64 protein-coding genes and 1 riboswitch (1 of these 65 only partly in view) are annotated in these 56,804 nt (G+C 36.0%); of the genes, 38 read left to right on the forward strand and 26 right to left on the reverse strand.

Features of this window, described 5'->3' with window-relative positions:
* Together pdxR and PVA17_RS01910 are read left to right on the forward strand one after the other, a co-directional pair.
* On the forward strand, positions 1 to 762 hold the 3' portion of the coding sequence (gene pdxR / locus PVA17_RS01905; protein ID WP_274066719.1) for a MocR-like pyridoxine biosynthesis transcription factor PdxR. It extends 687 nt beyond the left edge of the window; 762 of the gene's 1,449 nt are visible here — the last part of the coding sequence; its start codon lies beyond the left edge, outside the window; it ends in the stop codon at positions 760 to 762.
* 4 nt (positions 763 to 766) lie between these two features.
* A complete protein-coding gene (locus tag PVA17_RS01910) occupies positions 767 to 1,687 on the forward strand; it encodes a D-alanine--D-alanine ligase (RefSeq protein WP_274066720.1) in 921 nt (306 codons plus the stop codon).
* Between the two features lie 92 nt (positions 1,688 to 1,779).
* Here the strand turns inward: PVA17_RS01910 and PVA17_RS01915 are convergent, their stop codons facing one another.
* A complete protein-coding gene (locus tag PVA17_RS01915; RefSeq protein WP_248717433.1) occupies positions 1,780 to 2,619 on the reverse strand; it encodes a YitT family protein in 840 nt (279 codons plus the stop codon).
* Between the two features lie 214 nt (positions 2,620 to 2,833).
* On the opposite strand from PVA17_RS01915, the gene PVA17_RS01920 reads away from it, so the two are divergent.
* The 3 genes from PVA17_RS01920 to PVA17_RS01930 all read left to right on the forward strand — a co-directional run bounded on the left by PVA17_RS01920 (position 2,834) and on the right by PVA17_RS01930 (position 3,909).
* Positions 2,834 to 3,010: a hypothetical protein gene (locus tag PVA17_RS01920; protein WP_274066721.1), complete on the forward strand. Its 177-nt coding sequence runs from the start codon at positions 2,834 to 2,836 to the stop codon at positions 3,008 to 3,010.
* A 12-nt stretch (positions 3,011 to 3,022) separates the two neighbouring features.
* Entirely contained in the window at positions 3,023 to 3,244 is a 222-nt protein-coding gene (locus PVA17_RS01925) for a helix-turn-helix domain-containing protein (protein WP_274066722.1), read from the forward strand.
* Between the two features lie 101 nt (positions 3,245 to 3,345).
* Positions 3,346 to 3,909: a cupin domain-containing protein gene (locus PVA17_RS01930; protein ID WP_274066723.1), complete on the forward strand. Its 564-nt coding sequence runs from the start codon at positions 3,346 to 3,348 to the stop codon at positions 3,907 to 3,909.
* A 48-nt stretch (positions 3,910 to 3,957) separates the two neighbouring features.
* On the opposite strand, the gene PVA17_RS01935 is transcribed toward PVA17_RS01930, so the two are convergent.
* The 3 genes from PVA17_RS01935 to PVA17_RS01945 are packed head-to-tail and all read right to left on the reverse strand — an operon-like array spanning position 3,958 to position 6,276.
* Complete coding sequence (locus PVA17_RS01935) at positions 3,958 to 5,433, reverse strand: serine hydrolase domain-containing protein (protein WP_274066724.1); 1,476 nt, start codon at positions 5,431 to 5,433, stop codon at positions 3,958 to 3,960.
* Positions 5,434 to 5,440: 7 nt separating this feature from the next.
* Entirely contained in the window at positions 5,441 to 5,938 is a 498-nt protein-coding gene (locus PVA17_RS01940) for a hypothetical protein (protein WP_132361249.1), read from the reverse strand.
* On the reverse strand, positions 5,935 to 6,276 hold the full coding sequence (locus PVA17_RS01945) for a PadR family transcriptional regulator (protein WP_132361251.1): 342 nt from the start codon (positions 6,274 to 6,276) through the stop codon (positions 5,935 to 5,937). Before PVA17_RS01945 ends, PVA17_RS01940 begins: the two co-directional genes overlap by 4 nt.
* A 298-nt stretch (positions 6,277 to 6,574) precedes the next feature.
* Here PVA17_RS01945 and PVA17_RS01950 point away from each other — a divergent pair, with 298 nt between their 5' ends.
* The 5 genes from PVA17_RS01950 to PVA17_RS01970 all read left to right on the forward strand — a co-directional run bounded on the left by PVA17_RS01950 (position 6,575) and on the right by PVA17_RS01970 (position 10,510).
* The gene (locus PVA17_RS01950; RefSeq protein ID WP_132361253.1) at positions 6,575 to 7,099 is read left to right on the forward strand and encodes a GNAT family N-acetyltransferase; all 525 of its coding nucleotides are present in this window, start codon (positions 6,575 to 6,577) and stop codon (positions 7,097 to 7,099) included.
* A 28-nt stretch (positions 7,100 to 7,127) separates the two neighbouring features.
* Complete coding sequence (locus PVA17_RS01955; RefSeq protein WP_274066725.1) at positions 7,128 to 7,472, forward strand: YunG family protein; 345 nt, start codon at positions 7,128 to 7,130, stop codon at positions 7,470 to 7,472.
* A 569-nt stretch (positions 7,473 to 8,041) separates the two neighbouring features.
* Positions 8,042 to 8,635, forward strand: a complete 594-nt coding sequence (locus PVA17_RS01960; protein WP_132361257.1) for an NADPH-dependent FMN reductase — start codon at positions 8,042 to 8,044, stop codon at positions 8,633 to 8,635.
* Between the two features lie 313 nt (positions 8,636 to 8,948).
* Positions 8,949 to 9,887, forward strand: a complete 939-nt coding sequence (locus tag PVA17_RS01965; protein ID WP_274066726.1) for a ring-cleaving dioxygenase — start codon at positions 8,949 to 8,951, stop codon at positions 9,885 to 9,887.
* Positions 9,888 to 9,901: 14 nt separating this feature from the next.
* Positions 9,902 to 10,510 (forward strand): flavin reductase family protein, encoded by a 609-nt coding sequence (locus tag PVA17_RS01970; RefSeq protein ID WP_132361259.1) that lies wholly within the window; start codon positions 9,902 to 9,904, stop codon positions 10,508 to 10,510.
* A gap of 45 nt (positions 10,511 to 10,555) precedes the next feature.
* On the opposite strand, the gene PVA17_RS01975 is transcribed toward PVA17_RS01970, so the two are convergent.
* Positions 10,556 to 11,491 (reverse strand): aldo/keto reductase, encoded by a 936-nt coding sequence (locus PVA17_RS01975; protein WP_132361261.1) that lies wholly within the window; start codon positions 11,489 to 11,491, stop codon positions 10,556 to 10,558.
* Positions 11,492 to 11,791: 300 nt separating this feature from the next.
* Positions 11,792 to 12,544 carry an IclR family transcriptional regulator gene (locus tag PVA17_RS01980; protein ID WP_274066727.1) on the reverse strand — a complete coding sequence of 251 codons (753 nt, stop codon included), beginning with the start codon at positions 12,542 to 12,544 and terminating at the stop codon, positions 11,792 to 11,794.
* Between the two features lie 478 nt (positions 12,545 to 13,022).
* Here PVA17_RS01980 and PVA17_RS01985 point away from each other — a divergent pair, with 478 nt between their 5' ends.
* A complete protein-coding gene (locus tag PVA17_RS01985) occupies positions 13,023 to 14,423 on the forward strand; it encodes an amino acid permease (RefSeq protein ID WP_132361265.1) in 1,401 nt (466 codons plus the stop codon).
* A gap of 168 nt (positions 14,424 to 14,591) precedes the next feature.
* Here PVA17_RS01985 and PVA17_RS01990 read toward each other — a convergent pair whose 3' ends face one another.
* The gene (locus PVA17_RS01990; RefSeq protein WP_132361267.1) at positions 14,592 to 14,981 is read right to left on the reverse strand and encodes a RidA family protein; all 390 of its coding nucleotides are present in this window, start codon (positions 14,979 to 14,981) and stop codon (positions 14,592 to 14,594) included.
* Positions 14,982 to 15,418: 437 nt separating this feature from the next.
* Here PVA17_RS01990 and PVA17_RS01995 point away from each other — a divergent pair, with 437 nt between their 5' ends.
* Positions 15,419 to 16,462, forward strand: coding sequence for an AI-2E family transporter (locus PVA17_RS01995; RefSeq protein WP_132361269.1), 1,044 nt, complete (start codon positions 15,419 to 15,421; stop codon positions 16,460 to 16,462).
* A 157-nt stretch (positions 16,463 to 16,619) separates the two neighbouring features.
* Here PVA17_RS01995 and PVA17_RS02000 read toward each other — a convergent pair whose 3' ends face one another.
* Complete coding sequence (locus PVA17_RS02000) at positions 16,620 to 17,975, reverse strand: MATE family efflux transporter (protein ID WP_132361271.1); 1,356 nt, start codon at positions 17,973 to 17,975, stop codon at positions 16,620 to 16,622.
* Positions 17,962 to 18,429 (reverse strand): GNAT family N-acetyltransferase, encoded by a 468-nt coding sequence (locus PVA17_RS02005; protein ID WP_132361273.1) that lies wholly within the window; start codon positions 18,427 to 18,429, stop codon positions 17,962 to 17,964. Before PVA17_RS02005 ends, PVA17_RS02000 begins: the two co-directional genes overlap by 14 nt.
* 128 nt (positions 18,430 to 18,557) lie before the next feature.
* Here PVA17_RS02005 and PVA17_RS02010 point away from each other — a divergent pair, with 128 nt between their 5' ends.
* On the forward strand, positions 18,558 to 19,388 hold the full coding sequence (locus PVA17_RS02010; RefSeq protein ID WP_132361275.1) for a MerR family transcriptional regulator: 831 nt from the start codon (positions 18,558 to 18,560) through the stop codon (positions 19,386 to 19,388).
* Positions 19,389 to 19,912: 524 nt separating this feature from the next.
* Positions 19,913 to 21,088: a DUF4272 domain-containing protein gene (locus PVA17_RS02015; protein WP_132361277.1), complete on the forward strand. Its 1,176-nt coding sequence runs from the start codon at positions 19,913 to 19,915 to the stop codon at positions 21,086 to 21,088.
* A gap of 54 nt (positions 21,089 to 21,142) precedes the next feature.
* On the opposite strand, the gene PVA17_RS02020 is transcribed toward PVA17_RS02015, so the two are convergent.
* The 3 genes from PVA17_RS02020 to PVA17_RS02030 all read right to left on the reverse strand — a co-directional run bounded on the left by PVA17_RS02020 (position 21,143) and on the right by PVA17_RS02030 (position 23,823).
* Positions 21,143 to 22,567 (reverse strand): erythromycin esterase family protein, encoded by a 1,425-nt coding sequence (locus tag PVA17_RS02020; RefSeq protein WP_132361278.1) that lies wholly within the window; start codon positions 22,565 to 22,567, stop codon positions 21,143 to 21,145.
* Positions 22,568 to 22,749: 182 nt separating this feature from the next.
* The gene (locus PVA17_RS02025) at positions 22,750 to 23,103 is read right to left on the reverse strand and encodes a hypothetical protein (RefSeq protein WP_274066728.1); all 354 of its coding nucleotides are present in this window, start codon (positions 23,101 to 23,103) and stop codon (positions 22,750 to 22,752) included.
* A gap of 24 nt (positions 23,104 to 23,127) precedes the next feature.
* Positions 23,128 to 23,823: a DUF2225 domain-containing protein gene (locus tag PVA17_RS02030; protein WP_274066729.1), complete on the reverse strand. Its 696-nt coding sequence runs from the start codon at positions 23,821 to 23,823 to the stop codon at positions 23,128 to 23,130.
* Between the two features lie 564 nt (positions 23,824 to 24,387).
* Here PVA17_RS02030 and PVA17_RS02035 point away from each other — a divergent pair.
* On the forward strand, positions 24,388 to 25,161 hold the full coding sequence (locus PVA17_RS02035) for a Cof-type HAD-IIB family hydrolase (protein WP_274066730.1): 774 nt from the start codon (positions 24,388 to 24,390) through the stop codon (positions 25,159 to 25,161).
* A gap of 185 nt (positions 25,162 to 25,346) precedes the next feature.
* Positions 25,347 to 25,943 carry a DedA family protein gene (locus PVA17_RS02040; protein ID WP_132361286.1) on the forward strand — a complete coding sequence of 199 codons (597 nt, stop codon included), beginning with the start codon at positions 25,347 to 25,349 and terminating at the stop codon, positions 25,941 to 25,943.
* A gap of 97 nt (positions 25,944 to 26,040) precedes the next feature.
* On the opposite strand, the gene PVA17_RS02045 is transcribed toward PVA17_RS02040, so the two are convergent.
* The 3 genes from PVA17_RS02045 to PVA17_RS02055 form a co-directional block, all read right to left on the reverse strand.
* Positions 26,041 to 26,778, reverse strand: a complete 738-nt coding sequence (locus tag PVA17_RS02045; RefSeq protein ID WP_132361288.1) for a cyclase family protein — start codon at positions 26,776 to 26,778, stop codon at positions 26,041 to 26,043.
* Between the two features lie 94 nt (positions 26,779 to 26,872).
* Positions 26,873 to 26,981, reverse strand: a riboswitch (SAM riboswitch).
* 148 nt (positions 26,982 to 27,129) lie between these two features.
* Positions 27,130 to 27,540 (reverse strand): YuzC family spore coat inner layer protein, encoded by a 411-nt coding sequence (locus tag PVA17_RS02050; RefSeq protein ID WP_132361290.1) that lies wholly within the window; start codon positions 27,538 to 27,540, stop codon positions 27,130 to 27,132.
* A 207-nt stretch (positions 27,541 to 27,747) separates the two neighbouring features.
* Positions 27,748 to 28,932 (reverse strand): MFS transporter, encoded by a 1,185-nt coding sequence (locus tag PVA17_RS02055; RefSeq protein WP_132361291.1) that lies wholly within the window; start codon positions 28,930 to 28,932, stop codon positions 27,748 to 27,750.
* 110 nt (positions 28,933 to 29,042) lie between these two features.
* On the opposite strand from PVA17_RS02055, the gene PVA17_RS02060 reads away from it, so the two are divergent.
* On the forward strand, positions 29,043 to 29,426 hold the full coding sequence (locus tag PVA17_RS02060) for a winged helix-turn-helix transcriptional regulator (RefSeq protein WP_132361292.1): 384 nt from the start codon (positions 29,043 to 29,045) through the stop codon (positions 29,424 to 29,426).
* A gap of 80 nt (positions 29,427 to 29,506) precedes the next feature.
* Here PVA17_RS02060 and PVA17_RS02065 read toward each other — a convergent pair whose 3' ends face one another.
* Positions 29,507 to 30,352, reverse strand: a complete 846-nt coding sequence (locus tag PVA17_RS02065) for an aldo/keto reductase (RefSeq protein WP_132361293.1) — start codon at positions 30,350 to 30,352, stop codon at positions 29,507 to 29,509.
* A gap of 279 nt (positions 30,353 to 30,631) precedes the next feature.
* Here PVA17_RS02065 and PVA17_RS02070 point away from each other — a divergent pair, with 279 nt between their 5' ends.
* The 8 genes from PVA17_RS02070 (at position 30,632) to PVA17_RS02105 (ending at position 37,644) form a co-directional block, all read left to right on the forward strand.
* Positions 30,632 to 31,078 carry a VOC family protein gene (locus tag PVA17_RS02070; RefSeq protein ID WP_274066731.1) on the forward strand — a complete coding sequence of 149 codons (447 nt, stop codon included), beginning with the start codon at positions 30,632 to 30,634 and terminating at the stop codon, positions 31,076 to 31,078.
* Between the two features lie 243 nt (positions 31,079 to 31,321).
* Positions 31,322 to 31,990 carry a response regulator transcription factor gene (locus PVA17_RS02075; RefSeq protein WP_274066732.1) on the forward strand — a complete coding sequence of 223 codons (669 nt, stop codon included), beginning with the start codon at positions 31,322 to 31,324 and terminating at the stop codon, positions 31,988 to 31,990.
* On the forward strand, positions 31,987 to 33,339 hold the full coding sequence (locus PVA17_RS02080) for a sensor histidine kinase (protein WP_274066733.1): 1,353 nt from the start codon (positions 31,987 to 31,989) through the stop codon (positions 33,337 to 33,339). The genes PVA17_RS02075 and PVA17_RS02080 overlap by 4 nt, the downstream gene beginning before the upstream one ends.
* A gap of 296 nt (positions 33,340 to 33,635) precedes the next feature.
* Entirely contained in the window at positions 33,636 to 34,547 is a 912-nt protein-coding gene (locus PVA17_RS02085; protein WP_274066734.1) for an ABC transporter ATP-binding protein, read from the forward strand.
* Positions 34,544 to 35,254 (forward strand): ABC transporter permease, encoded by a 711-nt coding sequence (locus PVA17_RS02090; RefSeq protein WP_274066735.1) that lies wholly within the window; start codon positions 34,544 to 34,546, stop codon positions 35,252 to 35,254. Before PVA17_RS02085 ends, PVA17_RS02090 begins: the two co-directional genes overlap by 4 nt.
* The gene (locus tag PVA17_RS02095) at positions 35,254 to 35,988 is read left to right on the forward strand and encodes an ABC transporter permease (RefSeq protein ID WP_274066736.1); all 735 of its coding nucleotides are present in this window, start codon (positions 35,254 to 35,256) and stop codon (positions 35,986 to 35,988) included. The genes PVA17_RS02090 and PVA17_RS02095 overlap by 1 nt, the downstream gene beginning before the upstream one ends.
* Positions 35,989 to 36,068: 80 nt before the next feature.
* The gene (locus tag PVA17_RS02100; RefSeq protein WP_132361305.1) at positions 36,069 to 37,331 is read left to right on the forward strand and encodes an erythromycin esterase family protein; all 1,263 of its coding nucleotides are present in this window, start codon (positions 36,069 to 36,071) and stop codon (positions 37,329 to 37,331) included.
* 154 nt (positions 37,332 to 37,485) lie between these two features.
* The gene (locus PVA17_RS02105; protein WP_132361307.1) at positions 37,486 to 37,644 is read left to right on the forward strand and encodes a DUF1540 domain-containing protein; all 159 of its coding nucleotides are present in this window, start codon (positions 37,486 to 37,488) and stop codon (positions 37,642 to 37,644) included.
* Positions 37,645 to 37,688: 44 nt separating this feature from the next.
* Here PVA17_RS02105 and PVA17_RS02110 read toward each other — a convergent pair whose 3' ends face one another.
* Positions 37,689 to 37,934 (reverse strand): group-specific protein, encoded by a 246-nt coding sequence (locus PVA17_RS02110; protein WP_132361309.1) that lies wholly within the window; start codon positions 37,932 to 37,934, stop codon positions 37,689 to 37,691.
* A gap of 502 nt (positions 37,935 to 38,436) precedes the next feature.
* Here PVA17_RS02110 and PVA17_RS02115 point away from each other — a divergent pair.
* Positions 38,437 to 38,979 (forward strand): histidine phosphatase family protein, encoded by a 543-nt coding sequence (locus PVA17_RS02115; protein ID WP_274066737.1) that lies wholly within the window; start codon positions 38,437 to 38,439, stop codon positions 38,977 to 38,979.
* A 155-nt stretch (positions 38,980 to 39,134) separates the two neighbouring features.
* Complete coding sequence (locus PVA17_RS02120) at positions 39,135 to 39,782, forward strand: uridine kinase family protein (protein WP_132361313.1); 648 nt, start codon at positions 39,135 to 39,137, stop codon at positions 39,780 to 39,782.
* A gap of 155 nt (positions 39,783 to 39,937) precedes the next feature.
* On the opposite strand, the gene PVA17_RS02125 is transcribed toward PVA17_RS02120, so the two are convergent.
* The 3 genes from PVA17_RS02125 to PVA17_RS02135 form a co-directional block, all read right to left on the reverse strand.
* Positions 39,938 to 40,561 (reverse strand): DUF2238 domain-containing protein, encoded by a 624-nt coding sequence (locus PVA17_RS02125; protein ID WP_274066738.1) that lies wholly within the window; start codon positions 40,559 to 40,561, stop codon positions 39,938 to 39,940.
* A 117-nt stretch (positions 40,562 to 40,678) separates the two neighbouring features.
* A complete protein-coding gene (locus tag PVA17_RS02130) occupies positions 40,679 to 40,981 on the reverse strand; it encodes a YunC family protein (protein ID WP_132361317.1) in 303 nt (100 codons plus the stop codon).
* A gap of 302 nt (positions 40,982 to 41,283) precedes the next feature.
* Positions 41,284 to 41,406 carry a hypothetical protein gene (locus tag PVA17_RS02135; protein WP_256469487.1) on the reverse strand — a complete coding sequence of 41 codons (123 nt, stop codon included), beginning with the start codon at positions 41,404 to 41,406 and terminating at the stop codon, positions 41,284 to 41,286.
* 284 nt (positions 41,407 to 41,690) lie between these two features.
* Here PVA17_RS02135 and PVA17_RS02140 point away from each other — a divergent pair, with 284 nt between their 5' ends.
* Complete coding sequence (locus PVA17_RS02140; RefSeq protein WP_132361319.1) at positions 41,691 to 42,428, forward strand: polysaccharide deacetylase family protein; 738 nt, start codon at positions 41,691 to 41,693, stop codon at positions 42,426 to 42,428.
* A gap of 86 nt (positions 42,429 to 42,514) precedes the next feature.
* On the opposite strand, the gene PVA17_RS02145 is transcribed toward PVA17_RS02140, so the two are convergent.
* Positions 42,515 to 42,772, reverse strand: a complete 258-nt coding sequence (locus PVA17_RS02145; protein ID WP_132361321.1) for a hypothetical protein — start codon at positions 42,770 to 42,772, stop codon at positions 42,515 to 42,517.
* A 107-nt stretch (positions 42,773 to 42,879) separates the two neighbouring features.
* On the opposite strand from PVA17_RS02145, the gene PVA17_RS02150 reads away from it, so the two are divergent.
* Positions 42,880 to 43,671: a DUF2268 domain-containing putative Zn-dependent protease gene (locus PVA17_RS02150; RefSeq protein ID WP_132361323.1), complete on the forward strand. Its 792-nt coding sequence runs from the start codon at positions 42,880 to 42,882 to the stop codon at positions 43,669 to 43,671.
* A gap of 276 nt (positions 43,672 to 43,947) precedes the next feature.
* On the opposite strand, the gene PVA17_RS02155 is transcribed toward PVA17_RS02150, so the two are convergent.
* From PVA17_RS02155 to PVA17_RS02165, 3 genes are all read right to left on the reverse strand, one after another.
* A complete protein-coding gene (locus PVA17_RS02155; protein ID WP_274066739.1) occupies positions 43,948 to 45,270 on the reverse strand; it encodes a CitMHS family transporter in 1,323 nt (440 codons plus the stop codon).
* A 103-nt stretch (positions 45,271 to 45,373) separates the two neighbouring features.
* Entirely contained in the window at positions 45,374 to 46,087 is a 714-nt protein-coding gene (locus tag PVA17_RS02160; RefSeq protein ID WP_132361327.1) for a response regulator, read from the reverse strand.
* A complete protein-coding gene (locus PVA17_RS02165) occupies positions 46,056 to 47,594 on the reverse strand; it encodes an ATP-binding protein (RefSeq protein ID WP_274066740.1) in 1,539 nt (512 codons plus the stop codon). Before PVA17_RS02165 ends, PVA17_RS02160 begins: the two co-directional genes overlap by 32 nt.
* A gap of 326 nt (positions 47,595 to 47,920) precedes the next feature.
* Here PVA17_RS02165 and PVA17_RS02170 point away from each other — a divergent pair, with 326 nt between their 5' ends.
* The gene (locus PVA17_RS02170) at positions 47,921 to 48,433 is read left to right on the forward strand and encodes a DNA-deoxyinosine glycosylase (protein ID WP_274066741.1); all 513 of its coding nucleotides are present in this window, start codon (positions 47,921 to 47,923) and stop codon (positions 48,431 to 48,433) included.
* Positions 48,434 to 48,678: 245 nt separating this feature from the next.
* Positions 48,679 to 49,155, forward strand: coding sequence for a hypothetical protein (locus tag PVA17_RS02175; RefSeq protein WP_274066742.1), 477 nt, complete (start codon positions 48,679 to 48,681; stop codon positions 49,153 to 49,155).
* 194 nt (positions 49,156 to 49,349) lie between these two features.
* On the opposite strand, the gene PVA17_RS02180 is transcribed toward PVA17_RS02175, so the two are convergent.
* Positions 49,350 to 49,841: an SRPBCC family protein gene (locus tag PVA17_RS02180; protein WP_132361335.1), complete on the reverse strand. Its 492-nt coding sequence runs from the start codon at positions 49,839 to 49,841 to the stop codon at positions 49,350 to 49,352.
* 128 nt (positions 49,842 to 49,969) lie between these two features.
* Here PVA17_RS02180 and PVA17_RS02185 point away from each other — a divergent pair, with 128 nt between their 5' ends.
* Positions 49,970 to 50,326, forward strand: a complete 357-nt coding sequence (locus PVA17_RS02185; RefSeq protein ID WP_274066743.1) for a YybH family protein — start codon at positions 49,970 to 49,972, stop codon at positions 50,324 to 50,326.
* Here the strand turns inward: PVA17_RS02185 and PVA17_RS02190 are convergent.
* Positions 50,323 to 51,075, reverse strand: coding sequence for a sulfite exporter TauE/SafE family protein (locus PVA17_RS02190; protein WP_274066757.1), 753 nt, complete (start codon positions 51,073 to 51,075; stop codon positions 50,323 to 50,325). The genes PVA17_RS02185 and PVA17_RS02190 overlap by 4 nt on opposite strands.
* Positions 51,076 to 51,474: 399 nt before the next feature.
* On the opposite strand from PVA17_RS02190, the gene PVA17_RS02195 reads away from it, so the two are divergent.
* The 6 genes from PVA17_RS02195 (at position 51,475) to PVA17_RS02220 (ending at position 56,796) form a co-directional block, all read left to right on the forward strand.
* A complete protein-coding gene (locus PVA17_RS02195) occupies positions 51,475 to 52,002 on the forward strand; it encodes a nucleotidyltransferase family protein (protein WP_337993586.1) in 528 nt (175 codons plus the stop codon).
* Between the two features lie 6 nt (positions 52,003 to 52,008).
* The gene (locus PVA17_RS02200) at positions 52,009 to 52,473 is read left to right on the forward strand and encodes a DinB family protein (protein ID WP_274066744.1); all 465 of its coding nucleotides are present in this window, start codon (positions 52,009 to 52,011) and stop codon (positions 52,471 to 52,473) included.
* Between the two features lie 10 nt (positions 52,474 to 52,483).
* On the forward strand, positions 52,484 to 53,314 hold the full coding sequence (locus PVA17_RS02205; protein ID WP_274066745.1) for a helix-turn-helix domain-containing protein: 831 nt from the start codon (positions 52,484 to 52,486) through the stop codon (positions 53,312 to 53,314).
* 220 nt (positions 53,315 to 53,534) lie between these two features.
* On the forward strand, positions 53,535 to 54,512 hold the full coding sequence (locus PVA17_RS02210) for an ABC transporter substrate-binding protein (RefSeq protein WP_132361347.1): 978 nt from the start codon (positions 53,535 to 53,537) through the stop codon (positions 54,510 to 54,512).
* 252 nt (positions 54,513 to 54,764) lie between these two features.
* Positions 54,765 to 55,772, forward strand: coding sequence for a FecCD family ABC transporter permease (locus PVA17_RS02215; protein WP_132361349.1), 1,008 nt, complete (start codon positions 54,765 to 54,767; stop codon positions 55,770 to 55,772).
* Positions 55,765 to 56,796 carry a FecCD family ABC transporter permease gene (locus PVA17_RS02220; protein ID WP_483307997.1) on the forward strand — a complete coding sequence of 344 codons (1,032 nt, stop codon included), beginning with the start codon at positions 55,765 to 55,767 and terminating at the stop codon, positions 56,794 to 56,796. Before PVA17_RS02215 ends, PVA17_RS02220 begins: the two co-directional genes overlap by 8 nt.
* Positions 56,797 to 56,804: the final 8 nt, after the last annotated feature.

A 56,804-nucleotide genomic window follows, 5' to 3' on the forward strand; every position in this document is an offset into this window, starting at 1 on the left:
GGAATCGACATGAAGGATGACGGTATCGATATTGAACAAGTTAAGAAAAGCTTATCGGAAAAGGAATTTGATTTTGCTTATTTAATCCCGTCCTATCATAATCCGACAGGTATTGTGACATCCTCTGAAAAAAGAGCTGAAATTATTAGGCTTTTTTCACAATATCAAATTCCAATTGTGGAGGATGGTTTTAATGAGGAATTACGTTATTCAGGCTCGCATTTAGCACCGCTAATGACTTTTATCGGTGAGGGCAACAATGTTATTTATATTAGTAGCTTTTCTAAAATTCTTTTTCCAGGCTTACGTGTCGGGTGGGTATTAGCTGATAAGGAACTTATCTACTGTTTAGAAAGTATGAAAAGAGCACGTACTATTCATACATCGACACTAGATCAGGCTGTGCTTTATCAATATTTACAGGATGGTTATTTTGAAAAATATTTAAAAAAGGCTAAGTTTGTATATAAGAAAAAGTATGAATTAGCCCTTCAAGCTTGCCACCAATACATTCCTTTTAAAAGAATGACGGGTGATGGTGGACTTCATCTTTTTATTGAGTTAGAAGAAGGAATAGATGCTCGTACACTATTGAAGAAATGCTATCAAAGGAGAGTTGTTTTTTATCCTGGTGACGTTTTTTACTGCAATGGTGGGGGCAGTAACACATTTCGATTAGGGTTTTCACGGCTAAAAGAAGAGGATATTGTGTGTGGTATTAAGATTATTGGTGATACCTTGAAAAATGAAATAGGGAGTTGAACATATGAAAATTGGCGTTATTATGGGGGGCGTTTCCTCGGAGAAGCAGGTCTCTATTATGACAGGGGAAGAAATGCTCGCTCATATAGATACGAGTAAATACGAAGTGGTTGCTATTAAACTAAATGAACATAACACGTCAGAGCTTATTGAAAAGGTGAGAGATATTGATATTGCTTTATTAGCACTACATGGCAAATTTGGAGAGGATGGCACGATTCAAGGTGTACTAGAGGCTATGGGCGTTAAGTATACGGGGAGTGGAATACTTTCAAGCAGTATGTGTATGGATAAAAACATTTCGAAAAAAATTTTACGTTATGAAGGCATTGAAACACCGGATTGGCTCCATCTTGCGAATATCGAGGAGCTTCAGTTCGATGAATTAGATAAGATGGGCTATCCGTTCGTAGTTAAACCTAATTCGGGTGGCTCCAGTGTAGGGGTGAAAATAGTTTACGATAAAAATTCTTTACTTAATTCCATTGAGGAAGTATTCAAATGGGATGCTGAAATCATTATTGAAAAATATATAGAAGGTGAAGAAATAACATGCTCCATTTTGGACGGGGAGCTATTACCGATTATTTCGATTCAACATACAGCGCAGTTCTTTGACTATAAGGCGAAATATGAGGATGCCGCAACAATAGAGGAAGTTGTAGAGCTTCCACCTGCCATACATGAACGTGTTGCTGAAGCCGCAAAAGCCTGCTATAGCGCATTAAAATGTAGTGTTTACGCCAGAATCGATATGATGATCAAGGATGGAATCCCATATGTCATGGAGGTTAACACATTGCCAGGGATGACAAAGAACAGCTTACTCCCAAAAAGCGCATCGTCGGCAGGAATTATTTATACAAAACTTTTAGATAGGATTATTGAAATTTCCTTACAGGTTAGAAGAAATGGGGATCATTGAAGTATGAATAGCTAAACGTTCAATAAAAAACACCTGTATGTTGATGTGGGATCATCCCATTTTCAACAAGAGGTGTTTTCTCAGTTGTCTTATTAAGCTTTAGATAATTCAATAAATCCATGTCCAAAAACATCTCGTACATCATGAATAGCAATAAAAGCATCCTTGTCTATTTCTTTGACGATTTTCTTCAGCTTTACAACTTCCTGTTTACTAATAACAATATACAGAATCTCTTTTTGTTCCTTCGTGTAATAGCCATGGCCTGATAGAACTGTCACGCCTCGGTTCATAAAACCATTGACATGACTGGCAATCTCCTCTGGCTTTTTCGAAATAATCGTAACTGCCTTTTTCGGATTTACACCTTCAATAACAAACTCCATTACCTTTGTTCCGACATAAAGCATAATGACAGTAAGCATTAATGCTTCTGCTCCGATAATAAAGTAAGATGAAAAAGCAACTATTAAATCAAAAAACAATAAACCGTAACTAATACTCCAGCCTAAATATTTGTTCGTCATTCTAGCTAAAATTGTTGAACCTGCTGTTGTTCCACCAACTCTTATAATTAAGCCTATACCAACTCCAGCAAACACCCCACCAAAAATAGCGTTCACAATAATTTCATTCGAAGAAATCGACCACGATTCTGTTAAATGTAAAAACAGTGAATGGAGGGATACCGCAATAATCGTATAAATAGTCGTTTGCCTACTTAAAAATTTATAGCCAACTACTAATAAAGCTGCGTTTAGCAAAAAGCTCACAATACTTGGCGACCATCCAAACAAATAATAGGCAATGATTGTTAAACCTGTAACGCCACCTTCACCTAAATCATTCGGTATAACAAATAAGTTTACTGCCAGTGCAAAAAGCAACGCCCCGATCGTAATCATTAAAAAATCCATCATGAACTTCTTCATATATACACCACCACAACAAATTGTATTTTCCTAAATACATACTATATCAAGCTCTAGACATTTTATATACTTTTTGGAATGTTCGTTTATGATAAATCTATAATTGTTAGTATGTCCTTTATTAGAGAAAAAGTCGAATTAAAAAAATAGTTCATGAAGCTGCTAATTAATTATGCCTTTAGCATAATTGTCCGCTGAAAGAAGTTAAATAGTTATGTGGAATCTGCTGAAATCAGCTTATACTATATCCTTTAATAATTGGGGAAAGGAAATAAATAAAAAAATAAAAGGGGTGTTAGAAGCCGTTATGGATCAATCGTTAGCAATTCGTAATATGAAAATGAGCTTGAGAATATTAAATATAGTATTAAGAGATGATGCAGCAGTATAGGAAGTGAAGAAATTGACGATTATCGTAAGATTGGATCGTGTATTAGCTGATAGAAAAATGCAATTAAGTGAGCTTGCAGAAGCAGTAGATATATCGATTGTCAATTTATCGAATTTAAAAACGGGAAAGGTAAAGGCAATACGTTTTTCCACGTTAAATGCACTTTGTAAAGTCTTGCATTGCCAACCAGAAGATATTTTAGAGTATGCTGAAGATGAGGATACCTTTGCGTAAAAAAAATTTCTAAGCCGTACTATAGGATGGAAATACGTTTACGTACATTTCTTGAACAAGTTGCATAGGATAACCTTATAATGTGTGAGGGGATTGAGAAAATGTACTACATTCCTTATTACGGAAACATGCCTATGTATAACTATGGAGATCAGTTAGTTTATTGGACACCTCCTTATCAGACGGGGTACGCGAACAGAGCTGAGCCTTCTCGTTTTTCCAATGGCGAAAGTATTGTATTAAAAGATTATGGGCCCAAGCCACTTGTCATCAATCTTAAAGATGCAGCTAAGCAAAACGATACGTATCGTACTACTCTGTGGACGGGAAAAAATTCACAAATTACGTTAATGAGTATTAATGTTGGTGAGGATATCGGTTTGGAAATACACCCGAATGTGGATCAATTTATATATATTGAACAGGGTGAGGGATTTGCCCAAATGGGCCCGAGTAAAAACAATTTAAACTATGAAAGAAACGTCTATGAAAACTTTGCTGTAGTAGTGCCTGCTGGAACATGGCATAACGTCACAAATACAGGGAATATACCACTAAAGCTTTATTCAATATACGCTCCTCCTAACCATCCATTTGGTACGGTACATGTTACGAAAGCAGACGCTGAGGCCTCGGAAGCAGGCTACGGTCAGGGCAATGAATAATCGAAGCTTTTTCCGTGGTCATACAAGCATACAAAAGACAACTCCTACTTAGAGAAGTTGTCTTTTTTGTCGTCGTCTAAATGAAATATATATAGATAATAAGCCATTCAATGTTAAAAGGGTAACTAGTGCTATAACCAAAAATGCAATATCAGGGGCAAAATATCTAATAGTGTGCCAAGGTGTTCCTGTATTATAGCTTAATAATGGAATGGAGATAATGGCCAAAACTAAAAGTATAAGACCGAATATACCCAACACGCCTCTTTTGTTTACTTTTTTAGCTTTAACTTTTATTAACAGATAAATAAACAGCACAAAAAGTAAACATATCATAGCGATTGTTATGACTTGAGATGTAGGTGTATATTTAGGTGCGTCAACGGGCTCTTTTCCATTTAAAATGTTGATAATCCCTTCTTTCAAGTAAAGAAGTGACTTTTCCTCTAATATATGACTTTTGTTCGTGAGAATTACCCCGCCCCAATCGGTTTCTGGTAGATAAAATACTTCTGAGCGTGCGTCAGGATTTGAACCAGAATGCCAAATCATTTCTTCTTTGGATTCTGGATATGAGATTCGTACACCAAGGCCGTAATATCGATATTTACTAGTTTGAACAAACGGCGATATATAAAGATTCATCGCATTTTTACTTAAAAAATTGTTATGCTCATGGCGACTAAGTAGTTTAATGTACTGCACCATATCTGTTGCACTTGCCGTTATATATCCATAGGGTGTCCCTCCATTATCAAACGTGACTGCACTTTTGACAGGGTGACCAAGCCATGATTGATAGCCAGCTAAGTATCCTTTTTCATAGGCTATGCTACTATTAGCGGCTGCATTTTTCATCCCTAATGGAGAAAAAACTTGTTCCTCCATATATTTAGAAAATGGTTGTTTGGTAACCTCTTCGATGAGAGCTCCAAGAATAGAAAAGTTAGCATTACTATATTGATGTTTTTCCCCAGGAGCAGCAGTTAGCTCCACATTCGATAAACTTTCTACATTGTCCTTTATAGCACTTAAATCTTTAGATTCCTTGTCTGATATAGCTAAGCCAGAATAAGTGCTTATCCCACTTGTTTGCGTAAGTAAATGTTTAATCGTTATTTGAGAAGCGGCTTGTTTATCTTTCAGGGTAAACCAAGGCATGTACTTTTGAACTGGATCATCTAATTGAATAATGCCTGCATCAAGTAATCTCATGATGGCTAAGCCTGTTAGTGATTTACTAATTGAGCCGACTACAAATGGAGTTTCAGCAGTTACCTTTTCTTCGGATTCTCCTGTTACACCCCATGATTTAGAATAAAAGATATCATTTTTATGAACAATTGCAATAGATGCACCTGGAATTCGCTGCTCTTCTAAAAAGTTTTCAACATACTTATCTATAGTACTCTTAACATCTTGTTCTGCAGCTTCTGTGGAGATTGGTGAGACTAGTTGAAATAGATAAAGTGGAATTACTAAAAAACAAACTAATATAGCTTTATATATTGGTTTTTTTTTCATTGTTATTTCACCTATTTCCTCCAAAAATTTTTATTGCAAGTAAAGATATTAAAGAGGAAGTAGAAATGCTGATTGTAATTAGCAAGAAGTTCCACCAAGCAACATCAGAAATCTGATAAACAATATTATAATGGAATGTTGCCATAGTCTTTTGCGGATTAAAAGAATCTGTCAAAAACATCGATAGTAGTAGCTGACAAGCAAGATAGGCAATAATAAAAGTACAAAACCCAAGAGCTATTGATATTCCAGGTCGACTTTTCCGCATTTGTTTAATTTCCGAATGAAGATCTATACCTTTAATCTCTAAAAAATCTTTAATAAATGTCGTAGTATCTCCCAGATCATTTATACTATCAATTCCATTATCACGAGATTCTTGGAAATGCTCTAAAAGCTGTTGCTTTATATTCTTTCTTTCTTTTGAGCTAATACGATACTGTTTTAACTCATTTAGAACTTCGGTTACATATTGTTTTTCTACTAAACTTAATTCCATACTCATTCAATAAGTTCTCCTTTCAGACCGCTTTGAAGTAGGGATTTTATGTCTTGTTGCAACTCCAACCATTCATTGATTTTTTTTTGAAGATAAACTTCTCCTTTTTCATTGATTTCATAATAAACTCTGACTTTTCCGTTGTCTGTCATTTCACGGTAAGTATCAACCCATTCTTGATCTTTTAACTTAGTCAAGATGGGATAAATGCTGCCTACTCCCTTCAATTTCAAATTGTGTTTTTCTAATTCTTTCATAATTTCATAGCCATAACTTTTTTTCTTAGACAAAATAGACAATACACACATTTCTAAATGACCTTTTATTAAACTTGTTCTATCCATAGGTTAAATTTAACAAAAATATATACTTCTTTCAAGTATATATTTTTGTTGTGAATACTTTCGAGAGGTAATGATGAAATATTCGATCACATATCCTGCATGATGACCTACTTAAATCTTATAGAAGAAATGTAAAATTTATGCCAATACCTTTTGCACATCCTAACAGCACTTGTTAAAGTATGGTTAGTAGAATGTAGGCTTCAGTAGAGGTATGCTTTCTTCCGGCCAAAGCACCTAGTGGAACGGAACTCTACGTATGGTGGTGTTCATTATTATTCATTGGAGGATCATATAAATGGAATATAAACTATTAGGAAATGAAATTGAAGATTTAGTAGATTTGTTAACTCAAAACAAGTGGATGTATCATACCGATCAACATTTAAAAGAGGAATCCGTGCGAAAAGCGTATACGGAAGGATACTATCAGTGCGATCGCGAAACACATTGGATAGTTGATAATGAAAAAAAGGTCGGGATTATTATCATTCATGACATAAGTGATACGATCCCGTTATTCGATATCCGTTTAGATATGCGCTATAGAGGAAAAGGATACGGTGTAAAAACCCTCCTTTGGTTACAAGATTACCTGTTTGGAGAAAAAGATAAGATTCGTATCGAAGGTTATACGAGAGTTGATAATATGGGAATGAGGAAATGTTTTGCGAAAGCTGGTTTTGTAAAAGAGGGCTATTTAAGAAATGCTTGGGAAAATGCAGATGGTACTGTGTCAGATAGTATCGTTTATGGTGCAATCAAAGATGATTGGATTTTAGGTAGAACAACGCCTATTAAAATCGATGACATACCATATTAAAACTATAGGTAGAAAAGGACGTTGAGGAATGTCTACAGAAAATGATTTGTTAACAGCTTTTAAAAAATCCTGGTCCATTCAATCTAGCTCAAAATGGAGTTTAGTTAATCCTGCAAAAGGCCAATGCGAAGTCACTGCATTAATTGTAAATGATATCCTTGGGGGCGAAATTTATAAAACGTGGCTTGATGAAGGCTGGCATTTTTATAATATTCTCGGTGGGGTCAGAAAGGATTTTACACAAGAACAATTTTCGTACAACCTCTACTATCAGGATGTTCGTTCTAGTAGGGAAGAGGCTTTCCAAGATACGAACGATATTCAATATAGCTATCTAAAATCACAGGTTCATGAGTATTTAGGAAAAAGCTAGGGTCAACTATAGCTACTTTTTGTATGTTGATTTAAGCGTAAGATACTGATATTCATTTTGTTAGGAGCGACGAAACCTTCTGTGAGATGTATCTTGGATGAAAAGTAATCAAACACAGTCCATTATAATTTAAGCTAAACCTTGTTAGTATTTAATCGTAGTTATAATTCTCTTTTGGTTCAGCTTGTCTTTCCATATAATGATGAGGAGCTGTTGATTTTTCACGGAGAGTGGCGACTCCTGCGGGATGAGCTTGCGCTGAAAGCCCCGCAGGAACGTAGTGACGAGGAGTTTGAAGCCAAGCCCGCGGAAAGCGCCTACTCGGAGTGAAAATCAACCTTTGTTTATTGATACGCATTATTTTATATTTATCCTTTGGTCTACAAGCTGAAGCAGAGTGTTTCATCTCTGCTTTTTTTAATATTTAAACAAACATGTTGACGTAAATGAAACCATCGTGTTATTATTATCTCGAATTCAAGATAAATAAATTCAAGATAAATGAATTCGAACCTTTTAATCCATGTAGAAAGTAAAGCTTTACTTTTCATCATAAGGAGGTAATCATAATGGGTTTTTTAAATAAATTATTTGCTTCAAAAAAAGAGGAGGAAAAAACAATGGCAGAATTAAATATCGGGATTATTATCGGATCAACACGTGAAGGTCGTGTAAGTCCACAAGTAGCACAATGGGTAAAAGAAATCGCAGATCAACGAGGAGATGCAAACTATACAATTATTGATATTGCAGATTACAAATTACCTTTACTAGGTGAACCAGGGCAAGACGCTTCAGGCGCTCAAGCTTGGTCAGAAATTGTTGCAAAACAAGATGGATTTGTATTTATCGTACAAGAGTATAATCACTCTATTACAGGTGCTTTAAAAAATGCACTAGATTATTTACGTGTAGAATGGAATAACAAAGCTGCAGGTATTGTATCGTATGGTTCTGTAGGTGGTGCACGTGCAGCTGAACATTTACGTGGTATTATGGGTGAGCTTTTAATTGCAGATGTCCGTGTACATCCAGCATTGTCACTATTCACAGACTTTGAAAATGGTACTGATTTTAAACCAAAAGAAGTACAAACAGATTCAGTTAACCAAATGTTAGATCAATTAATTCCTTGGTCAAAAGCTTTATATACAATTCGTTAATCATGTTTAACTTATTTCAGCGGGTGTCCAAACACCCACTGAAATAGAGGAACTCAGTCTAAAAACGCCACGTCCTGTGGCAACGACTGAGTGACCAACTTCGTGCTGTTGCTGACGCTTCGCTTTCGCACAAAAAACATCTGTTGGCCTAAAGCCTCCGGCGGATGTCACGGAATCGGAAAGGAGTTTTTTATGCAAGCAAAAAGCCGATTCCGGACCCAATTATGCCGAGGCATAATTGATAGATTGAGGTAGAACGATATTGGATAAAGTATAGGTGAACAATATATTTATCATGAAAGGGACTGTTAACATGAAAAAACATACTGCGGGTATTCACCATATCACAGCGATTGTAGGGCATCCACAAGAAAATATTGATTTTTATGCTGGTGTATTAGGTTTACGTTTAGTGAAACAAACAGTAAATTTCGATGACCCAGGCACATATCATCTTTACTTCGGGAACAAAGGTGGTAAACCGGGGACAATTATTACATTCTTCCCATGGGCAGATGCTTATCAAGGCCGCATTGGTGATGGCCAAGTTGGTGTAACTACTTATGTTGTACCAGAGGGAGCACTACCTTTTTGGATTAATCGTCTTGCGAAATTCGCTATTCCATGCCAAAAAGCTGAACGCTTTGGTGAACAAGTCATACAATTTGATGATCCACACGGACTTCATATTGAATTAGTGGCGCGTGCGGAAGGTGAATTAAATGAATGGACATTTGGTGAAGTAACTCCTGAGGTTGCGATTAAAGGATTTGGCGGTGCAACATTGTATTCGAGTCACCCTGAGGAAACAGCAAAAGTCTTAACTGAAGTCATGGGTCTTGAGAAAGTAGCAACGGAAGGTGAGTATACTCGTTTCAAATCCAGTGCTGATATTGGCAATACAGTAGATTTAAAAGTAGTTCCTGGTATACGCGGTCAAATGGGAGTTGGAACAGTTCATCATATTGCTTGGAGAGCCCAGGATAATGCGGATCACCTAGAATGGCAAGAGTATGTAATGAATCATGGACAACATGTAACTGAAGTGAAAGATCGGAATTATTTTAATGCGATTTACTTCCGTGAACCTGGTGAGATTTTATTTGAAATTGCGACAGATCCACCTGGATTCGCTCATGATGAAACACCTGAAACAATGGGTAGTCAATTAATGTTACCAGCTCAATATGAACAGCATCGTGAACAATTAGAAAGAACATTAATTCCGATTGAAGTGCGTGTGCTTGATTAAGGAGAATGAGTTGTTTGATTTCGATTGATCCTACAAAAAATACTGAGCGTGAAAACTATAAATTATTAATTGGCAGTATTATTCCGAGACCAATTGCCTTTGTCACGACGAAATCAGAGCAAGGAGTCATCAACGGCGCACCTTTTAGTTTCTTTAACATTGTATCATCAAATCCACCGATGATTTCTCTAGCCATTCAAAGACCACAAGGGCGCTTAAAAGATACCGCTCGACATATTCTTTATCAGCAACAATTTGTTGTGCATATTGTAGATGAGGATAATGTTAAGCAGGTGAATGAAACGGCAGCTTCATTACCCGTAAGTGAAAGTGAAATTGATAAAGCTCAATTTACATTAACCGATAGTGAGCTAATATCTGTACCAGGTATTCAAGAGGCAAAGGTTCGGATGGAATGTCGTTTAGTACAGACAATTCCTTTGATGAATGGCGACGAACAGACGGGTGATTTGTTCATTGGTCAGGTTGTTCAATTTCATATAGATGAGACTATTTATAATGAAGGGCGTATTGACCCAAGGAAATTAAAAGCAGTTAGCAGACTAGCTGGCTCGAATTATGCAAAAATTGGAGAAATATTTGCTTTAGAACGTCCTCAATAAAAAAATGCGAAAATGTTGATATAACAGCATTTTCGCATTTTTTCGTTATGCTAAAATTCTTTCTATATTCTCTAAATTTTCTTTAGTTAATAAGATATCAGTTGCTTTCACATTAGTAGCCACTTGGCTTTTATGTTTTCCACCTGGGATAACTGCATCAATACCATCTTGAGCTAATAACCAAGCTAGTGCTAGATTTGGTAAGGTCGTTTGCTTTTCCTCTGCAATTTCTTTTAACTCATCTATTTTTAGTAATGTTTGTTCAAATAATTCACCTTGGAATAAAGGATCCGAAATTCGCCAGTCTCCAGCGCCCAACTTAAAGTCTTTTGTATACTTACCACCAAGTAGGCCATATGCAAGTGGACCGTATGGAATAAAGGAAATATCATTTTTTACACAGTATGGCAATAATTTTTGTTCTGCAGATCGGTTTAACATATTGTACGGTGATTGTAACACTGAAATATCATTATGCACATTAGCTTCTTCAAGTTGATCTAATGTTACGTTTGAAATGCCTATTGCTCCGATTTTTCCTTCTTCTTTTAAGCGTGATAATTCCCCAATCGACTCCGCAAGAGGGGTCTCGTTGTCTGGGAAGTGTAAATAGTAGAGGTCAACATAGTCCATTTGTAGCCGGCTCAAGCTATTTTCAAGTGCACTTCGTAAATATTGCGGATGATTATTTGTTTTTACAGAGCCATCCTCAAACCAATGCCTGCCGCCTTTTGTCGCTAAAACAAAATCTTCCCTAGAATATTTTTTTAATACTTCGCCAACAAGTTCTTCTGAACGCCCTTTTCCATAGATATCTGCTGTATCAAAAAAAGTTATTCCTAGGTCAAGTGCAGCTGTGACTAGCTCCGTCCCGTCTTGTTCATTTAAGTTTTCATATAAGTTATGGCCACCTACAGCATTCGTCCCCAGACCAATTTCGGAAATCTTGATATTTGTTTTTTTTAATGTATGAAATTTCATATTCCTACCTCCTCTGTTTTCTGTAATTAGAATAGAGTAAAAAAAATATTTTACCAACATACACCGTTATAGTTTCATATATAGAAACAAAAGCATTTTAATTGCAAATAGAAGATCCAATCAATTATGCCTGGACGTAATTGCGTTCGGAATCCGTAACATCTGCCGGAGGCTTTAACTTCTTGCAGCGTGTTTTTTGTACTAAAAGCGTAGCGACGGATACAGATGTTTGGACAACCGCTGAAAAGTAACTTAAACAGCATTCATCTCATCACCTATATAGGTGGGAGACCTTTTCCTTTATGCTAACAGGTAATGGATTTCTTCCGTTAATTGCTGGCTTGCCTCTTCTAACTTTTTTGCAAATGACCGAATGGCTGTTTTCTTCATTTGATTTGTCGAACCGTGCAAGGCAATCGCACCGAAGACTTCTTCATTCACATAAATCGGAACTGCGATACAAATTTTACCTACATTTGTTTCTTCATTATCAACAGCATATCCCTGTGTTTTAATGACCTGTAAATGAGGAATTAATAGCCCATAATCATATAAGGTTTTTGTTGTAAATGTATTAAGTTCAATACTATTTAATATTTCACGTTGTTTTTTAGCTGACAGATGAGCTAATACTACTTTTCCAAGTGCGCTTGAATGCATAGGTGTCCGAGTATCGATTGCTTGATAAGCAGGATGGTCAAAAGGCTCTCTAATCACATTTTTTATCACCATCTCACAATCTTCCAAAATACCAATGTAAGTAGTTATTTCTTCTTGGCGAGCTAATTGATATGGCGCCACGAGAGACGTCCATTGTATATCTTTGTGCCAATATAAGTGCTCATCCCTAAAGATATGCGGATTTAATTGATAGTATTTATTATATTTAATGACATAATTCATTTTTTCGAGCGTATAAAGCATGCGAAAAACGGATGTCTTATTCATTGATAATTCTTCCATAATTTCAGTTAATGTAAGAGAATGCTTTTGACGTAATACATCCAAAATCAAAAGGCCTTTTTTTAATGTCGATACTTCATAGGAATCCATTTTGCCCTCTCCTAACTTTAAATTTCTAGCTTGTACAATACCATCTTTACTTTTGATTTACTAGTTTGGATCGTTTCTTATAGAAATAAGTCTCTACAGAGGATTATAATAGGCGGTGGAATTTCAATTTGAGATGTTTATGCTTTTCTTTATTGACATCATATTTACAACATCTAATGTATAGTGAAAGAATGCAAGTGAAGTCATTGAGAGAAGGAAATAACAGAGCTTTTTATAGAGTTATTACAAGAAGAAAAAGTAAAGTAGCCGCCGTTATGATTCTGGTGAAATGGGCATTTTAAGATTGTTAAAAGTTTCATATAAATGAACTGCTATTACCTCATTTTCAAGTAAAAAGATAAATTGTTATAATAATCTAATTGTTGACTCAATTCGAAAATGCGGATAATATACTGTTTATTGATAAAAATACATAAAAATGAAATTTATTTTCCTTTTTGAAAGTGGAGTGGTTATTATGGCGAATTTTTTACGAAAGAAATCAATCGAGCAAGCCAATAAAATAACTGAAGTCGAACGTTTTAAACTAAAGCGTGAACTAGGGTCGTTGCAATTATTGCTGTACGTACTAGGGGCTACAATAGGAGCTGGCATTTTTGTGTTGCCAGGAACTACAGCTGCTCTACATGCGGGTCCGGGTGTTGTTGTTTCATTCTTAATAGGTGGTCTTGTAACAATAGCCGTTGGATTAGCCTATGTTGAATTCGCAGCGATGGCTCCTGTTGCCGGCAGTGCTTACACCTATTCTTATATTGCGTTAGGTGAAATGATTGCGTGGATAATCGGTTGGGATTTATTATTGGAATTTATCGTTATTTCCAGTACAGTCGCAGTTGGCTGGAGTGGCTACGTCAATTCGTTTTTACAATCTGTGGGAATTCACTTGCCAGAAGTTTTAACAAAGGATATTGCTCACGGTGGGATCGTAAATCTCCCTGCTGTGGCTGGTTGGCTTATTGTAGCTTGGATTTCAATGAGTGGAATTAAAAATGTAGGTCGATCAAATATGTTATTTACAGCTGCAAAGGTTGGCGCGATTATCTTATTCCTTGCTATTGGGGCTTTTCACGTTAACCCTATAAACTGGACACCGTTTACACCGTTTGGCTGGTCAGGTGTAATGGCGGGAGCGGCACTAGTGTTCTTTGCCTTTACCGGATTTGATGGTGTGACAACAGTTCTTGAGGAAGTAAAAAATCCACAAAAAACAATACCAAAAGCTTTAATTGGTGGTCTAAGTATACTAACGCTTATTTATGCAATTGTTGCACTAGTATTAACAGGTATTGTACCATCTCCTGAGTTGGATGTTCCAAATCCTACTGTATATGCACTAGAATCTGTTGGGATTCAATGGGGAGGCGCTATCATAGCAGTATCAGTTATTTTTGGATTGCTTGCTACGATGATAGCAAATACAACAAGTGCGACACGCGTGCTGTTTGCAATGAGCCGAGATGGACTTTTACCAGAACGTATTGCACAAACAAATAAAAAAACAGGCGTACCAGTATTATCAACGTTAATTGTTGTTGTAACAGGCATTCTCTTATCGGGATTTTTATCGATCGGAGAATTAGCGGAATTTGCTAACATCGGCGGTTTAACTGCTTTTGCTTTAACAACAGTTAGTGTTGTTGTTCTTCGCTATACACGACCAAATCAACCACGTGTATTTAAAGTACCTGCGCTATGGCTTGTAGCAACTGTAGGTGTTGGAGGATGTATTGTATTAATTTTCAGTCTGCCGCCATTTACTATAGTGCGCTTTTTGATTTGGTTAGCGATAGGTTTAGTTATTTATATAGCCTATGGATACAAGCATGCTAAGATAAGCTCTAAAAATGAAGATCTATAAATAAGATGAAGAGTGCGAGAAATCAATTTTAGAAACGTTGATTTCTCGCACTTTTTTAATTATGAAACTTTACTTTAAAAATATACTTATGTCCCGGGCCCCGTTTTTATCACAAAATTTAATACGAATCTAGACGCACAACCTTGTTAGTTTCAACATATAATAAGTTTACATTTCCTTACAAGCCCAGGCATCAATCTCTACCTTTAGGGAAGGGGCTGCAAGCGCAACTACATACATTAATGTCATACACGGAAGGTGATCACCAAGAAAGTCGTTCATTATTTTTTTTCTTTGATCTACATTCATTTCCCCAACCAAATAAAGGGTTATCTTCGTTAAATCTTGAATGTCCATATTCGCACTTTCAAGATTCTTTCTAATATTTTCGAATGCCAATTTCATTTGAGTTAATGGCTCTTCAGGTATTGTCCCGTCTTCTTCCATGCCTATTTGTCCAGATAGTGTTAACCATCTCTGAGGTCCTGTTACTTCTATTTGATGTACATAAGGAGCAACTGGTTGATGAGTGTCCTTCGGGTTTCTAGCAATTTTCACATAATCAATCCTTTCTATATAATTTTAGTTTACATTTTTATAACAATATCATACTAAGACTAAAGATAAAAAAATCTAATTTTAGTACTATCATAAAAGAACTTACATTGGCTATGATGGTGTTCAAAGGGTTATAATAGACTAATAAAATTAAGGCTTATAACGCTGATACAGCTTTCAAAAATATTGTTATTAATTTGATAAGGCATACTATTCTTTTCGCTCCTTGGATGCATTAATTTCTTATGAGACTTATAAAGCGCAAGTATTTAAGTCTTATTCTAAGTTTTAATGGAAATAATAATCCAATGAAGGGGGGCATTTACATAAGAATGATACGTAATGTTTTACATCAATTTATTAATTGTTTTTGTTCACTTGATAGCGAAATCCAGGCAGTAAAGGCCACGAAGCCGTTTTGTAGAAGGAGTGAATACATGAGTAATTTCTTTCGAAGTCATGGATTTAAACGTTTTTTAATCCTGGCTGGGATCGCTATTGCATTATATATGATGCGGAGTATGATCAATCTAATTCTTCTCACGTTCATTATTACTTACTTGATGAATCAACTTACCACGAAGACAACAAAAGAGGTTAGAAAGTACGTACGGATGAATGAGAAGGCTGTAACAGTTACCCTCTATCTTTTGCTTGTTGCAGGTATTGTTGCAATTATCTACAAGTATTTGCCAGTCGTAACCCAACAAATTACACAGCTCTTTGATCTTATTGCTAGCTTTAGTCTTAACCCAAATGATAACGAGATTGCAAGGTATTTAGCGCCAACCTTTGACAAGATTGAACTGGGTAAATATTTAGAGCAAGGTGTAGACCTCACGCTGAAAAACCTTACGAATATTGGTAAAATCATTTTGCATATATTCATTGCACTAATTTTGAGCTTGTTTATTTTACTTGAAAAGAAACGTATTACGGAATTTACAGCGAAATTTAAAGATAGCAAAATGAGCCATCTCTACGATGAATTACATTATTTCTCAAGAATATTCATTCGTTCTTTCGGTAAAGTTATTGAGGCACAGTTCATTATTGCTGCTGTCAACTGTGTTTTATCTGTTATTGCTTTATACATTATGGGCTTCCCGCATTTAATTGCGCTGGGAATCATGCTCTTTATACTGGGGTTAGTGCCAGTTGCGGGCGTCATCATGTCCTTGATTCCTCTAACTATAATCGCATACAGTATCGGTGGTCCTATGTACATTGTCTATATCTTAGTTATTGTTATGGTACTACATGCTATGGAGGCATACTTCCTAAATCCAAAGCTAATGTCAGCTAAGACAAATCTTCCAATTTTCTATACATTCATGGTCATTCTCTTCTCTGAGCATTTTCTTGGTGTATGGGGATTAATTATTGGTATTCCATTATTCATGTTCCTTCTCGATATTCTCGGAGTTACGTCCTCAGAAGATGAACTGCAACGGGCAATGGAAATACAAGAAGACAAATAAAGTGAATAAAGTTTCATTTAAAAAGGAATCAAGTGTGTATGATTCCTTTTTCTTTGGCTAGTTTTGAAATTTTGAAGTCCATAGTTTGGCAGTATAGCGGATGGCCAAAACAGTTAACCCCCTTTCGATTATTGCGTTGAAAGGGGGTTAACTTTAATTATAGTGCCTTTAAGGAACTTGCTTCTGAGAAAATAGTAGGTGTTTTTGTCTTCATGAATATAAAAATTAGTAATGCGGTAATACCCTCTGCGGCGGGGAATGTCCACCAAATAGCTTGTGGGCCAAGTAATTTAGGCAATAGTACGAGAGCAGGGATAAATAGTATAATACTACGAAGTAACATGATAGTTGTTGCAAGACGTATTCTCTCAATTGATTGGAAGAATTCCGCAAAGACCATGTTCACGCCGAGGAATACATACCCAATTGCAAAGTGTACAAAGCCTTGCGCTGCCATATTACGAATTTCAAACGTACTATCACCGAATAATGCTATTAGCTGAGAAGGGAATAACGTAGCAATTATGACAGTAGTTAAACCGAGAATAAATGCAGTGGCTATACCGATTTTCAATAACGCTGTTAATCTCTCGATTAATCTCGCACCGTAGTGATAACTAACGAGGGGCTGTAGTGCCATGCCGATACCAAGGAACACTGTTAATAATACGGTATGAATATAGTTAATCATCGCGTAGGCGGTCACTCCATCTGAGCCCAAATAGTGTAAAAATGTCACATTATATAAAATAACCATAATAGCAACGGAGGCTTCGACAATAAAGCTTGGTAACCCAATAGCGAATATTTTCTTTAAATCAGCTAGGTTGAAAAACTTACGCACAAACTTTAATTCGGATTGCTTTCGGAAGAAATGTAGGCAGAGCACCGACATACCGATTATTGTGGAAAGTGCTGTAGCCAGGGCACAGCCAGTTACGCCGTAGTGGAAAATGAAAATGAAAATGTAGTTTAAAATAATGTTTAACACAGATGTAGTGATTAAACCCATCATTGCAAGCTTTGGATTGCCATCATTTCGAATAAAAATGCTAAGTAAGTTTTCAATTGTGTAGAACACACCGAAAATCAAAATAACATGTAAGTACTCTTGTACATAAGGAAATGTAGCATCACTTGCGCCGAATATATAGGAGATTTCCTTTAAATTTAATAAAAGTATGAGAATTAGTGTCATAACGACAACGATCATAGTTGTAAATGCTAATGTAAAGAGCTGGTTCGCTCTTTTTTTATTGCCCTCACCGAGAGAAATTGAAAATAGTGTTGCTCCACCCATTCCAATCCAAAGGGAAATAGATAGTAAAATCGAAAAAATAGGTACGGCGATATTTACCCCTGCTAAAGCGGTTGGTCCAACTCCGTGACTAACGAAAATACCATCCACTAAAATATTCACTGACATTAGCAACATACCAATCATAGCTGGAAATAAGTATGATAAAAACAAGGGCTTCAGCGGTCTTGTTTCAATTGGATTAATGGTAGTCATGAGCATGTACCTCCTTTACCATCACCTTTTCACCTTTGTCATCTAGCTCACCGTTAAAGACAAAGCCAAACTTCTTATATAACTGAATAGCTACTATATTGTTGTCATAAACGCTTAAATATATATTTTGACAGCTGTATTTAGCTGCTAAATAATTGATAAGCAGCTGTAAAAAGTATTTTCCTAATCCTTTGTGCTGAAAATGCTCATCAATGAAAAAGCGATCTAACCAAACACGCTGTGTATTGTCCTTATGTGGAAACACACCATACATAGCGAAGCCGACTGCTTTATCTTCCCTATACAATCCAACAGGAATAAAGCGTTTGTCTGTTTCTGCTTCCGCTAAACATTGCTTTGTACTTTCAATAAAATCTTGCTGATAATCAGCAATACGTAATGCTAATATTTTCTCTTTGTTTAAAGCCGTAATGTCACGAATTTCCGTGAACATAATGTCAAAACCTTTCTGTTTTTAATTTCTTTCAGCCATGCATTGTTTATTGTAGTGGCCTAATTAATTGTGAATAGCTACAATTTAATGTATATAGTAACTATATAGTCAAGGAGGGAAACTTAAAAATGTTTAATAAAAATGTAAAATATTTTACAACTGGTGAGTTCGCTAAAATTTGTAAGGTTAATAAACAAACGTTAATCTACTACGATCAAATCGGTTTATTGTCACCAATTATGAAGGATAGTAAAGACTATCGTTATTATTCCATTGCACAATATGAATTTTTTAGTGTGATTGAGCTATTAAAGGCGGTTGGTATGTCTTTAAAGGATATTCAAAAATATATGGCAGAAAAATCACCTGAAAATTTCTTAGACTTAATGTATCAGCAAAAGGAAATTGTAGCGAAAAAACGTCGAGAGCTGGAGATGATTGAAAGCATTATTGATGTAAAAATTGATTTAACAGAGGAAGCCTTACATCTTGATTTTGATAGTATTACGATTGAGCATCTGCCAGTGGCCACATTGTATTTAAGTAAAAATATCGAGAATTCGACGGAAGAACAGTTTACGAAGGCTGTATCAGACTTTATAGATGAGTTAGATCGTTCTCAATTAGACACGGGTTATCCCATTGGAGGAATTACAAGAAGAGAGCAAGTATTAGCTGGAAACTATGATAATTATAGTTTCTTGTATATAGAGCAGCCACACCCGCGAGAAGGTCATCCTTATTTTGAAGCGATTGAAGGGGATTTTATTGTCGGCTATCATGTAGGAAATTCCACTACACTTGGTGAATCTTACGAGCGATTATTTAAGGTCATGAGGGAAAAAGGCTTTGAACTAGGGGAATACGTATATGATGAATACATTTATGACGCCGTGATTAAAAATCGGGAAGAGGATTATGTAACGAAAATTATGATAGAAATTAAAAAAGGTAGTTAATAAGTAGAGAAGTATAAAAAATCTTATAGAATATCTGAATGTGATTAAAGTGCGACTAGTGCTATAGAAAAAATTCAGGAAAAATGGTCATGCGATTATCATATATTTTGAGCCTTTAAGGAAGTAAAATTTCGGTATTTATACATAAATTAAGCCTTGTTCTAATGAGGAAATGATATCCTGAAGATTATGAATCTAACGTAGAACGTAACATATAACTATTTATATGAGAGCATGATTTGTGTAGCAACTTAGCGTTATCGTGTTTTGTCTATTATTATTGATGGCCCAGATTTGAAATTATTTTAGCAGAATTACAGCCAGTGTAGAGACGTTATTTGAATGGTTGAGCGGCAGTGAAGTAGAAAGGCTTATAGCGATACGAACGGTATGGCAAATGATGCAGCAAGAAATGGAGGGTATTTCTTGCTTTTTGGAAGGAAAACGAACTACTACGAAAAAATAAACAGCAGTTTAGCCAAGCTCTTGCAGGCTATAGTTGGTGAATAAAAGGGGAGAGAAGAATGAATTATTTCACTATATTTGCATCTAAGAACAACATTGACGATATTGAAGTGAAAATTTCAGATGTTTTTACAAAAGGCTTTGCTATCGAAAAAAATGACAATGAGTATGTTATAACATCAAAGGCGCTGTTTAAAAAATATAAATTAATAATTAGCGTGATGGCTGAAGATACGAATCCAGATTACTTCGCTAATAATATTCCTGGGATGATGGGGTATTACGACAATTTTCCTTTTGAAGATGACCATTTAAAAGAATTAGTTTTGACTCAAATAGCTGTTTTAAATACAGTAATTGCAATCGAAGCGGAAAAAGCGATAAATGAAGAACAGATGCAGTTATTTACGAACCTATTATCAAGCATAGGCGGGATTGGCTTTTTAGCGAATGGCACTTTACTAGACGCTGAAGGGAACGTTATTGTTTATCCTAACGGGCAATCAGGACCATCTGACTTTAGACCCCAAGCTTGTACACGAAAGGTGAGGGGACAAGAGGTGTTATCAGAAGAAGGTGAACAAAGAAAAAATAAAACGCTAGCATATTTAAAGGAAAAAGCTATTCCATATACAGCTTCCCTTCCTCAGCTCCCAACAATAGAGGCTTGTCAGTTTAAAACTCGAGAAGACATTGCTAGAAGAGCTGTAGCCCTGTTAATTGTCATTCAATTTGCCTGTGATGTGGCGCAAGGTGGAAATGTAGAAGAATCGCGAGACTTTTTCATCAAAATGTTACGCACATATAAAGTAGAAGACAATCTAACTAGCAACGAAAGAGACTTTTTACAAGCTTCTGAACCAGATGTGCAAGAAGCCATTAATATTTCATGGCAATACGAGGCTTATTGGACACTTATTTGGGCACTTGGATTTGTTGAGAAGCTCGATTTTCCTGATGAAGTATGTGATTGCGAGTATGCCATTCAAGTTGTTTCTAACTGTGAAACGTTTGAACAATTTTTTCTTCAAACTGTTATGCGTAGTCAGGAAGAGCTATTGGATGAAGCCGACAAGATTTACAGATACCATTGGGCTTGTGTAGATAGTCGGATAAAAGACCAAGCGGCTCCTGCCGGGATAAATGAAAGCATCGTCATGGAAAGGAGAAGAGGCTTGTTCTGGATGATAGGGCATCGAAGTGAAGAATGGGATAACATGTCGATGGATACTTAAATATAAAAGAAAATAGCAAACTAGTTTTTCTGCTAGTTTGCTATTTTTATATGCTTATTTTATATAATGAGGTTTACTTACTTTATCAATCAGCAGAAGGCCATCATATTGATCTCGTGGAACAAGACTTTCCTGAATCATTCCCCAGCTATACGATAAACGTGGCTCAAACATCCATGAGTTTCCACGCTCATTTTGACGGTTTCGCATGTCGATAAATGTGTACGGTTTATTTGAAGATGAAGCAATATCCTCGATTGATCCTTTTACTGGCGGTAAAACGGCCATAGGCTCACCCATATTGTTTGCTGTTTCCCCACCAGCCATATAAAGACCAAGCACATAACTATATTTCTTATAAATATCTGGTAGGCGTTCACCCATTAATTTTACTGGATAAGGAGAACCCATTACTTCGGATTGTGCCTTACGAATATGGTCATTATGGGCCCAGACGATGAACTTTTCAGTTGGATAAATGTCCTCTGCTAACCAAAGAAGGTTTTCCATCATTGATTGGTCGCGCCATTCCATTGTCTTTAAAAAAGAATCATATTTATTGTGCTCAAGTTCAATATTTGCTTGAATCGATAGTTCTACATATTCGTCTGCTAAACGGATACGGTCAGCTAATGTACGTTCCATAAGCTTTACAATATGAGACTCTCCCGGATAAGCTGCTTTTAACTCGTTTTCTTTTAGCTGTACTTGTGATTTTACTTGTTTATACACGTCGATAATGCTTGGTTTCGCCTTTTGATAGCCTTTTAAATCCGTACCAGAACTCCAGTCAACAAGTTTCTCCTCTACTTCACTTAACTGTTTAGCAAGCTTGCTATTTTGTAGCCAGTTGCCGTTTGTGAATGCACCTTGCTGTTGAATATCAAAGCCCGCTAATTTTAAAGGTTTATCGGTATTCTGTGTTTTTTTAGCATACTCAAATAACGGTAGTGTTTCTTTTGACCACCATACACCAAAAATAGCATCCTTCATTGTTTGTTGCGCTGCTTGTTTATCAATTTGTCCTTGAGCATTCATAGCATTCCCCATACCGCTTTCAAAGGCTAGGACATTGTAGCCCATTTCTTGGTGTAAAAATTGAATTAAACGTGTTTTTGCTAAGCTGAATTCTGCTACGCCATGTGAACTTTCCCCTAAAAAAACAATGCGCTTATCATGCAATAAAGGCTTTAGCATCTCTAAATCTTCAAATTTAGTGGATGGGATGTTTTGTTGACCAACTGTTTCAGGTTGAATGGATGTTAAGCTGTAAGCATGGTCATTTGTCCAATTTTTCCAATCTTGAAGAGTTTCACTGGATGTGCGAGCTTGTTTCACTTCTAACTTGTTATCTAAAGCTACACGTTCTTCTACCGCTGGAATTGCTGCAGATGCATTTGAAACTCCGTTGAACGCTGCAAAGCTTGTTAACGCAATACTTAATGATAATAAAACTTTACGTTTCTTACCTTTTGTCACTTTCTATCAGTCCTCCGCTTTATAGTAAGACCAATTATAGGTAGTAAAGTTTAAAGTAAAGGGGGGATTTGTTTAAATTTTGTTTAAATTTGGTCAAATGTCATTATTTTGGATTATTTTGAGCGGATGCAGATAAAAAAACATCTCCATAGCGTAAATACACTATAGAGATGTTAGCTATTTTATTTATAGTGATATGTGCTAGCTCTTGGGTGATTCCGCTGTATTTGATTGAACCATGCACGATTCTTTTCCTCTTGTTTTAAAGTATGAACGATGGTTGATGAGCAGCTAACACAGATTTTTGCCTGAGTAATTTGTCCACAGCGTTCACAGGGAGCGCCTAAGTTAGGAAAAATTGATTTTTTTAATTTCCCTGCTTTTACCCATTTATAGAGTAATTCAGATGAAACCCCAGTTAATGCAACTACCTCATCATTCGTTAAATAGCGATTATTTTTTCTTAGTAAAAAATGATGTAGTTCTGAAAAAATATCTTCTTCTCTTACATCAATCCTTTTAGTAAATAGCTGCATAATTATGACTCTCCTCGTTTTATTTTAATTGATGACTTCTTCTATTATTTTATTTGCGTTGTTCGGTTGCTCATCATATTTATAGTTTTCCCAGCGATTACGTGCTAGTTTTCGATATTTATTGGAAATATTTCGATCTGCTATTAATCGAGAGAATCCTTTTTTAGCCTCGGCAATATCTCCAAGTCGGAGGCTTAATTCGGCATGTAAATATTGAATTCTCTCTCCGCCCTCTTGATTGGATGCAAAAGATTTGCTGTAAAAATCTCTAGCAGCAAAAAGGTAGCGCTTTTCCGATTCTTCATCATTTTTTAAGCGATATAGCCAAGCTATTTTTAACGCGAAATTGGCCATAAGAAGTGACTCTTCCATTGATGCTCTTGATACAAGATAAGCTAATTTAAAGCTTACAATGGCATCATCAATCGTACGTTCCTTACGGATGTCCATTGGTTTTTGTAGCTCTTTTATGTACAGTTCATCAATAAGAAGCATGAAAGGCCCATATGTTCTCGTCATCGATTTGTGGAAAGCATAGCCACAATGTGGACAAACGGCAACTTCATACAATAACGGGTTTAAACCTTCGTAAACTGGCATGAAGTCTGTTTGCTCTTCGATAACTTTATAACGATTAGGGCGGACTTTATATGTGGTAAAATGCTTTTTGCAAAACTTGCAATCCACACTACTTTCATAGTAGTAAATGTTAAATGCCATAAGAATCAACTCCTTTACATTCAGATGATTATTATTTCTTTTGTTCTATTTATATGGTGGATGGTATCGTTCAATGTATTTAATTTAGCTAACTCTATTTTAACAATTCTATGCTCTTTGGTATACTCCTTTAGAATTATTGAAATAAAAATGTTCATTACTTTCTTAGTTATTTGAAATTTCGATATGTACCCGTAATAGTGTTTATCGGTGTAGTTGGTGTAAGTTATACGGTTGGCTTAGCTTGTCATAAAACGTACAAATGTTTGATTAACTACTAATTTTTTTAATCTAGTTGCTGTGTAGATAATAATGCCTATTTGGATAGTTCTTCATGTAAAATGACAAGTATATTGATTAGGGAAATATAGGATTTTATTAAGTGACAAAGCGGAGTCACCTAGGCACTCGTCTGTAGTGGAAAATGACATTTAAATGAAGGTAATCGGAGTGGGGTTGGGCGATTTCTTGGAGATTATCGTCACAGGTATTACCCCAAATTGGGTCATGTTATAGTGAGGTTCCCTGATCGATATACTTAATAAAATCAGCAAGGAGAGAACGATGGATTATAAAATTGTATTCTTTGACGTAGATGGAACGCTTGTAAATTATGAAGATGGTCGTATTGAAGAAAGCACAATGATCGCTATTGAGCAATTAAAAAATAATGGAATTCATATTGTGGCTGCTACAGGAAGACCTTTATCAATGTGCCAAGGTTTAAGAAGCATAGGTATAGATACGTTTATTACCGCTAATGGTGCCTATGTTAAGCATCAAGATCTAGTAATACATAAAATTCCTATTGCCAAGGAAATTGTCCACGCAGTTAAGGCTTTTGCTGAAAACAATAAACAAAGTCTTTCGTTTTTTACAGAACAATTATCGATGAATAACGTCCAAGAACAAGAGACATTAAAAGCCATGCAAGAAACATTATCATTGCAAGAATTTCCCGTTATTAATGAAGATATTTTAACGCAAGAGGTTTACTTAATGTGTTTGTATGGCAACGAGGAAATTGAGAAAAGGTATACTTTAAAATTCCCGCATTTATTATTTAAGAGGTGGCACCCTTACATTACAAATGTATTGCAACATGATGTTTCCAAATCAATTGCTGTGCAGGCTGTACTAGATTATTTTGACTTGAGTCCTGAGGAAGCACTTGCTTTTGGTGATGGAGATAATGATATCGACATGCTAGAGCAGGTTGGCTTTGGTATTGCAATGGGCAACGGTAGTGAAGCATTAAAAAGTGTCGCTAATTATGTAACGAAAAAATCAACAGAAGATGGTATTCATTATGCTCTACGTAAGCTGCAAATAATTTAATTATTTGAAAGTAAAATATGAATCAACCAGTCACTAAGAAAAAACTATATTTTTTTACGATACAACATGGATGAATGTTTTCATGGAGAAAATGTATTTAATCCATAATACTCATAATGTTGTCTCCTTTGAGTTATTATAAAGCTAACTATTAAAAATCATTACGCTTTAGATGGGGTGGATTTATGGCGCATCACGTACAATCTCTTATTGAACATTATGGATATTTTGGCATTATTCTTATCCTAATTGGGGGAATTGTCGGTCTGCCACTTCCTGATGAAATATTTTTGACATATGTAGGGTATAGCGTATATCGTGAAACTCTTGCACATATTCCAGCTTTAATCAGCGCTATGATAGGCGCGGCAGGGGGAATTACCCTGAGCTACTATATAGGCTATAAATTCGGGCTACCTTTATTACGAAAATACGGTTCGAAAGTCCATATTACAGAACAGAAAATTGATTTTACTAGAAAATTATTTGAAAAAATTGGACCAATATTATTATTAATAGGGTATTTTATCCCTGGAGTTCGTCATCTTACTGCATATATTGCAGCTATTAATAATTATCCTTATAAAAAATTTGCTTTCTTTGCTTATATGGGAGCAGCTTTATGGACATTTACTTTTATCACTTTAGGGAAGATACTTGGAGAGAAATGGCATTATGTTGAGCTATATTTATCCCGTTACAGTATTTATGTTATAGTATTGTTCATCATCATTATGTTCATCATTTATGTTGTTTTCAAAAGAAAGAATGCATCTAAATAAATTCAATAGTACAGAGCCGATTCCGGACTTAATTATGCGGATGATAATGGATGAAAGGTCTAATTCAATATTTATTGAATCAGACCTTTTTGCTATATTACGGTAATATTGCAAAGGAACGGACAGGGAATCCAGATGCTTTTTCAGGCTTTGGCACGATATTGAATATAGCAGCGCCCTTTGGAGGTAGCTTATCTAAATTTGTCATAAGCTCAATTTGATAAGTATCTTGCTCTAGCACAAAATATTCGCCGTCTAATTTTCCATTTCTACGGAAATCTGCTGCTGAATCTGTATCAAAAGTTTCGTGGCCAATAGCTCTTACTTGTCGTTCGTTGAATAAAAATTGTAATGCTTCTAATCCCCAGCCAGGAATATGATTATTGCCATCAGCGTCTTTGTTGCTGAAAGATTCTTTATCTGGCCAACGTTTACTCCAATCGGTACGGAACGCAACAAAGGTACCGGCTTCAATTTCCCCATGTTCAGCTTCAAAGTCAAGAATATCTTGAATACTTAACGTGTAGTCGTTATTTACTGCGGCTTCCTTCGATTTATCAATAACGATGAGTGGTAGTACTAGTTCTTTTAGCTCCAATTCCTCTAGATAGCGTGTATCTCGTACAAAATGGATAGGTGGGTCGATATGTGTTCCGTATTGCCCTGGGAAAGTGAATTGCTGTGCAAAGAAGCCATCCTCATGTGAAAATAATGTTTCAAATTTAGCATCAGCAAACATAAAGAAATGTGGAGAATTTGGACCAAATGTATGCGTTAAGTCTACCCATTTTTTTGATTTCAATAGTTGAATTGCTTGTAAAAGTTCGTTTGTCATAATAGTTCCCTGCTTTCTTTTAATTAGAATGGAAAAATAAAAAAGAGCCCTCCTTGAAGAAGAGGACTCTTGTGCAAAGCAACTAAAGTAAGTCTTCTCATCTTTCAAGGCAGAATTTTGCCAATTGGAATTAGCACCATACCTCTATAGGGCTGGTTGCTGAGACTTCATAGGGCCAATCCCTCCGTCTCTCTTGATAAGAAAAAATGCGATATAAGAATTTTCAGAAATAATGTGTACAAACACTTTAGCATATTTTTTTATAGTTTACAAGCTTGATAGGGATACAAGGTTAAAATTCATAAAGATGCTAAAGGTAAAAAAAGAGGCCCTCTTCAAAGGGCCAACTCTTCACCAACCTAAAATTAGTGTTAGCTTACAACAGCTACTTTCCGTAAATGTTATACGAAATCCATCTGGTGTATAGGTAGTATCGAATTTTACAGTAATGCCTGTTGAAGCAATTAACTTTTCAACTTCTGTTTTATTTGATTGTTGTGCTGCGTTCATAAGATCATGTGCAAATTGCTCAGATTCATCAATTTTATCCGTAAGTAATTGTGCTTGCTGCATAATAACCTTAATCCGATTCGCGGAAGTCTTTAATTTCTTTGTATTGACGATTGGAAATGGACTTCTATTCATTGGGGGTGTCGGCATTGCTAGATGATGGGAAGGGTGTTGATTTGTTGGTTGATTTGCCATTACCCATGCCGGATAGTAATGAGGATAGACAAAAAACGGATAAGGATTGTAATACAACTAAATTCCTCCTATCCTATAGCTGATACAGTATCTTATGTACAATATAGACTTTCTGTGTTAACAGCTGATGCTTTCAAGCCCTTTTGGGAATTGGTTCACGGCATTAGAATTTTTTAAGGCTTATTTCGACGATACGTTCCTTAACAAAAAGGAAGCCTTGTGTATGGTTAAGGCTTCCTTTCGTTATTGTTATTCTAGGGAAATCTATTGTTTATTTCTATCGAAGTGTAACGTTAGGAAGGTAGTAACTGCAGCAATCATCACCATTACGAATCCATATATAGGGGTATGAGCTAATGATTGGAGGTTAACAATCATTCCTCCAATGTATGATCCTAGAAAAATACCAATGTTAAAGGCCGAAATATTTAATGCTGAAGCCATTGAAATAGCCGATGGTGTATATTTTTCTGAAAGCTGAACGGCATAAAGCTGTAATCCTGGTACATTCATAAACATAAATAGCCCCATCATAAAGACCATTATTAATCCTATGATGGATGATTCTAAAAAGAAGTTGATGCCGAGTAGTGCTATTGCTAATCCTATAAAGATCATAAAGATAGAGCGTAAAGGGTTATTATTCGCAAAATGACCACCTAATGTATTACCAATGGCAACACAAATACCGTATACAACTAAGATCACGACAATTGCCTTTGGTGAGTAGCCCATATACTGCTCTAAAATAGGAGAAACATAGGTGTATACGACGAATGCGCCACCATACCCAATTGCAGTAATAAAGAGGATTAATAACATTCGAATATTCCCTAAAACTTTACCAATATCTAAAATCGATATTGGATTACCTTTCGATAAGTGACTTGGCACAAGCAGGGCATTACTAATTAATCCAATAATACCTATGATAACTATGAAAATAAACGACATTCGCCAATCAGTTACTTGTCCAATAAAAGTTCCTAGTGGGACACCAGTCACAGTTGCTAATGTTAGTCCTGTAAACATAAAAGCTATTGCACTTGCTCGTTTATTTGGTGCTACAACATCTGCAGCTATCACAGAGGCAATGGACATAAACACGCCATGTGCCAATGCTGAAATAACACGCCCAGTTAGTAGTAATGAAAATGAGGGTGCTAAGGCTGCAAGTAAATTACCGATAATAAACAGCGCCATAACGAGCAGTAACACATTTTTGCGACTAAGGCGCGATGTTAATGCTGTTAAAAGCGGTGCACCAATCGTTACACCTAGTGCATATATGGATACGGTTAAACCTGCAGTACTTAATGTTATATTAAAATCTTTTGTAATTAATGGTAGCAGTCCGATGCTTATAAATTCTGTAGAGCCGATACCAAATGCACTGATGGCAAGTGCAAGCAATGTGAATTTAGCATTTGGCGCTTTTGTAGCTTTCATTCTATTACTATCTCCTTTGATTTTTTGTATAGTGTATAGTAATATTCATACATGCCAGAAAGTTACGTAGGGTACTTTTAGTTACTTTTGAATATTACAGGAGGTTTACAATGAAAAAAGTTTATAATATTGGTGTCGAAGCCACTCTTGAAGTAATTGGGGGTAAATGGAAACCTATTATTCTTTGTCATCTTAACCACCATGGTCAGATTCGTACGAATGAATTTCGCCGATTGATTCCAGGCATTTCTCAAAAAATGCTAACAAGCCAATTACGTGAGTTAGAGCAGTCTGGATTAATTAATCGTAAGGTTTTCAATCAAGTACCGCCAAAAGTTGAATATTCGTTAACACCTTATGGTCAAGAGATGGACCCTGTGCTGAACATCCTTTGCACTTGGGGTGAAAAACATATCGAAATGCTACAAGATAAAGGTGAAGATGTACTGTTAATGCAACGTGACGAAGATATCGCAATAAAGCATACATCTTAAATAGATTGGAAAGAGACTGTCTGAAAAGTTTTCTATACTAAGAAAATAAGACAGTCTCTTTTATGTTTACAAGCTATCGTTTACATGACAAAATCAAACTCATCTGGGTTTGGTCCAACACGTTGATCTAGATTCATAGCGTTAATGATTGCCATCTCTTCATTAGTTAAATGGAAATCAAAAATATCAGCGTTTTGAATCATACGTTCTTTGCGCACAGATTTTGGGATTGTGACGATACCATGTTGAATATCCCAGCGCAAGATAACTTGAGGATTTGATTTCCCGTATTTTTCTGCTATTTTTGAAATAGTCTCATTATCAAGAAGTCCACCTTGCATTAATGGTGCCCAAGCTTCCAGTTGTATATTGTGCTCTTCACAGAATGAACGTAGCTCCGTTTGTTGTAATCGTGGATGTAGTTCCACTTGGTTAATAACGGGTTTGATACGAGCTGTTTTCAGAAGATCTTGTAAGTGTGATACATGGAAATTACATACCCCAATAGCTTTTATTTTCCCTTGCCCGTATAAATCTTCGAGTGCTCTCCAAGCTTCTGCAAATTTATTTTTACCTGGCCAATGAATAAGATAAAGGTCTAAATAATCTAGCCCTAATTTTTCTAAGCTATCCTCGTAAGCTGCGATTGTCTCTTCATAGCTCAGACCATCGTTCCAGACTTTAGATGTAATAAATAAATCTTCACGTTGTAAACCAGTAGATGCTAGCGCCTGTCTAATACCTTCACCAACCCCGGCCTCATTGCCATAAATAGCAGCAGTATCGATACTACGGTAACCGATCTCGATAGCATTTTTCACCATTTCCGCTGTAGCTTCATTTTCTACTTTAAATACGCCTAAACCCATTCCTGGCATTTGTAAGCCATTATTTAATGTGATTGTATCTTGTAAATGATTGATCATCTTTTTGTCCTCCGATTTTTGTTAGTACTTTGGTTGCTTTCTTATTATGCTTTCATGCCATAGCAAAAAAAAGTACGCACTTTTTGGTTTCATAGAAACGTGGAGGTAACTTTTGTGGAATATCAATGGTTCGCGGTAAGAAATTTTTATTAGGTCAAGTGGTTCAGCCTCTGTGTTATTTACAAATAATGGTATATTACCGAATATACAGTTTGTGGAAGGGGATTCAATGCTTGAAATAGAATAAGTAATTAATACTTTTAAAAAGGAGAGAGTGGGATGAATCGTTTAAATTTAATCACGTTGGGTGTAAAGGATATGATAAAGTCACTTAGTTTTTATCGTGAGGGTCTGGGATTTGAAGTGATGGTTTATGGTGAAGAAACAAACCCGGATGTTATTTTCTTTAATAATGGGGGGACAAAAATTTCCCTGTTTCCGATTGATCGTTTAGTAAAAGATATTAACGAAGCAAATCCACCTGTGATAGGAGATAGCTTTAACGGAATTACCCTCGCTTATAATGGAAAATCTAAAGAAGAGGTAGACCAAGTATTTGATTTAGCTAAAAAGGCAGGAGCTAAAATCGTCAAGGAGCCAGAAACAGTATTCTGGGGTGGCTATAGTGGCTATTTCCAAGATCCAAACGGCTATTATTGGGAAGTTGCCTATGGGGACATGTGGCAGTTTGATGATAATGATATGTTGATTATTACTAATAATTAAAGTTATAGACGTATTTGGGAAATCCAAATACGTTTTTTATGTTAGCTTGTTTTATGCAAGGCATAATTGATAGTTATCGCTCAACTTTTTAATGTTATCGATCCTACCTAACCCTATGATGTTCGAGCTTTTATTAAATGAATCTCTCACTTTACGTACAACGATTGAGTACAAATCTATGAAATCGTATAATACAGAATAACATTTATTTCTAAAATCTAGCTTAGATTGGGAGGACTACCATTGTATCGCATATTGTACATAGAAGACGAAAAAGAGATTGGTCAATGGGTTACAAAGGATTTAACAGAAAGAGGATATGAGGTTACATGGCTTGAATCTGGTGAAGGGATCGATCAGCACATGGCATCTAAGGATATTGCTATATTGGATGTAATGCTACCAGGCTTAGATGGCTTTTCGATTGGCAAAAGAATTAAGCGAGAAAATAAAGAAATCCCGATTTTAATGCTGTCAGCTCGAACTGCTGTAGAGGATAAAATAGAGGGACTTAACTTCGCAGATGATTATTTGACGAAGCCATTTCATCCAGATGAACTTATAGCCCGTGTAGAGGTTTTACTAAGAAGATATCAAAAGAATGATGATGTGTTAGATCTTCAGCATCTAAAAATTTATACGAAAGATATGCGGATTATCAATAAGCAGACCGATGAAGAAATTCAATTAACAGGTAAGCAGTTCTATTTATTACAGTATTTTATTCGCCACTTAAATCAAATTTTAACGAAGGAACAGCTTTATGAAGGTGTTTGGGGTGAAAGTTACATAGAAGGCGATAAAACATTAATGGTGCATATTCGATACTTAAGAGAAAAAATAGAAATTAATCCAGCCAAACCGACGATTATCGAAACTATTCGAGGTATTGGATATAGGGTGAAGCTATGAAATTTTTTCGATCATTATTAGCAAAGTATATGTTGATTATTTTTTTAGCCATCTCTATTGTTCAATTATCATACTTTGCTATTGCCGCTTTTATGTTTGGAATAGGAAAAACTGATTTTTCAAGTGTAGTTCTCAGAGAAAGCGAAGTAGAGGAAAAATGGCTTGTAGAAGCTAAAAATATAAAAAATGTCAATGAGGAAACCATTGCTCAACATTTTAAAAATTGGGAGGATCAGTACCCTAAATCATCCATGTTCTGGGTAAGTGAGGACGGTACATTACTTACAACATTAAATGTGACAGAGCAATTACCATTAAAATGGACGCCAGCATTTACGACAAAATTTATAAAAGAGCATTATGGGGAAGATCCGTTTACAGTTATAGCTTTTTTAGGACAGGACGAATCAAATGGGTTTATCGTTTTTGAGATTCCTAGAGAGGTTTTTAATCCACCGCTTAAAAATGTTTATGAACAGTATGGGAACCTTTTGATTGTTGGCGTTTTTGTCATTATTTTATTTTTCATTGCAATATCCTTTTTATTCTTCAGAGGGATTCGAAAACGACTATTGCACCTTCAGGAAGCGATGGAAATTCGTGATGTAGACGGCTTACCTATTGCAACGAAGGTCAAGAAGAAGGATGAAATTGGTCAGCTTGAACAAAGTTTTAATCGCATGGTATGTGAGCTTAGGGAAAGTAAGAATCGTGAACAGAAGGAAGAACAGCTAAGACGCGAATTGATTGCTAATTTATCACATGATTTACGCACACCATTAACGAAAATACGGGCACAATCATATTCAGTTAGCAAAGAGGTAATATCAGAGAATGGAAAACAAGCGATTAAGGCAATGGAAACATCGATTGTTAATATCGACGCGTTAATAGAAAACTTAATGTCTTATACATTGCTGACCGCTAGTAAATATAAATTTGAGGCGAAAGAAATCAACGTTATACGTTTTGTGCGTGAGCAAATGACTACATGGTATCCAGTGTTTGAAAAGGAAGGCTTTGAAATCAATATTGAGCTACAGCCATTTGAGAAAAATGAATGGCAAATTGACCCGATTTGGCTTGGACGTATATTTGATAATTTATTTCAAAATATATTACGTCATGCGAGCAGCGGGAAATATATTGGCGTCGAAACCGAATCAACGGAGCGCTATGATGCATTTATTATAAAGGATCACGGAAATGGAATGAAAAATGAATCCAATGCGAAAGGAGCCGGTATCGGCTTATCGATTGTTGATATTATGGTGAAGGGCATGGATTTAGATTGGGCTATTGAGTCAAGCGAATCCGGCACACAGATTAAAATTAAACATTACAAATAGAATTTTTCATGAAGCATGCTAAGACATGCTTCTAATTGTTCAAACAGTATGCCAGCAAAGCTTAGGGCATGCTGTTTTTTGTTTCCTGAGCTATTTAAATAACGTATGTCATGCGAATTAGTTGATTGGAGAGTAGTTGGAGCGAGCAAAGCGAGCGAAGTGGCTCATCGAACGCCCCCAGCCGGAACAGAAATCAACCCACGTTACGATAAAGTATCTTTTTTAAACAAAATTTAACCTTGGACCTTACCTGTTTTTAACCTTCATTTCTTATGATAATTACAGAGGTGAGGACAATGGAATATATCGTACAAACAGAAAACTTATCAAAAAGCTTTGCTAAAGAGCAAGCTGTATCAAATATTAATTTAAAAATACGTAAAGGTGAAATATATGGGTTTTTAGGACCGAATGGAGCAGGAAAAACTACAACGATTCGTATGCTTCTAGGTCTAATGAAGCCATCTTCTGGGACAATCAAAATCTTCCAAAAAGATTTAAAGAAGGAACGAATTAATATTTTAGCAAAGGTTGGTTCATTAGTAGAGAACCCTTCCTATTATCCACATTTAACGGCCTATGAAAATTTAGAAGCATTAAGAAAAATTTTAGGTGTACCGAAGTCACGCATCGATGAAGTATTAGAAATTGTTCGTTTGAAGGATGCTGCAAATAAAAAAGTAAAAGGCTTTTCTCTTGGGATGAAGCAACGTTTAGGTATTGCTGCATCATTGTTACATAACCCTGAATTACTTATTTTAGATGAACCAACGAATGGACTTGATCCATCTGGTATTATCGAAATTCGTAATTTGATTAAACGACTTCCTAAAGAATATGGCATGACAATTATTATTTCGAGCCATCTATTATCTGAAATAGATCAAATGGCAACGCAAGTGGGCATTGTGACAAAGGGGAAAATGATTTTCCAAGATTCAATTGAAGCAATGCGTAGATTTGCTCAGCCAAAGGTAGTCATTAAAGTGAGCTATAGTGAAAAGGGCTGGCGTTCACTAGTTGCAAATGGTATTAAAGCAGAGCATAAGGATGACCTCATTTTATTCGATGAATGCTCAGATGAAAAAGTAGCACATATTGTACAAATCCTTGTACAAGAAGGTATTTCGGTTTATCGAGTAGAGGAAGAAAAACGATCTTTAGAGGAGATTTTCCTTCAAATGACAACAGGAGAGCAAGCGCTATGATAGGAAAACTATTAACTTCTGACTTTTTGAAAATTAAACGCAAAGGATTATGGTTTTTAACAGCTTTAGGACCAATCGGAGTTGTTGCCATGCAAATGGTGAATTACGGTATAAGGAAGGACTATTTGTTAGAGCAAAGCGAGGACGATTGGGGCTACTACTTATCAAATGTTCATGCATTTACCCCACTTGCTATCGTTTTAGGGATTGCTATTTTAACTTCATTTATAGCGAGCATTGAAAATGAAACCAATGCGTGGAAGCAACTAATTGCACTGCCTGTTTCTAAATTAACAGTGTATTTATCAAAATTCACTGTTCTAGCAATTTTATTGTTTATGTCTTCTACGATTTTAATGCTATTGTCAATGGCTTATGGAGTGTTTTTAGATTTAGGTGACAGCATACCATATGCGGAAATTGCTAAATTTGCTTATTATCCATTTTTTGCTTCGTTGCCAATATTGGCACTTCAGCTTTGGATTGCAAGCGTTTGTCATAATCAGGGGATACCCATTACAGTAGGTATTTTTGGTGTGATTTTTGCTTATTCGTCATTTGTATTGCCTGACTGGATGATTTGGAAATGGCCATCGTTAATGAATCAATGGGATGAGCCCATTATTAATGTCATGCTTGGAGTAGGCATAGGTATTTTACTGTATATTATCGGAATGATAGATTTTGCAAGAAGGGATGTAAAGTAATGGGGTCTATACTGAGCGCTGAATGGTTTAAATTACGCAAATCTAAAATGGTGCCATTAATTTTTGCGGGGCCTATAATCGGGCTTTTTATCGGATTAACATCAAATTTTAGTGACATGTCAAATTCTGGGGTTAATGAATGGTATAGCTCATTAATTTCTATGAATTTATTGTATGCATTATTATTTCTACCTTTAATTTCAGGAGTATTTGCGAGTCTTATTTGTCGATATGAACATCAATCTGGTGGCTGGAAACAACTTTTAGCACTACCTGTGACAAGAGGGAAAGTGTTTGTTGCAAAGTATGTCTTAATTATGCTTCTTGTGATGGCGATGCAAATACTATATTTATGTTCTATATATATAGTGGGTATTATGAAAGGCTACTCAGATCCTTTCCCAATGGAAATTGTATGGAAAAGTATTCTTGGCGGATGGCTAGCGACAATGCCATTAGTAGCGTTGCAGCTATGGACATCCATCATGTTTAAAAGTTTTGCTGCTCCATTTGCAGTAAACGTTACTTTTACTTTACCGTCTATATTAGCAGTCAATTCTGCACGTTTTGGCCCTTACTATCCATGGGGACAGCCCTTCTTGATGATGAATATAGGTGGCAATACAGGTGATGTATTCTTCGTGCCTTGGGATCAATTATTAACAGTTGTAGGAGGAGGATTCGTACTGTTTTTCCTTGGAGGATATTTATATTTCCAACGAAAAGCTGTATAAAATGAATGGGGATTTACTTGGGATCCCCATTTATTATTATTCCTCACCATTCTGGAAACTTTTAAGGGAGATTTTTAAAAATGGTATTTGTTAAAAAGAGTTTTTTATTCATTTCAGCATTATTTCTTTTGGTATCTCTAGCGGGCTGTGGAAAGGGAGAAGCTATTAAGGATGCTGCAAAATATACATCAGCGATTGAAGATATCGATATTCCAAATGACGTGAAAGTAATAGGTTTTGGAGAAGCAACACATGGAAATGTTGAATTCCAAACATTAAAGAAGGATGTATTTCAGGCTCTTATTAAAAATGAAAATGTTCGTGTTTTTGTATTAGAAGGTGACTTCGGTGGTGCTCAGCAAATTAATCAATTTATTTTAAATGGTACTGGCACAGCTGAGGAAGCGGTAAAAGCGTTGGATTATGGTATTTATAAAACAGAGCAAATGATTGAGTTTGTTCAGTGGATGCATGATTATAACATGGCTGCAGATGAGAAGGATAAAATTTATTTTTACGGAAACGATATGCAACGCTATGACGATAGTAAAAAAGGATTATTAAACTATTACGAAGTGGTTAATAGCGAAGGTGCTAAGAAATATAAGGCACAGTTAAAAGATGTGACGAATAAAACAATGAGAGATTTATCAGCTAGTGAGCTACAGGAGCTCGATAAAAATATTGATGCAATCATAAAAGATTTACACTCTAATAAAGATTCTTATGAAAAGCAATCATCGAAAGAAGCTTATTTATTTGCTGTTCAATATGCACAAATCATCAAGCAACGCACGCAATTATTTTTAAATGACAGCAATTATATGAGTCTTCGTGATGAGTATTTAGCGAAAAACTTGCAATGGATCGTTGATTTTGAAGCGGCTCAAGGTCATGATAAAGTACTAATGTCTGCTCATAATGGGCATATAGAGAAAACTTCAGCGAATACGGCAGGATACAAATCTATGGGTCAACATTTAGACGAAGTGTATAACGATGCGTACTTTGCTATTGGAACTGACTTTGTAAACAATACGTTTCAGGCACAAAATGGGTCTGGCGAAAGAAAAGATCATACAATTGAGCATCATAATGCATTACTAGATGCTTTCAGCGAAGTGAAGGAAAATATATTCTATGTAGACTTTAAAAAAGCTAATGAATCTCAGGATTTAGCTGACATCTTAGCAAAAAAACAAAGAATGGGTAATATCGGAGATGACTTTAGCTTTTGGTACAAGTTCACACAGATGCTTTATACAATTAAAATGACACCAATTGAGGCATATGACGGCATTATAATTGTTCAAGAAGCAACGCCAACAAAGGTTATTGAATAGTGTGGAGAAAAACTATTATGACAATGAAATTAAAGGATGATCTATGGCAAAATGAGGTTTAGATAATGTATATTTCCGTTTCCTAACACCTTCTATAACTAAGTATTGAATACCTCAATTATGTTAATGATAAAAAAGAGGAGGTGTGGAAACGATGGCACAAGAAATTCTTTGTGAAGTCAATAACTGTACATTTTGGAACTCTGGAAACAGATGTGGTGCAGAAAAAATCTATGTTGTAAGTCAAAAGGGACAGCAGGCGTCTAATAGTGAGGAAACAGATTGTAAGACATTTAATCCTGAAAAGCATTAAATCTAAAGGGTAACCATATTAATGGTTACCCTTTTCCCATATTTTTATAAATAGACCTCATTTTTTTCCTTGTTAAATAAGAGCGCATGAGCGTTTTTTACTTTTTCCTCTACATAATCTAAGGAATACTGTCCATAGGAATCGGTTAAATCGCCAATTGCACGAGATAAATTATCAATAACAGGAATCATCGTTTCTGAGTGAGTAAGTTTTTCACCTTTATTCATTTTATCAGTAATTTCATGAGCAAGATGTTGAATCTTTCTTAGTCGCAATTTTTCAGATTGCATGGAATCCTCCTTATTGAACAAAATAATGATGCTTAAATATATGTCAAACAGTATGATTTCATGAATGGCTCTGGCAGGCGTTTAAAAGCTTAGATCCGACTCAAAAGTGTTCGGGTCCCCATTAAAACTACTAAAGCGGAGAAGATTGGTGATGCGTCAAACAAATTGGAGCTAATTAGCAATGGAGGTATAATTACTGTAAAATAAAAACTTATAATCTGTGAGGTAAATGTTAAGACGAGAACTTATTCAAAAGTAGCGGATATTATCCTAGGTTTGCATATGAAATTTTTGTACAGACAGATTATGAGCTAGCTAGAAAAAGGGGAGCAAAGCGGGAGATGATTGCATTCGGAAGCTATGAAAAAGCAGAGGAAATGTTTTTGAACAGGTATCACGCAGCATCGAACCTTTAATTAAAGGAGCATATTCCTCAGGGAAAATGCAGATATTGTGATTACTAAATGATGTAGGTTCTCCATATTTTCTTCAGGAGGTTTATATGGTTAAACATATTTATGTCATTAGACATTGCGAAGCTAAGGGACAGTCACCGGATGCTTCTTTAACAGAACAGGGCTTTCTTCAGGCCGAAGTTTTAGCCGAGTTTTTCGCTGACAAAAAAATTGATCGAATTATTACTAGTCCCTTTTTACGAGCAATTCAAACTATAGAACCACTGAGTAAGAGGGGAAATATAACTGTTGAAATTGACGAACGCCTTTCAGAACGTATATTAAGCACGAGTGATTTGCTCGATTGGTATGAGAAACTTCGAGCAACTTTTACCGATATGGAGTTAAAGTTTGAGGGTGGAGAGTCAAGTAATGAAGCGATGGAGCGTATCGTTAACGCTGTTGAGGAAACTTTCAAAAGTGAGTCCGAACATACCATTATCGTTAGTCATGGAAATATCATAACCTTACTGTTAAAAAATTATCATAATGATGTAGACTTTCAATTTTGGACTCAATTAAAAAATCCAGATGTTTTTAGGCTAAGTATTAAGGATCATGAAATGACTCTAGAACATATATGGGAATGACGAAAATTTAGGTGGATATCCTTCCTATTTAATAAAAGTTGGATGTCATTAGTTAAAACGTATTCGTGTGCTAAGTTGATTGCCGTTCCAACTGGACGCCCCACATTATGCAGATGAGCTAAATATTTTGTGATAAAAGGAAGCGAGGAAGAAAGATGGATAGGTTATTGCAAGATATCGTTACTTGGATTAAAAAGGAAGATAGATCAATTGTTATTGGTATTTCAGGACATGGTGCAGCAGGAAAAACAACATTTGCTAATAAACTTATCAACTGTTTAAACCAAAGTGAAGTGAATTATATGAATACAGACCCGTATATTGTTAGTTCGGATATACGCAAGCATTCAATTATCAACTATAATTTTCGAAACGAACAGCATCATTTTAAAATGACCGCTTGCCATCCAGCGGCACATCATTTACCTTCTTTGGAAAGGGATATTCAGATGGTTAGAGAAGGTCTGGATTTATTGACAATTGATACGCATTATATGAAAAGTGCATTAATTTCTTCAAAAACTAACATAACCATTGTTGAGGGAATGAGTGTAGCATTTATTAATCCGAAATTATTTGATTTGAAAATCTACTTTTATACAGATGGTGAGACGGAATTAAAAAGAAGGTCGAGTCGTGATGTAATGGAAAGGGGAGCTGATATTAATTATTTAAAGCACTCCCATGAAGAACGTCGAATCCAATATGAATTGTTTATGCATTCGTATAGTGAGCATTTTGATATCATTTTTAAAACTTTTGATGAAACAGTACGTCTAGAAAAAAATACATTTAAATTTTAACTATAGTTAAAGCCTTCATGTTTCCAGGCAGAAGACTCAATATTGAATTTCATGTTCAGAAGATTCTATTTAGGACAGGCGAACTTTCATGTTCCTCAATAATTCCGATGTGAGATAGGATTGGTAAATGTATCGTCTCAAAAGGCTTATGTTTTTTACTTTTTGAGTTTTTTTAATAATCTATCATGTAATTTTGTAAATAGCAGTAAAGTCAAAATTGTTCCAAGGAATGCCGAAAGCATGTCCCATTGTGCATCCCAGCGATCGCCCTGCATACCTAAAAAATCTTTGGCCCCTTTACTTCCTTTTGAAATTCTTGTACTGAGCCATTCAATAATTTCATAGAGAGCAGCAATAGCAAGCATAATGCTTATTGTTATGCCCGTTAGCCAAGCACCTTTTACTAGTGGTGTTTTTCGTATTAATATTTCTCTTATGACAATGGCCATCAAACCTTTTAAGAAATGCCCAAATCGGTCGTAGTCATTGCGTTTTAAGTAAAACTCTTCTTTAATCCAGTTGAAAAGTGGAACCTCCGAATAAGTATAGTGCCCACCAATAAATGTTAAAATAGACAAAAGGGCAATGATAAAATAAGAAAACGTTGTAAAGCGAAACTTGTTATAAATAGCGATTACAATAATAATGGCAACGACAGCAGGACTTACTTCTGCGACCCAGTCCAAATAGGATGCTGGTTTTATGACAGACCACACGAAAATGATAAGTACTATTAACAACAAAATTACATGTATTTTCCGATGTTTATCTTTTTTCAAAACGAACACTCCTTTTGTCTAAAGTATAGGGATATAGTAAATAGCTTATACACCTTTACATAAGACAGGAGTAAAAAAGCGCCTAGTCATATTGCACTGACGCTTTGTAAAAAATTTTTATACCATTTTTAATAACGCCTCTACCCCAGACATTCCTTCCGTAATACCAAGCTGATGCGCTTCATATGTCACGGATTCTAATGGAGCCGTCAATAGCTCATCAATTGTTTTCACACCAACTGCTCGACCAGCAATAATTTTGCGGTCTGCTAAACGATCATTTAATAGTCCAACATCTAAAGCTCCACACATAATGTAGCCCGTATCATTTGAAATTGTCAGCAGGGTTGTTTTTGGTAGTTGAACAATTATCGCAGTGAAAAAATTGCCTTTAATCATAATAGGCTCAATTGTTACCATCCGAAATCACTCCTTTTCTCTATATACATATGGCAATAGATAAAAAGGTGTTCGACATTTTCACTAAAAATTATTTGTTACCTAAAATAAAACGAACGGCGAATGTGTTATGTGAGAAGATATATTCTTAGTAAGTTTGTTGATTTCCGTTTCGACTACTCTTGGGGATTACGTCACAGACTGGAGTTTTTGTACGAAAGCGCCAAGGTTGGAACAGGAATCAATACCTCGATTGACATATAGTTTTTCCAACAAAATGAAGAAAAGAATCAACCCGTTTCATAAGAGTTGATTCTTTAAAATTATTTAGTATAAGAAAGCATAGCAGTTTGCTTGAAATTTTTTAATGCAACCGTTGCCTCGTTTTTAGTTTTATACTCGAACATACGGTAAGTATTTTGTTCAAAAACTGTAATAATCCACATAATGAAAGATCCCCTTTGTTGGTTTTTTTTGTGCTATAACAGATGATGAAATAATTGATTTTATCTCTTGTTGTTATATATCAGTCGTGTCTTTCATTCATTTTACATCAATTAGTGAAAAAAGAAAGTACATTATGAGTGTTTTCACATTTCGTTCAAAATATGATAGGGAATTTAATTTGTAAGAGGGGAAAACAGCCAAACCTTCACAAGTATAATTCAATGTAATTCGTAAATAGTAAGTTGACGGAGTTATGTGAATTTGAACTTGGGAGGTGATGCTTATGACACGTAAATATGTATTGGTTTTATCCCTTTGTTTTTTAATCATATCGGTATTTTTTACAGAGCTGACAACTTATGCGGATAAAGGTCGACCTTATTATGAGGAGACAGGGGAAGTTGTTTGGGATATTAACACAAAAGACAAAATAATTGCTCTTACCTTTGACGATGGACCTCATCCTAAATATACAGCAGCTATTTTAGATTTATTGGCAAAGTATGATGCAAAGGCTACGTTTTTTATTATTGGGAAAAATGCAGAAAAATATCCAGACCTTGTTTTACGATCTTATTCTGAAGGGCATGAGCTGGCCAATCATACGTATTCACATCCGTTTAAAGCTTCCGTAGCTGAATTACAGGCACAACTACGTAAGACAAAGGAAATAATTTATGGTATTACTGGATTTGCACCAGTTTTGTTTCGTCCTGTAGGCGGTTACTATAATGATCAAATGATCAATTCCGCTGTTAAGGATGGATATAAAGTAGTTATGTGGTCTTGGCATCAGGATACTCAAGATTGGAAACAGCCAGGGGTTAACAAAATTGTCCAAAAAGTGATGAAGGGGTCGAAGCCTGGAGATGTTATTTTGTTTCATGATGGAGGCGGCGATCGAACGCAGACCATTAAGGCACTGGAAAAAATCTTACCAGAACTTAAAAAACAAGGTTATACTTTTGTCACAATATCCGAGTTGATTAAAAGCAAACAGCAACAAGAGCAAGTGCAATAAGAAAAATAAGCCATCTCAGAGATTGAAATGGCTTATTTTTTTCTTCTGTCATACGCAGCGGATAGGTATTATTTACAATTTCGATATTACCAAAATAATAGTGGTGCTAGTGCAATCCCGGCAACCGCTCCAAGTGCGATTCCAACGCCAAAACCTGCTCCTCCAAAACCCCAACCCCAATAACCTAAACCATAACCGCCAAATCGTCTATCAGGTAGAATCCATACCTGTCTTCTATCCACCCTAGTTATTTCTCCGTAATGTACTCTGCCACATGTTTCTGTAATTCTTACACGTTTGCCATGATATTGACGACAAAGATTATAAGTATCAGCTGGATTCACAAACTATCCCTCCTTTCTACTTCCTTACAAGCTAATATATGCGGTTGCAATCATTATCACTAGCCGATTGTCTACTTCGAACATAAGCTATAGTAAGGAGGGAATGTATGTCAGTAATACCAACAGATGAGTGGCTCAATGAATTAATAGCTAGTCAAAGGCTTAATGATAGTAAAAATCTTGAGGACTTACAACGCTCTATTCTTTGCGATCGTTTAGTAGAGATTTTTATTGGTGGGTCTCCAGATGAAATACAATTTGAACTACAGCAACAGGGGCTGTTTAAATCACATGAAAAAATAGACATTAACAAGTTGAAAAAACAAAACGTTTGGGAAGTAGTACAGACGGAATTTATATATTTAAAAGAGAGATGGAGCGGACCAACTATACCAATCTATATCTTTCCAATCACACAAGAGCAAACGATTACGAATAAAAACGGCGTTGCCTATCCAAATGCTTTGTTTTTATATATTGGAGAGCTTGAAAAGCAGGAGCTTAAAGCGTTATTTGCGCATGAGTATAATCACGTTTGTCGTCTGCAATATTTAAATAAACCTCTGGATAAGGTGACGTTGTTAGATTCTTTAATTTTAGAGGGATTAGCAGAATGTGCAGTGGAGGAGATTTACGGTGATAGATGGTTAGCGCCATGGTTGAGTTCCTACTCAGTAGATAAAATGCTAGAAATTTGGAAGGAACATTTTTTACCTCATATCAATATACAAGGGTTAAATAACCATGCTGAATTTTTATATGGCGGAAAGCTTCCTCAATGGATAGGGTATTGCATTGGTTATGAAATAGTAAGGTCATATATTAGAAATCATTCAGCCAATAGCCTACATGTAAAAAGCTCAAAAGAACTACTTACTGGATCTGATTTTCCATTATAAGACGATATCTATATAAAAATAGCCAGTTGCCGATTCACCACTCGACAACTGGTCCTTTTTTTCATTATAACGGGTGGTGATTTTCTTCCGGCTAGGCGCTTTGTTGCTGCCGCTACGCTTTCGCACAGAAAAACATTTGTTGCTGCCGCTACGCTTTCGCACAGAAAAACATTTGCAGCTGCCGCTTCGCTGCAGGGTCTTCTAATCCCCAAGGAGTCGCTTCAACCACACATAGCATACGTTTTAAAAATATCAGCTCCAACAATCGATGATGAGCTAGATAGCGATAATTCCTATTGCTACAGCAATGAATAGTAAAGTAATGCTCAATCCCCACATCCAGAAGAAAGAGTATTTTAAGTGTTTTCCCATTTCTAACCCTGATAAGCCTAAAGCTAACCAAACAGCAGGGGCAAGTGGCGATACAAATGTACCTACAATATTACCAATAATCATTGCATAGGCAGTTGAAAGAGAATCAATATCGAAAGATAAGCCAATTTGTTCAACTACAGGGAATAAAGCGAAATAATATGCATCCGTACTTAATAATAAATCAAATGGTACCCCTAAAACCCCGATAATGATATGTAAATAAGATGATAGGGCAGATGGTAGAATGTGTACGGCGTTGTTGGCAATTGCAGTTAACATCCCAGTACCATTCAGGATGCCTAAAAATAATCCGGCGGCAATAATGATAGACGCCATCGTTAAGGCATTCGGTGCATGTGCTCGTACACGTTCCATCTGCTCTTTAGGAGAACGATAGTTGATTGGTAAGGCGATGGCCACGCCAATTAAAAAGGCTAATCCTGCTGGTAAAATACCTGCAACTAAAATTCCGATAACAAGAACCGTAACAATAGCATTAATCCACAATAGTTTTGGTCGTTGTAAGCTTGTGTCTACTTCTGATGAAACAACACCTTGTGTAATAGCAAGATCATCATTTGTGAAGTCAAGGGTACCGTATTGTTTTAGAATACGGCGCTTTTCTCTAAAACCAAGGAACACCGCTAAAGCTATCATTAACAAGACACCAATGATTTGGATAGTAATTAAAGGATACCAAAGTTCAGTGACATCCGTCTTTAAAACTGAAGCAACACGCCCTAATGGACCACCCCAAGGAATCATATTTATAACTGCTGCCGCTCCCCCAACTAATAACAGCAATAAATATGGATTCATGCGTAAACGTAAATATAATGGCAATAATGCTGGGATTGTAATTAAAAATGTTGAAGCACCAGAGCCATCTAGTTGCGCTACTACAGCAATTATTACTGTTATTACTGCAACAACAATAATGTTTCCTTTTGAAAGCGCAATCATTTTATTGATCAATGGTTCGAATAATCCAACATCCTGCATAATACCAAAGAAAATAATCGCAAAAATAAACATAACAGCTACGTTCATCACAGAGCTTAATCCAGAACTAAAGAATTCTCCTAATTCATCAAAATTAAAGCCAGCTATAAATGCTGCCACGATAGGTGGTATTACCATTGCGACAAGTGGTGATACACGACCACTAATAAGTAGAGCGACAATAATAATAATGGTTAAAAATCCGATTATACTTAAACTCAAAAATATTCCCTCCCTTTGTGAAACCATTCAGATTATTTAAAAAATATCATAGTACCAAAGAGAGGAAAACAATATAGTCATATGTTAAATAAAGAATATAATATTAGTTTTGTTCATAAGTTTCATGATATACATATTTTCGTTCAGGTCTTCCGACGGTGCCGTAAATCAATTTTGTCTGTAAAAACTGTTCGCCAACTAAGTATTCTAAATAACGGCGGGCTGTTGAACGACTTGAACCGATGAGTTCGCTTAATTGTGAGGCTGTAAGCTCCTGGGTTTTGAGATCTTCGAAAATGCTTTTAACAATTTGTAATGTGTGAAAATCTATCCCTTTTACAAACGTTTCTTCAACTATTATTTTATTGCTAGATTCCCTATAAAATAATGAATCAAGATCCTTTTGAGTGACATTTTTGCTATTTTGAAATAAATGATGTTCCTGTAAATATTTCTGAAAGGCTCTTTGAAGTCGAAGCTCTTCAAAGGGTTTTATTAAGTAATCTGAGATTCCTAAGTCTACTATATCCTTTATTAAACTTATTTCCGTCGCTGCTGAGATTACGATAATTTTTATAGATGGATAAAGATGGCGTATATGGCTTACTAATGAGCTCCCTTCAACATCTGGAATATACAAATCGGTTAATACAATTTCTGGTAAAATAGAGGTCGTCTTTAGCTTTTCAATCGTTTCTTTTCCTGTACGTAAATTTTCAGTAACGATAAATCCGTTTATATTATGAACATAATCTGCGTGAATTTTTGCTACTCTAAAGTCATCTTCAATAATCCATACACTTTTTGATATTGTCATTCTCCACGTCTCCTTTAGGAACTATTATTAAAAAACATGCTCCTGATAAATCACCTGAATCCAATAAAATATCTCCATTTATCTCCTGAAGGGCTTTTTTGCTTATAGCTAGTCCATGTCCGCGATCTAACCCTTCTTTAGTGGATACACCTTTTGTAAAAATTTTATCGTAAATAGTATTATCAATACCCGGGCCATTATCTTGAATCTCAAATAAGTAATGGTTTTTATAATTGTTGATAGATAGTTGAATTACTTTATTTGAGGATTCCCAGCTTTTTAAAGTTTCAATAGCATTCTGAAGTACATTACCAAGAGCTGTTAAAATAGCGTTTTCTTGCTGTTTGGATAATTCGATTGAGGAAGAAATGTCATTTAGCTCGAGTTTGATGCCTAGTTCTGCGGCTTCTGCAATTTTCCCCTGTATTAATGCAAGTAGAAGAGGGGTTGTTACATTACTATTTAAAAAAGCTTGATTTTTAAGTTGTATGTTTCGTTCTTCTTTAATAAATTCAATCGCTTCGTTGTAATGCTTATGAACAAGCAAACCTAAAATGATATGGAGCTTATTAGCAAATTCATGAGTATATGCTCGTTGAACATTTGCATATTGCTTCATCTGTTTTAATTCATCAATGATTTTTTGAATATCTACTTTTTTTCTAAAGGTGTATAATGAACCAATTTTCCTTTTCTTTTCAACTAAAGGCGTTTTATTTAAAATGATAATATGCTCATCAAGTGGTAGCTCTAAATTATAAATGTTTTTCTCTGCAACAATTTTAGGCGTAAAAATATGTTCAATCTTTGCACCCATCCAATCTGATAGAGACTTATTATGAGCGGAATCTAACATTTCGTAAGCACTGCTATTAATAGTCGTAATTTGATTAAACTGATCGACAGCTATTATACCCTCGGCTGTTGTTTCTAAAATGACCTTGTTTTGTTGATATAATTTAGCGATTTGAATAGGTTCCATATTAAACAATAATTTTTTAATATAAATGGAAATAGCTATTGCACCTAATATGCCTATTAAAAGAATAATTAACGTGTATTTAATCCATTTGTGCATATAGCTTTCGATGATCGTGTCGATATTTTCTGTTAAAAAACCGACAGATACAACACCAATAATTTTATTGTCTATTATGATGGGAGCTTTACCACGAATAGATTCGCCTAATGACCCCATGGTTTTAGAAATATAAGCTTGTCTATCTAGCAATGCGGCATCATTGTCTCCACCAACCATTTTCTCTCCAATTTTATCTTTTATAGGATGTGAATAACGAATTCCTTGAGAATTTCCAACGACAATAAATGCTGCGTCAGTTTCTTTTCTTAAAGGCTCGACAATTGGTTGAATAATTTCACTTGGATTTTCTTTATCAAATGCTGCTGTGATTTCTTCCATAGATGCGAGAGTTTTAGCAATATTTAATGCTTCCGCTCCCATCTGTTTTTCTGTCGTATCCCGGATATGCTCTTGCAATAGATACATGAACATTCCACATATTAAAAGGATTAGGATACTTATTAAAAAAATCATTCTAACTGTAAGAGATCGGAACCAATTTCTCATATTTCACCTCTATGTAGTTTGATACTCGTAACTGCTACCTTTACGGAAAAATAAAAATATCTCAAAAATAGCGCATTTGTCTGATGATTAGTCTATCATAAATAGCCAATAAATAGAGGAGGACCCTCAAGCTTGATCTACTGTAGGATAGTGGGAAAACAAGATGATTTGGGCTCATCAGCAAAAGATGTGGATGACATTTGTTAAAACGTATCTGTGTAAATAAGTTGATTGGAGTGAAAGTAATGTCGAATGAACTTAAAAATGTATTACCACCAATTATTGATTTATCAACGAAGGTGTTAATCGTTGGCTCAATGCCAGGAAAGCAATCATTAGAGAAGCAACAATATTATGGAAACCCACGTAATCACTTTTGGCCGATTATTGGGGGAATAATAGGGATGGATGTACCTCAGGAGTATGGACAAAGATTAAAATGGCTAAAGGATCATCATATTGGTCTCTGGGATACAATAGAATCGTGTGAGCGTAAAGGGAGCTTAGATGCGGCCATTCGTAATGAAAAACCGAATGATTTTAAAACCCTTTTCGAGCACTATCCTAATATTGAGTTAGTGCTCTTTAATGGCGCAAAATTATTCGAAATTTTTAAAAAGCATATTGGCCTTGAAGTTTTAGATGGTCGAGCATATCAAAAAATGCCTTCGACTAGTCCAATACCAGGTAAAAATATTAAATCCTTTGAAGAAAAGCTGGAGGATTGGCGAGTGATGGATTCTTTTTTGCCTAGATAATGACATGACAAAAAATCCCCGCTGATTTTGACGGAGAGGTTTATAATAGGGCATTACGGCCAAAGTTAGTAAGATTCTACGGCGCAATAATAGAATTTAAAATGAAGGTACGACTTTTTTTGGAAAACATACCTTGTAAATACGAATACGGTTTAGAACGACTGAATACAAAGCTAATGGGCAATTTGCTCAACGGTTATTAGCCCTTTTACATATATTGAATTATGTAAAGGGAGGGGTTTATCATGTACAATCCATATGAAGAAATTGTGCCACTGCCAGAACCCGGTTTCGAACCATCATTTGGACTTCCTGGTTTTAGACCACCACCATCGTTCGGCCCGCCTAGTTTTGGTCCATCACCGCCGTTTGGCCCGCCTAGTTTTGGTCCATCACCGCCGTTTGGCCCGCCAGGTTTCGGCCCGCCGCCATCATTTGGACCACCTAGTTTTGGCCCGCCACCAGCAGGTCAAATGCCTCTTGGTCCACCGCCTAGCTTTGTGCCATCACTGCCACCTTTTGGAATAGGTACAAGTGGTATTCAAGCTTGCTTATTTAGAAATACGTATATATGGATGTTTAATGGAGCAGGCTTTTGGTTCTTCCTAACTGCTGTAGGAAGAGAGTTTATTGCAGGGTTCCGTTGGAGTAACAGAAGTGGTTGGCGCTTCCAAACTATTGCAAGAAGAAATATTCGCTCGTATGAATGTTCGAGATGGTAATTAGGCGTATTAACTAGCAATATATATGAAATAAAGATGTCATTAATAGGGGAATTTTTATATGCTATTCAGAAAGCGAGTAGCTTAAAACGTAAATCACCTAAAATGTCTGCATTGACCATTTTATTTTTCAACAATAATAAACCTCCTAAAGCATGTGTTTTTCTGCTTAGGAGGTTTATTCGTAATTCTGTTTACATTTTCTCTACGTCATCCACAAGCTGCGTATACGCTGCAAACCTATTGTGCCATTCTTCCATTGGAAATTCGTCATGTACAGTTCCGTTTAATAAATCTGAGAGCATATCTAAGCATATATGCCAACCGGCTAAATCTTTAGGTGTATGCTCAGTTAGCTCGCTAATCGATTCAAGTAATATTAATATGGAGCCGCTGCTAGTAGGGGAGAGCTCAAACCTTACTGTATCTTTGCCCCACTCAAACTCGAGTACACTTTTCTCGGTATAGTCAGTAATTGCTATTTCCTTATAAGCATTTGTTCCATCATTCATATTAAAATGGATTATGCCGTTCTTTCGAAGATCAATGATTTCTAAATTATTCATCCATTTTTGAAGCTTTTCATTCTCCGTTAATACTGCCCAAACGGCATCAACTGAATGTGACAGTGGTCGCTTAAATTTTACGATATAGTGATGTTGTTGTTGTTGAATAGTAGCAAGCATGGATACCCTCCTTGTTTATTTTATTTCATCATAAACTGTTTGAAATAGTCATGTCATGTCTTCTTCAATTTTATTCTCGTTAAGTAGTAGAATTTCAATTAATATTAGTTAAGAAAGGAGGAATTACCATGCCATATCAAGCTTTAGACAACTATATTGCAGCGACAAATTCCCATGATTTTAATAACGTAAAGGCAATTTTGCATCCACAAGCGGTGTATTGGTTTTCGGATAAAACATGCATAACACTAGAAGAAATAGGAGCTTATTTCAATAATGCATGGGATGTGATAAAGGAAGAAGTTTATTCGGCCGCCGATGTTCAGTGGCTTACGGTTGATGAACAATCAGCTACCTGTATTTATACATACCATTATGAAGGCTATCATAACGGGAAATTTGTATCAGGTAGCGGTAGAGCAACGAATATTTTTACGGTCTTAAACAATGAATGGAAGTTAATTCATGAACATTTAAGCAGTTAAATTATTTTTATTGCTACTTGAATAAGGAGTAATGAAATGATGATTATTAAGAGGATTTTAGCTATTTTTATCGGAATTTTCGGTAGAATGAAAAGTCCGAGCTGAGAGCCGATAATGGAGCCTATTGCCATCGCCATTGCATAATGCCATTGAATAAAGCCTCTTTGGTAAAAAACGATAAATGCCCCTGTGCAGCTCCCGAAAATAAGGACGCGTGTGAGCTGTACAGCCTTTATATAGGAGTAATGGTTACGTAAAAAGTGCAGTATGCTGAAGGTTGAAGAGCCAGGTCCAAAGCCGCCATCATAAACCGCTATTAAAAATGGCTGCCATAATTTATTGCTGTGTTTAGTGTCATTTTCTTCTGAGATAACAGTCCATTTTTTATTTTTCAGCGTTATAAATAAGGCGAAGATAAGGAGTATACATGCAATAATATTCATTGTTTTTTCTGAGATGGATACGGTTAGGAGTGCTCCACAAACGCCTCCAGCAATAGCTACAGCAACATATTTCATAATAGATACTAGACGAAGCTCTTTATGATAAAGAAGATAAAAGATGCTCGACAACGCTGCAACGCCCGATGAAAATTTATTCGTAGCAATGCCTGTTTGAATAGGTATACCAACAAGCATCATAGCAGGGATCGTAATTAGCCCAGCCCCTCCAGCAAGTGTACCGATAAAAGCAGCAATAATTCCAATACCGACGAGCGTCAGTGAAAGCTTTGTATAAAAAAGACTCATTACAATGGCAAACATCACAATCAAAATAAAAGTTTTTTTCATAAGCGTCTCCTTTAGCGTTATTAGTTAAAGGGTACTGATAAATAATTTATAAATCTAATATATTATTTTTTATTTTATATAAATGTAATTTATACAAAATAATACTTCTTCTTGAAATACAGTCCCCTTAAAGCGCCGATTTCTTCTCATGGGCCCTGCTTAGCCCTATGAAATTGAGTTATAAATAGTTTGGGTCAATCGCTGATGCAGGTCATGATATTTTCGTGAAGCATCTAAGGGTATTGCCCCCCAAATATGAACATGGGTTGAGAATCATAATAATTATGAATTCAGAGGTGAAAGAAACTGATAAAAACAGAACAAGAGCTAAAAAGCTTAATTGCCGCAGATAACTGGATGATGAACATTTTAAAAACTGTAGAAAAGTTACAATTACCTGATTCATGGGTATGTGCAGGATTTATTCGATCAAAGGTGTGGGATTATTTGCATGAAAAAGAAGATAGAACACCATTAGCCGATATTGATGTGATATATTTTGATAAAGTAAATCTTTCCGAGAACTATGAAAAGCAGCATGAACAAGAATTGACGAAGTATTTACCGAATGAGCCTTGGTCAGTGAAAAATCAAGCAAGGATGCATGTAGTAAATAATAGAACACCTTATCAGTCATCTATAGATGGCATGGCACATTTTCCAGAAACCCCGACAGCTATTGGTGTGAGACTTACGAATGGAATACTTGAGATAGCTGCACCACACGGTATCAAACACTTAGTTTCTGGAACTGTCGCTCCTACACAATATTTTCAAAAAGACTCTCCGATGCATGACGTTTATAAAACAGAATTCATAACAAACAGTGGAAATCAATTTGGCCGAAACTACAGATTTTCTACTAAAATGAAGCGAAGGAGCTAAGGGAATTTGTATCACGATAAACATCAAATAATCTCGCATTATGAAAAAGCTATCGTGTTTGTCGAAAGTTTAGCAAGCATAACAGAAGAACTATGGCGCACGTCTAGAGCTCCTGGAAAATGGACGGTGGCAGAGGTAATTGGACATCTTACTCCATGGGATGAGTTCGTGGTAAAACAACGTCTACCGTTTCTTTTTACAGGAGAAAGCTTACCAAAAGGACCGACTGTAGAAGAGCTGAATACTAGTGCAGCAAAAGATAGTCGTGTACAAAGTAAAGAAGAAACGATAGCCAATTTTATTAAACAGAGACAGCTGCTAATTGACGCGCTTTATCAAATAGTTGATGAGCAATGGCGACAGCCTTTTACAATAGGTAATTCAGAATTAACACTTTCCGGTTATTTTGCAAGTTTAGTAGATCATGATTTGCATCATTTTTCACAAGTTCGAAAGTTCTTAAGAATGTAGAGGGTATAAAGTGGATATCAAATATTTAATCGATTATTATGCACATGCATCTGTAAGTTTTATGGATGTTTTTACAAATAAAATGGAGCCGAGCCAAATAGATATTGGTCGAACAACAGCCCCTGGGAAGTGTGGATTGGTTGTGCCACTTGCAGGTAGCGCTATATTTAGCTTTAACGGTGTCCCATATGCAATGGAGCCGGGAATGGTCGTACATGCAGGACCACAAATGCCAATCGAAATTAAAGCTTCAGATGATAAAGGATGGGAGTATGCGGTTGTTCATTACCATATCCCTTCAGAAGAAATACCGCAATATCCATTATCAGCTCAGCACTTTTTAATTAATACTGGCTGTCATACAAAAATTATTGACTATGTACAGCAGTTAATAGAAAGCCAAGCAATGCCAGATAATATGTCAATATTCAAAGCAAAAACTCTATTTATGAATCTTTTGGAAGCCATTCTTATATCGGCAAAAGTGAAGATACTCGATACGGCAAGTGACCAGATGGAGCAAGCTTTACAGTATATACATGAGAATTATGCTACTCAACTTTCTGTTTCGAAAATTGCTGAAGAATTTGGCGTGGAGCGTCGTAGATTTGCTTATCTGTTTGAACAGCACACAGGGATGACGCCTAGCGTCTACTTAACGGAATATCGTATCCGACGGTCGAAGGAATTACTGAAATATGACGATTCTCCAGTAGCAGAGATAGCAGAATGTGTAGGTTATGTAGATTGCTTTTATTTCAGTCGAGTATTTAAAAAATGTACTGGAATGTCCCCGACATCATATCGAAAAACAATGCTGGGGGAAGCTAAATACGTCTAAAAAGTTGTTTCTTAAACAAGAAGCGGCTTTTTTTTGTGGTCGCAAATCGGCAAAAGTCCATGTACTTCGCGAATTCGTCCATTCACAACTAGTTTTCTCTTTGTTAGGATAGTATCCGTAAATGATAATGAATATCAATTAAAACGATCAATACTATTGACTTATAAATGAAAATGATTATCATTATCAATATAATTATGTTCGTTAGGAGAGAAAATCTATGAATAAATATTTTAAAATGTGTGCACCTGCTCTATTAGCTCTATCCTTGGCTGCGTGTGGGACGGATAAAGCAGAGGAATCTACATCTACAAATAATGCAGCACAAACTAGTGCATCAGAAACACAAGATCAAGCGAAAACACAAACGATTACATACTTAGGTGAAAAATACGAAATTGCCGCAGATGTCAAAAACATAGTAGCTGCAAGCTTAGAGTCTATGGAAGATGCGGCAATGCTCGGTATCAAGCCTGTTGGCGTGCTTGATATCGCTGGGAAAATTCCAGCATATCTTGCTTCTGATTTAGAAGGTGCTGAGCTTGTTGGAGATAAAATGACACCGAATACAGAAGCCATTCTTAAACTTGATCCAGATGTTATTTTAGGTTCTACAAAATATCCTAAGGAAATGGCTGAAAAGCTCAATAAAATTCAAACGATGATTCCATATTCACATGTCTCTACAAATTGGAAAGAGAACTTAACATTACTTGCACAGCTTACAGGTAAAGAAGACGAGGCTAAAAAAATTATTGCTGATTATGAAGCGAAGGTTGCTGATTCTCAAGTGAAATCTAAAGAGCAATTAGCGGACAAGCAAGTACTAGTTATTCGAGTACGTGGTGGCATCATGTATATCTATCCTGCGGGCGTTTATTTAAACCCTGTGCTATATGAAGATTTAGGGGCTCCAATACCAGAGGTTTTAAAAACTGCAAAGGCACAGGCTGAACTATCTCTTGAAACATTAGCAGAGGTTAATCCAGATGCTATTTTCCTTCAATTTGAGGAATCAGAAAATGCTGACGCACCAAAAGCATTAGAAGAGTTACAAAAGAATCCAATCTTTGCAAGCTTAAAGGCATCACAAAATAATCAAGTATTCGTAAATGCCATTGAACCTTTAGCGCAAGGTGGTACTGCATGGTCTAAGGTGAAATTCTTAGATATCGCAGCTGAAAAATTACTTAAATAGTATAAAGGGCTGGTAGTAGATTTGGTGGCATCACCAGGCTATTACCAGCCTTTTATAAGATAGAGTTCAACTTCTTTTAGCGGATGTCCAAACATCCGCTGTAAAGAGGAACTCAGGCTAAAACTTCACATCCTGTGAAAATGCCTGAGTGACCAACATCGTGTTGGGCCAAAGCCTCCGGACGCATTGTTTATCTGTAGCGACAGCTACAATTATGCCGAGGAATAATTGATATAGAAAAAGGTGTGGAAGTTGAAAAAAACAAACATTGTGGCATTTTCAATATTAGCAGCTGCTCCAATCCTAATTGCAATTGTGGCATTAGTATCCGTTATGTACGGCACAAAAGACATTAGTGCAATTACGGTGTGGCAGGCGATTACTGCATTTGATCCATCGAATGTTGACCACCAAATTATACGAACAGGACGTATTCCTAGAATTGTCGCGGTATTACTAGTTGGGTCATTTTTAGCGGTGGCTGGGGCAGTAATGCAAGGTATTACACGAAATTATTTAGCATCCCCTTCACTAATGGGAGTGAATGATGGTTCTGCATTTATGATTACGTTAGCAATAGTATTTTTCCCAGGGCTTCCTAATTACCAAATGATATTACTTTCAATGTTCGGTTCAGCATTAGGAGCAGGGATTGTATTTGGTTTTGGCTCTTTAATTCGAAATGGTTTATCACCAGTAAGACTCGCTATTATTGGAACGGTCATTGGTACGTTTTTGAGCAGTATTGCTACAGCCATTGCGATGTATTTCCAAGTATCACAAACGGTAAGTGTTTGGTATAACACAAAGGTACATATGGTGGATATGGATATGCTCATGCTAGCTATTCCATTTGGGCTAGTCGGTTTAGTTTTTGCATTAGTATCAGCTAAGGCCATTACGATAACTTCATTAGGAGAAGATATAGCTATTGGGCTTGGGCAAAAAACAAAAGCCGTGAAAATTATTAGTATGCTAGCCGTTGTCTGTTTAACAGGTACGGCTGTTGCACTTGTAGGAAAGATTGCCTTTGTAGGATTAGTCATTCCTCATATTACACGTTTCCTTGTTGGAGTGGATTACCGTTTTATCATTCCGTGTGCAGCTGCAGTAGGAGCATTTTTCTTAGCGCTTTGTGATGTACTCAGTCGCTTTGTTAATTATCCATTCGAAACGCCAATCGGTGTATTAACGGCATTTGTTGGTGTCCCGTTCTTCTTATATTTAGTACGTAAACACGGAGGTGAAAAACGTGCGTAAAAAAACCTCGAGTGTATTCGTTATGACTGTTTTGATACTCATGTTATTTATTTTTGGTGCCAGCTATCTCCATCTTACAAACGGTGTCTTTGATATGACGGTGATGGATATCTTAAAAACATTACTACGCATTGAACCAAATCCAAAATTTGATCTTGTCATTTTTGAATTTCGTTTACCACGAATTGTCATTGCAGCATTAGTAGGTGTTGGTTTAGGGATGGCAGGGGTTGTGCTACAAGGTATTACGCGTAATGGCCTAGCAGACCCTGGGATTTTAGGGATCAATGCTGGTGCTGGTGCAGCGGTAGTTATCTTTATGTTTTTCTTTCAATTACATCTTACATCTGCAGATATGAGTAGCTGGCTGTCCATTTTGATGATGCCGATCTTTGGATTCGTTGGTGGTGCGATGGCTGCTGTGTTAATTTACACGTTTGCCTTGAAAAACGGTCATTTAGATATGCAACGGCTAATTTTAACAGGGATTGCGATTAATAGTGGATTCGGGGCATTGTCACTGTTTTTATCATTGAAAATGAATGCTCAAGATTATGAAGCTGCTGCAGTTTGGATGGCTGGTTCTATTTATAATGCAAACTGGATTTTTGTTGTGACTATGCTACCTTGGCTTATTTTAATAGGCTTTTATGTTTATCGGAAATCCTATTTGCTCGATTATTTTCAATTAGAAGAGGACAGTATTACTAGCTTAGGAATAGCGGTAGAAAAAGAGAAGATGAAGCTGTTATTGGCAAGCGTCGGCTTAGTCAGTGCCTGCGTATCGGTGTCAGGTAGTATCGGTTTTATTGGATTAATGGCACCACATATTGCTAATCAGCTTGTTGGGATCCAACATCGTTATGTCATGCCAGTAAGTGCATTAATAGGTGCGGCATTGCTTATTTTTGCTGACTTTATAGGGAAAACCGTGTTTGCACCGTCTGAGCTGGCAGTTGGTATTGTTGTTTCGATTATCGGGATTCCATATTTCTTATATTTACTAGTGAAATCGAAGGCATAGGGGGAAAT

It is taken from the genome of Lysinibacillus sp. CNPSo 3705, assembly GCF_028674935.1.
GTDB lineage: Bacteria > Bacillota > Bacilli > Bacillales_A > Planococcaceae > Lysinibacillus.

Excerpts from the sequence above, each read along its gene's own strand:
- PVA17_RS02165 (WP_274066740.1), bottom strand. The coding sequence starts at position 47,594 with ATGTATCTATTGCAAGAGCATATCCGGGATACGACAGAAAAACAGATG.
- PVA17_RS02055 (WP_132361291.1), bottom strand. The coding sequence starts at position 28,932 with ATGAAAGCTACAAAAGCGCCAAATGCTAAATTCACATTGCTTGCACTT.
- PVA17_RS01960 (WP_132361257.1), top strand. The coding sequence starts at position 8,042 with ATGGGTTTTTTAAATAAATTATTTGCTTCAAAAAAAGAGGAGGAAAAA.
- PVA17_RS02135 (WP_256469487.1), bottom strand. The coding sequence starts at position 41,406 with ATGTGGATTATTACAGTTTTTGAACAAAATACTTACCGTATGTTCGAG.
- PVA17_RS02085 (WP_274066734.1), top strand. The coding sequence starts at position 33,636 with ATGGAATATATCGTACAAACAGAAAACTTATCAAAAAGCTTTGCTAAA.
- PVA17_RS02015 (WP_132361277.1), top strand. The coding sequence starts at position 19,913 with ATGAATTATTTCACTATATTTGCATCTAAGAACAACATTGACGATATT.
- PVA17_RS01935 (WP_274066724.1), bottom strand. The coding sequence starts at position 5,433 with ATGAAAAAAAAACCAATATATAAAGCTATATTAGTTTGTTTTTTAGTA.
- PVA17_RS02040 (WP_132361286.1), top strand. The coding sequence starts at position 25,347 with ATGGCGCATCACGTACAATCTCTTATTGAACATTATGGATATTTTGGC.
- PVA17_RS01980 (WP_274066727.1), bottom strand. The coding sequence starts at position 12,544 with ATGGATTCCTATGAAGTATCGACATTAAAAAAAGGCCTTTTGATTTTG.
- PVA17_RS02090 (WP_274066735.1), top strand. The coding sequence starts at position 34,544 with ATGATAGGAAAACTATTAACTTCTGACTTTTTGAAAATTAAACGCAAA.
- PVA17_RS02185 (WP_274066743.1), top strand. The coding sequence starts at position 49,970 with ATGCCATATCAAGCTTTAGACAACTATATTGCAGCGACAAATTCCCAT.
- PVA17_RS02110 (WP_132361309.1), bottom strand. The coding sequence starts at position 37,934 with ATGCAATCTGAAAAATTGCGACTAAGAAAGATTCAACATCTTGCTCAT.
- PVA17_RS01945 (WP_132361251.1), bottom strand. The coding sequence starts at position 6,276 with ATGGATAGAACAAGTTTAATAAAAGGTCATTTAGAAATGTGTGTATTG.
- PVA17_RS01940 (WP_132361249.1), bottom strand. The coding sequence starts at position 5,938 with ATGAGTATGGAATTAAGTTTAGTAGAAAAACAATATGTAACCGAAGTT.
- PVA17_RS01995 (WP_132361269.1), top strand. The coding sequence starts at position 15,419 with ATGAGTAATTTCTTTCGAAGTCATGGATTTAAACGTTTTTTAATCCTG.
- PVA17_RS01910 (WP_274066720.1), top strand. The coding sequence starts at position 767 with ATGAAAATTGGCGTTATTATGGGGGGCGTTTCCTCGGAGAAGCAGGTC.
- PVA17_RS01985 (WP_132361265.1), top strand. The coding sequence starts at position 13,023 with ATGGCGAATTTTTTACGAAAGAAATCAATCGAGCAAGCCAATAAAATA.
- PVA17_RS02080 (WP_274066733.1), top strand. The coding sequence starts at position 31,987 with ATGAAATTTTTTCGATCATTATTAGCAAAGTATATGTTGATTATTTTT.
- PVA17_RS02170 (WP_274066741.1), top strand. The coding sequence starts at position 47,921 with ATGTCGAATGAACTTAAAAATGTATTACCACCAATTATTGATTTATCA.
- PVA17_RS02150 (WP_132361323.1), top strand. The coding sequence starts at position 42,880 with ATGTCAGTAATACCAACAGATGAGTGGCTCAATGAATTAATAGCTAGT.
- PVA17_RS02190 (WP_274066757.1), bottom strand. The coding sequence starts at position 51,075 with ATGAGTCTTTTTTATACAAAGCTTTCACTGACGCTCGTCGGTATTGGA.
- PVA17_RS02065 (WP_132361293.1), bottom strand. The coding sequence starts at position 30,352 with ATGATCAATCATTTACAAGATACAATCACATTAAATAATGGCTTACAA.
- PVA17_RS02180 (WP_132361335.1), bottom strand. The coding sequence starts at position 49,841 with ATGCTTGCTACTATTCAACAACAACAACATCACTATATCGTAAAATTT.
- PVA17_RS01975 (WP_132361261.1), bottom strand. The coding sequence starts at position 11,491 with ATGAAATTTCATACATTAAAAAAAACAAATATCAAGATTTCCGAAATT.
- PVA17_RS02005 (WP_132361273.1), bottom strand. The coding sequence starts at position 18,429 with ATGTTCACGGAAATTCGTGACATTACGGCTTTAAACAAAGAGAAAATA.
- PVA17_RS02195 (WP_337993586.1), top strand. The coding sequence starts at position 51,475 with ATGATGAACATTTTAAAAACTGTAGAAAAGTTACAATTACCTGATTCA.
- PVA17_RS02030 (WP_274066729.1), bottom strand. The coding sequence starts at position 23,823 with ATGGCATTTAACATTTACTACTATGAAAGTAGTGTGGATTGCAAGTTT.
- PVA17_RS02035 (WP_274066730.1), top strand. The coding sequence starts at position 24,388 with ATGGATTATAAAATTGTATTCTTTGACGTAGATGGAACGCTTGTAAAT.
- PVA17_RS01915 (WP_248717433.1), bottom strand. The coding sequence starts at position 2,619 with ATGAAGAAGTTCATGATGGATTTTTTAATGATTACGATCGGGGCGTTG.
- PVA17_RS02060 (WP_132361292.1), top strand. The coding sequence starts at position 29,043 with ATGAAAAAAGTTTATAATATTGGTGTCGAAGCCACTCTTGAAGTAATT.
- PVA17_RS02000 (WP_132361271.1), bottom strand. The coding sequence starts at position 17,975 with ATGACTACCATTAATCCAATTGAAACAAGACCGCTGAAGCCCTTGTTT.
- PVA17_RS01965 (WP_274066726.1), top strand. The coding sequence starts at position 8,949 with ATGAAAAAACATACTGCGGGTATTCACCATATCACAGCGATTGTAGGG.
- PVA17_RS02115 (WP_274066737.1), top strand. The coding sequence starts at position 38,437 with ATGGTTAAACATATTTATGTCATTAGACATTGCGAAGCTAAGGGACAG.
- PVA17_RS02175 (WP_274066742.1), top strand. The coding sequence starts at position 48,679 with ATGTACAATCCATATGAAGAAATTGTGCCACTGCCAGAACCCGGTTTC.
- PVA17_RS02095 (WP_274066736.1), top strand. The coding sequence starts at position 35,254 with ATGGGGTCTATACTGAGCGCTGAATGGTTTAAATTACGCAAATCTAAA.
- PVA17_RS02210 (WP_132361347.1), top strand. The coding sequence starts at position 53,535 with ATGAATAAATATTTTAAAATGTGTGCACCTGCTCTATTAGCTCTATCC.
- PVA17_RS02160 (WP_132361327.1), bottom strand. The coding sequence starts at position 46,087 with ATGACAATATCAAAAAGTGTATGGATTATTGAAGATGACTTTAGAGTA.
- PVA17_RS02070 (WP_274066731.1), top strand. The coding sequence starts at position 30,632 with ATGAATCGTTTAAATTTAATCACGTTGGGTGTAAAGGATATGATAAAG.
- PVA17_RS01955 (WP_274066725.1), top strand. The coding sequence starts at position 7,128 with ATGTCTACAGAAAATGATTTGTTAACAGCTTTTAAAAAATCCTGGTCC.
- PVA17_RS01920 (WP_274066721.1), top strand. The coding sequence starts at position 2,834 with ATGTGGAATCTGCTGAAATCAGCTTATACTATATCCTTTAATAATTGG.
- PVA17_RS02140 (WP_132361319.1), top strand. The coding sequence starts at position 41,691 with ATGACACGTAAATATGTATTGGTTTTATCCCTTTGTTTTTTAATCATA.
- PVA17_RS02025 (WP_274066728.1), bottom strand. The coding sequence starts at position 23,103 with ATGCAGCTATTTACTAAAAGGATTGATGTAAGAGAAGAAGATATTTTT.
- PVA17_RS02130 (WP_132361317.1), bottom strand. The coding sequence starts at position 40,981 with ATGGTAACAATTGAGCCTATTATGATTAAAGGCAATTTTTTCACTGCG.
- PVA17_RS02100 (WP_132361305.1), top strand. The coding sequence starts at position 36,069 with ATGGTATTTGTTAAAAAGAGTTTTTTATTCATTTCAGCATTATTTCTT.
- PVA17_RS01930 (WP_274066723.1), top strand. The coding sequence starts at position 3,346 with ATGTACTACATTCCTTATTACGGAAACATGCCTATGTATAACTATGGA.
- PVA17_RS02120 (WP_132361313.1), top strand. The coding sequence starts at position 39,135 with ATGGATAGGTTATTGCAAGATATCGTTACTTGGATTAAAAAGGAAGAT.
- PVA17_RS02105 (WP_132361307.1), top strand. The coding sequence starts at position 37,486 with ATGGCACAAGAAATTCTTTGTGAAGTCAATAACTGTACATTTTGGAAC.
- PVA17_RS02045 (WP_132361288.1), bottom strand. The coding sequence starts at position 26,778 with ATGACAAACGAACTTTTACAAGCAATTCAACTATTGAAATCAAAAAAA.
- PVA17_RS02010 (WP_132361275.1), top strand. The coding sequence starts at position 18,558 with ATGTTTAATAAAAATGTAAAATATTTTACAACTGGTGAGTTCGCTAAA.
- PVA17_RS01950 (WP_132361253.1), top strand. The coding sequence starts at position 6,575 with ATGGAATATAAACTATTAGGAAATGAAATTGAAGATTTAGTAGATTTG.